At 38.4% G+C, this 52,565-nt stretch carries 47 protein-coding genes, 5 tRNA genes and 3 pseudogenes (1 of these 55 only partly in view); 13 read left to right on the top strand and 42 right to left on the bottom strand.

From position 1 onward, the window contains the following. Together ACGHCK_RS06640 and ACGHCK_RS06645 are read right to left on the bottom strand one after the other, a co-directional pair. Positions 1-295, bottom strand: partial view of a PTS system mannose/fructose/sorbose family transporter subunit IID gene (locus ACGHCK_RS06640; protein ID WP_202230048.1) — the 5' end (the start) only. Its footprint begins 542 nt before the window's first position; 295 of the gene's 837 nt are visible here — the first part of the coding sequence; it begins with the start codon at positions 293-295; its stop codon lies off the left edge, out of view. After that, complete coding sequence (locus tag ACGHCK_RS06645) at positions 288-1,133, bottom strand: PTS mannose/fructose/sorbose/N-acetylgalactosamine transporter subunit IIC (protein WP_251423487.1); 846 nt, start codon at positions 1,131-1,133, stop codon at positions 288-290. The genes ACGHCK_RS06640 and ACGHCK_RS06645 overlap by 8 nt, the downstream gene beginning before the upstream one ends. 148 nt (positions 1,134-1,281) lie before the next feature. Between ACGHCK_RS06645 and ACGHCK_RS06650 the strand changes: the two genes are divergently transcribed. Beyond that, a complete protein-coding gene (locus tag ACGHCK_RS06650; RefSeq protein WP_202230046.1) occupies positions 1,282-2,055 on the top strand; it encodes a sulfite exporter TauE/SafE family protein in 774 nt (257 codons plus the stop codon). 505 nt (positions 2,056-2,560) lie between these two features. Here the strand turns inward: ACGHCK_RS06650 and ACGHCK_RS06655 are convergent. The 20 genes from ACGHCK_RS06655 to ACGHCK_RS06750 form a co-directional block, all read right to left on the bottom strand. After that, the gene (locus ACGHCK_RS06655) at positions 2,561-3,610 is read right to left on the bottom strand and encodes a PTS sugar transporter subunit IIC (protein WP_202230045.1); all 1,050 of its coding nucleotides are present in this window, start codon (positions 3,608-3,610) and stop codon (positions 2,561-2,563) included. Positions 3,611-3,626: 16 nt separating this feature from the next. After that, a complete protein-coding gene (locus tag ACGHCK_RS06660; protein WP_251423490.1) occupies positions 3,627-4,568 on the bottom strand; it encodes a 2-dehydropantoate 2-reductase in 942 nt (313 codons plus the stop codon). A gap of 195 nt (positions 4,569-4,763) precedes the next feature. Continuing rightward, on the bottom strand, positions 4,764-4,925 hold the full coding sequence (locus ACGHCK_RS06665) for a hypothetical protein (RefSeq protein WP_251423494.1): 162 nt from the start codon (positions 4,923-4,925) through the stop codon (positions 4,764-4,766). 1,030 nt (positions 4,926-5,955) lie between these two features. Next, positions 5,956-6,567, bottom strand: coding sequence for a 30S ribosomal protein S4 (rpsD, locus tag ACGHCK_RS06670; protein WP_202230042.1), 612 nt, complete (start codon positions 6,565-6,567; stop codon positions 5,956-5,958). Positions 6,568-6,781: 214 nt separating this feature from the next. Next, the gene (locus ACGHCK_RS06675; RefSeq protein ID WP_251423506.1) at positions 6,782-8,137 is read right to left on the bottom strand and encodes an APC family permease; all 1,356 of its coding nucleotides are present in this window, start codon (positions 8,135-8,137) and stop codon (positions 6,782-6,784) included. A 396-nt stretch (positions 8,138-8,533) separates the two neighbouring features. After that, the gene (locus ACGHCK_RS06680) at positions 8,534-8,755 is read right to left on the bottom strand and encodes a hypothetical protein (protein WP_251423497.1); all 222 of its coding nucleotides are present in this window, start codon (positions 8,753-8,755) and stop codon (positions 8,534-8,536) included. Positions 8,756-8,939: 184 nt separating this feature from the next. Next, the gene (locus ACGHCK_RS06685; RefSeq protein WP_251423500.1) at positions 8,940-9,389 is read right to left on the bottom strand and encodes a hypothetical protein; all 450 of its coding nucleotides are present in this window, start codon (positions 9,387-9,389) and stop codon (positions 8,940-8,942) included. A gap of 114 nt (positions 9,390-9,503) precedes the next feature. Then, positions 9,504-10,103 (bottom strand): ATP-binding cassette domain-containing protein, encoded by a 600-nt coding sequence (locus tag ACGHCK_RS06690; protein ID WP_271328162.1) that lies wholly within the window; start codon positions 10,101-10,103, stop codon positions 9,504-9,506. Between the two features lie 63 nt (positions 10,104-10,166). Next, complete coding sequence (locus tag ACGHCK_RS06695; protein WP_271328151.1) at positions 10,167-11,894, bottom strand: DUF1430 domain-containing protein; 1,728 nt, start codon at positions 11,892-11,894, stop codon at positions 10,167-10,169. A 359-nt stretch (positions 11,895-12,253) separates the two neighbouring features. Further along, complete coding sequence (locus tag ACGHCK_RS06700) at positions 12,254-12,391, bottom strand: hypothetical protein (RefSeq protein ID WP_202230036.1); 138 nt, start codon at positions 12,389-12,391, stop codon at positions 12,254-12,256. Positions 12,392-12,688: 297 nt separating this feature from the next. Beyond that, a tRNA-Pro gene (locus tag ACGHCK_RS06705) sits at positions 12,689-12,762 on the bottom strand. Positions 12,763-12,815: 53 nt separating this feature from the next. Then, positions 12,816-12,889 (bottom strand) — tRNA-Arg (locus ACGHCK_RS06710). 117 nt (positions 12,890-13,006) lie between these two features. Further along, positions 13,007-13,807, bottom strand: a complete 801-nt coding sequence (locus tag ACGHCK_RS06715; protein WP_202230035.1) for an energy-coupling factor transporter transmembrane component T family protein — start codon at positions 13,805-13,807, stop codon at positions 13,007-13,009. Between the two features lies 1 nt (position 13,808). Continuing rightward, a complete protein-coding gene (locus tag ACGHCK_RS06720) occupies positions 13,809-14,654 on the bottom strand; it encodes an energy-coupling factor ABC transporter ATP-binding protein (protein ID WP_202230034.1) in 846 nt (281 codons plus the stop codon). After that, the gene (locus tag ACGHCK_RS06725; protein ID WP_251422365.1) at positions 14,651-15,484 is read right to left on the bottom strand and encodes an energy-coupling factor ABC transporter ATP-binding protein; all 834 of its coding nucleotides are present in this window, start codon (positions 15,482-15,484) and stop codon (positions 14,651-14,653) included. The genes ACGHCK_RS06720 and ACGHCK_RS06725 overlap by 4 nt, the downstream gene beginning before the upstream one ends. Positions 15,485-15,548: 64 nt before the next feature. Next, complete coding sequence (locus ACGHCK_RS06730) at positions 15,549-16,040, bottom strand: DUF2325 domain-containing protein (RefSeq protein WP_202230032.1); 492 nt, start codon at positions 16,038-16,040, stop codon at positions 15,549-15,551. Next, positions 16,037-16,636 carry an anaerobic ribonucleoside-triphosphate reductase activating protein gene (gene nrdG / locus ACGHCK_RS06735; protein WP_202230031.1) on the bottom strand — a complete coding sequence of 200 codons (600 nt, stop codon included), beginning with the start codon at positions 16,634-16,636 and terminating at the stop codon, positions 16,037-16,039. Before nrdG ends, ACGHCK_RS06730 begins: the two co-directional genes overlap by 4 nt. Before the next feature lie 307 nt (positions 16,637-16,943). Beyond that, entirely contained in the window at positions 16,944-18,389 is a 1,446-nt protein-coding gene (locus ACGHCK_RS06740; protein WP_271328152.1) for an APC family permease, read from the bottom strand. Between the two features lie 307 nt (positions 18,390-18,696). Continuing rightward, on the bottom strand, positions 18,697-20,934 hold the full coding sequence (gene nrdD, locus ACGHCK_RS06745; RefSeq protein WP_251422371.1) for an anaerobic ribonucleoside-triphosphate reductase: 2,238 nt from the start codon (positions 20,932-20,934) through the stop codon (positions 18,697-18,699). Positions 20,935-21,095: 161 nt separating this feature from the next. Beyond that, on the bottom strand, positions 21,096-21,608 hold the full coding sequence (locus ACGHCK_RS06750; RefSeq protein WP_202230028.1) for a cysteine hydrolase family protein: 513 nt from the start codon (positions 21,606-21,608) through the stop codon (positions 21,096-21,098). A gap of 557 nt (positions 21,609-22,165) precedes the next feature. Between ACGHCK_RS06750 and ACGHCK_RS06755 the strand changes: the two genes are divergently transcribed. Next, on the top strand, positions 22,166-22,360 hold the full coding sequence (locus tag ACGHCK_RS06755) for a hypothetical protein (protein WP_202230026.1): 195 nt from the start codon (positions 22,166-22,168) through the stop codon (positions 22,358-22,360). 169 nt (positions 22,361-22,529) lie between these two features. Here ACGHCK_RS06755 and ACGHCK_RS06760 read toward each other — a convergent pair whose 3' ends face one another. From ACGHCK_RS06760 to ACGHCK_RS06790, 7 genes and pseudogenes are all read right to left on the bottom strand, one after another. Beyond that, complete coding sequence (locus tag ACGHCK_RS06760) at positions 22,530-23,888, bottom strand: APC family permease (protein ID WP_251422374.1); 1,359 nt, start codon at positions 23,886-23,888, stop codon at positions 22,530-22,532. 150 nt (positions 23,889-24,038) lie between these two features. Next, a complete protein-coding gene (locus ACGHCK_RS06765) occupies positions 24,039-24,992 on the bottom strand; it encodes an L-threonine 3-dehydrogenase (RefSeq protein ID WP_202230024.1) in 954 nt (317 codons plus the stop codon). 66 nt (positions 24,993-25,058) lie between these two features. Beyond that, a complete protein-coding gene (locus ACGHCK_RS06770; protein ID WP_202230023.1) occupies positions 25,059-26,249 on the bottom strand; it encodes a glycine C-acetyltransferase in 1,191 nt (396 codons plus the stop codon). Between the two features lie 244 nt (positions 26,250-26,493). Then, a complete protein-coding gene (gene tdcB / locus ACGHCK_RS06775; RefSeq protein WP_202230022.1) occupies positions 26,494-27,501 on the bottom strand; it encodes a bifunctional threonine ammonia-lyase/L-serine ammonia-lyase TdcB in 1,008 nt (335 codons plus the stop codon). A 22-nt stretch (positions 27,502-27,523) separates the two neighbouring features. After that, entirely contained in the window at positions 27,524-28,618 is a 1,095-nt protein-coding gene (locus ACGHCK_RS06780) for an alanine dehydrogenase (RefSeq protein ID WP_202230021.1), read from the bottom strand. 190 nt (positions 28,619-28,808) lie between these two features. Then, a complete protein-coding gene (locus ACGHCK_RS06785) occupies positions 28,809-29,654 on the bottom strand; it encodes an aldo/keto reductase (RefSeq protein WP_271328153.1) in 846 nt (281 codons plus the stop codon). A gap of 184 nt (positions 29,655-29,838) precedes the next feature. Further along, positions 29,839-30,093: pseudogene (locus ACGHCK_RS06790) on the bottom strand (hypothetical protein); the annotation flags it as partial. A 482-nt stretch (positions 30,094-30,575) separates the two neighbouring features. On the opposite strand from ACGHCK_RS06790, the gene ACGHCK_RS06795 reads away from it, so the two are divergent. The 7 genes from ACGHCK_RS06795 (at position 30,576) to ACGHCK_RS06825 (ending at position 36,246) form a co-directional block, all read left to right on the top strand. Further along, positions 30,576-31,055, top strand: coding sequence for an S-ribosylhomocysteine lyase (locus tag ACGHCK_RS06795; protein WP_202230018.1), 480 nt, complete (start codon positions 30,576-30,578; stop codon positions 31,053-31,055). Positions 31,056-31,074: 19 nt separating this feature from the next. Continuing rightward, positions 31,075-31,224, top strand: coding sequence for a hypothetical protein (locus ACGHCK_RS06800; protein WP_202230017.1), 150 nt, complete (start codon positions 31,075-31,077; stop codon positions 31,222-31,224). Next, positions 31,221-32,234, top strand: coding sequence for a Gfo/Idh/MocA family oxidoreductase (locus tag ACGHCK_RS06805; RefSeq protein ID WP_271328154.1), 1,014 nt, complete (start codon positions 31,221-31,223; stop codon positions 32,232-32,234). Before ACGHCK_RS06800 ends, ACGHCK_RS06805 begins: the two co-directional genes overlap by 4 nt. 98 nt (positions 32,235-32,332) lie before the next feature. Beyond that, positions 32,333-33,184: an ABC transporter ATP-binding protein gene (locus ACGHCK_RS06810; protein ID WP_251422379.1), complete on the top strand. Its 852-nt coding sequence runs from the start codon at positions 32,333-32,335 to the stop codon at positions 33,182-33,184. After that, a complete protein-coding gene (locus ACGHCK_RS06815; RefSeq protein ID WP_202230014.1) occupies positions 33,168-34,670 on the top strand; it encodes an ABC transporter permease/substrate-binding protein in 1,503 nt (500 codons plus the stop codon). Before ACGHCK_RS06810 ends, ACGHCK_RS06815 begins: the two co-directional genes overlap by 17 nt. Before the next feature lie 139 nt (positions 34,671-34,809). Beyond that, positions 34,810-36,078, top strand: a complete 1,269-nt coding sequence (locus ACGHCK_RS06820) for a BaiN/RdsA family NAD(P)/FAD-dependent oxidoreductase (protein WP_271328155.1) — start codon at positions 34,810-34,812, stop codon at positions 36,076-36,078. Between the two features lie 82 nt (positions 36,079-36,160). Further along, positions 36,161-36,246, top strand: a tRNA-Leu gene (locus ACGHCK_RS06825). 19 nt (positions 36,247-36,265) lie between these two features. On the opposite strand, the gene ACGHCK_RS06830 is transcribed toward ACGHCK_RS06825, so the two are convergent. The 3 genes from ACGHCK_RS06830 to ACGHCK_RS06840 all read right to left on the bottom strand — a co-directional run bounded on the left by ACGHCK_RS06830 (position 36,266) and on the right by ACGHCK_RS06840 (position 37,582). Continuing rightward, positions 36,266-36,544 carry a tyrosine-type recombinase/integrase gene (locus tag ACGHCK_RS06830; RefSeq protein ID WP_394304516.1) on the bottom strand — a complete coding sequence of 93 codons (279 nt, stop codon included), beginning with the start codon at positions 36,542-36,544 and terminating at the stop codon, positions 36,266-36,268. Between the two features lie 71 nt (positions 36,545-36,615). Next, positions 36,616-36,741 carry a hypothetical protein gene (locus ACGHCK_RS06835; RefSeq protein ID WP_271328156.1) on the bottom strand — a complete coding sequence of 42 codons (126 nt, stop codon included), beginning with the start codon at positions 36,739-36,741 and terminating at the stop codon, positions 36,616-36,618. 190 nt (positions 36,742-36,931) lie between these two features. Beyond that, positions 36,932-37,582, bottom strand: coding sequence for an SGNH/GDSL hydrolase family protein (locus ACGHCK_RS06840; RefSeq protein ID WP_202230011.1), 651 nt, complete (start codon positions 37,580-37,582; stop codon positions 36,932-36,934). A 94-nt stretch (positions 37,583-37,676) separates the two neighbouring features. On the opposite strand from ACGHCK_RS06840, the gene ACGHCK_RS06845 reads away from it, so the two are divergent. Then, positions 37,677-38,531, top strand: coding sequence for a MurR/RpiR family transcriptional regulator (locus ACGHCK_RS06845; RefSeq protein ID WP_202230010.1), 855 nt, complete (start codon positions 37,677-37,679; stop codon positions 38,529-38,531). A 38-nt stretch (positions 38,532-38,569) separates the two neighbouring features. Here the strand turns inward: ACGHCK_RS06845 and ACGHCK_RS06850 are convergent, their stop codons facing one another. The 5 genes from ACGHCK_RS06850 to ACGHCK_RS06870 form a co-directional block, all read right to left on the bottom strand. Next, on the bottom strand, positions 38,570-39,442 hold the full coding sequence (locus ACGHCK_RS06850) for an ROK family protein (RefSeq protein WP_251422381.1): 873 nt from the start codon (positions 39,440-39,442) through the stop codon (positions 38,570-38,572). 52 nt (positions 39,443-39,494) lie between these two features. After that, a complete protein-coding gene (locus ACGHCK_RS06855; protein ID WP_251422383.1) occupies positions 39,495-40,127 on the bottom strand; it encodes a hypothetical protein in 633 nt (210 codons plus the stop codon). A gap of 25 nt (positions 40,128-40,152) precedes the next feature. Then, positions 40,153-42,285, bottom strand: coding sequence for a hydantoinase/oxoprolinase family protein (locus tag ACGHCK_RS06860; protein WP_251422386.1), 2,133 nt, complete (start codon positions 42,283-42,285; stop codon positions 40,153-40,155). Positions 42,286-42,387: 102 nt separating this feature from the next. Next, a complete protein-coding gene (locus ACGHCK_RS06865) occupies positions 42,388-43,668 on the bottom strand; it encodes an MFS transporter (protein WP_251422389.1) in 1,281 nt (426 codons plus the stop codon). Between the two features lie 13 nt (positions 43,669-43,681). Further along, positions 43,682-45,076 carry an FAD-dependent oxidoreductase gene (locus ACGHCK_RS06870; protein ID WP_251422392.1) on the bottom strand — a complete coding sequence of 465 codons (1,395 nt, stop codon included), beginning with the start codon at positions 45,074-45,076 and terminating at the stop codon, positions 43,682-43,684. A 127-nt stretch (positions 45,077-45,203) separates the two neighbouring features. On the opposite strand from ACGHCK_RS06870, the gene ACGHCK_RS06875 reads away from it, so the two are divergent. Together ACGHCK_RS06875 and ACGHCK_RS06880 are read left to right on the top strand one after the other, a co-directional pair. Beyond that, entirely contained in the window at positions 45,204-46,187 is a 984-nt protein-coding gene (locus tag ACGHCK_RS06875) for an aldose epimerase family protein (RefSeq protein ID WP_271328158.1), read from the top strand. Positions 46,188-46,905: 718 nt separating this feature from the next. Continuing rightward, positions 46,906-47,940: a YdcF family protein gene (locus ACGHCK_RS06880; RefSeq protein ID WP_251422398.1), complete on the top strand. Its 1,035-nt coding sequence runs from the start codon at positions 46,906-46,908 to the stop codon at positions 47,938-47,940. A 198-nt stretch (positions 47,941-48,138) separates the two neighbouring features. Here the strand turns inward: ACGHCK_RS06880 and ACGHCK_RS06885 are convergent, their stop codons facing one another. From ACGHCK_RS06885 to ACGHCK_RS06895, 3 genes and pseudogenes are all read right to left on the bottom strand, one after another. Beyond that, on the bottom strand, positions 48,139-49,308 hold the full coding sequence (locus ACGHCK_RS06885; RefSeq protein ID WP_271328159.1) for a class I SAM-dependent rRNA methyltransferase: 1,170 nt from the start codon (positions 49,306-49,308) through the stop codon (positions 48,139-48,141). Between the two features lie 265 nt (positions 49,309-49,573). Further along, positions 49,574-50,770 carry a phosphoglycerate kinase gene (locus tag ACGHCK_RS06890; protein ID WP_271328160.1) on the bottom strand — a complete coding sequence of 399 codons (1,197 nt, stop codon included), beginning with the start codon at positions 50,768-50,770 and terminating at the stop codon, positions 49,574-49,576. Between the two features lie 236 nt (positions 50,771-51,006). Beyond that, positions 51,007-51,493: pseudogene (locus ACGHCK_RS06895) on the bottom strand (competence protein). Positions 51,494-52,008: 515 nt separating this feature from the next. On the opposite strand from ACGHCK_RS06895, the pseudogene ACGHCK_RS06900 reads away from it, so the two are divergent. Further along, positions 52,009-52,188 (top strand): annotated as a pseudogene (locus ACGHCK_RS06900) (transposase); the annotation flags it as partial. 128 nt (positions 52,189-52,316) lie between these two features. Here ACGHCK_RS06900 and ACGHCK_RS06905 read toward each other — a convergent pair. Then, positions 52,317-52,402: transfer RNA gene (locus tag ACGHCK_RS06905), tRNA-Leu, on the bottom strand. A gap of 38 nt (positions 52,403-52,440) precedes the next feature. Further along, positions 52,441-52,512 (bottom strand) — tRNA-Gly (locus ACGHCK_RS06910). Positions 52,513-52,565: the final 53 nt, after the last annotated feature.

A 52,565-nucleotide genomic window follows, 5' to 3' on the forward strand; every position in this document is an offset into this window, starting at 1 on the left:
CTGCTTCTTCATCTGTTTCATTGAGTTCTTCTTCCATAGCTATGTTGGCACCAATAATCAGATGACTCATGGCTGGTGTTGTATTAAAGAAGCCAATATGTGTTTTCAAGGCTTTAGCCATTTTTTCTTTGTTGTTACCATAAAGGCGACGTAAAGCTGGCATAATAGTGTAGGCATAGCCTAGACCTTGCATACTTTCATAGTTCCATCCCCATTGGAAACCAAAGAGGTTACGGACGTAAACTTTTTTCAAATCTTTTTTTGTAATTTCTGGTTTATTTTGTTGTTCAGTCATTGAAGTTGACCTCCTCGTCTGCATAAAGATTTTCAGATAAATCTGAGCCAACAGCTGCGACAGCTACGGGCTGTGGCGCTGCAGTTGTATCTTTTCCTTTATTTTGTTGGTTGATTACTGCGATACCAGAAAGTGCGAGTCCGATAAGAGCCACACCAAGCACCGAGAACATTTCTGAGAAATAAGCCATTAAAGCAAAACCGATGATGAAATAGGCCCAATATTTTTTAATTGGAAGGTAACGAAGTAAAATGGCAATCCCCATCGCAGGAAGAATGGCTCCCGCTGCTTTAAGCCCATTCATTACCCAAACAGGTATCGCTTCGTTGATAAGATTAACAACATGTTCTCCAAAGTAAAGCCCAATGAAAACCGGGACCATTCGTGATAATGTCCACGAGAAAATTCCGAAAACATTACTCATTTCCACGCCTCGAGCGTTACCCGCTTCAGCGAATTTAGCTGCGCGCTTTTGCCAGAATAAGTTAAACATCCGTCCCAAAATATCCATTTGAGTGAGCAAAAGTCCAATCGGAATGGCTATACCAATACCATATTCTACACCTTTGCCCGAAAGAATGGCATAGGCCGTACCCATAATGGCACCACTTAAAAAGTCAGGGACTGTAGCTCCGCCATAGGTTGCGACTCCAAGTGTCATCAACTGTAGTGTTGCTCCGACTAAAAGCCCCGTTGTAAGATCTCCCATGACAAACCCTGTAAATGCGGCTGCAAAAAGTGGAGTGTAGGGACCGATTTGAATAGAAATCTGGTCTAGTACGCCAATAGCTGTATAAACCAGGAGAACAATGATGATTCCAATGGAAAGTGTATCCATAATTCCTCCTTTGCCTCTTTGTGAAAGCGTTTTTATTTTTTAACATCCCCTATTGTATCGCAAACGAAATTTTTTGTCAATTATTTTAAAATATATATACATACCGAAATTTATTTTCGTTTATAGAATTTTATGCTATACTGTCCTTATGGATATCTTACAATTTCTTCTTTACCCCTTTATCATTATCATAGCGAATGTGATTGGAGCAATCAGCGGCATGGGCGGCGGTTTAATCATCAAACCCTTATTGTCCCTGCTTGGTTTTCACTCCCTGCCTGAAATCGTATTTTATTCTAGCGTGGCTGTACTTGTCATGGCCCTTTCCTCAACAGCGCGCCAAATTAAAAACGGCATCAAAATCAATGGCCGGAATGTTATTTTTCTGTCTATCGGTTCTGTCTTAGGCGGAATGCTCGGACAGCAGGTTTTACAATTTTCTTTTAACATTATCGGAAATGAGAAAACGGGGCAATTGCAGGCTATCTTACTCATTATTTTATTATCTGGTGTTTTACTCTTAGGACGATTAAACCTCCACTTAAATAAACAATTGACCATTCTTTATTTCTTATGCGGTCTTTCACTCGGGACCGCCTCCGTATTTCTAGGAATTGGCGGGGGACCTTTCAATGTCGCTCTTCTTCTACTGATTTTTCCTTTAAAAATCAAGGAAGCAACGACCTACTCTATCGTTTCCATTTTGTTTTCCCAAGTTTCAAATTTAGTTACGACACTGATGCTTTCTAATATCTTTGAATTTGACTTAAATATATTATTGGTTATTATTCCAGCCGCATTTATTGGAGGAAACCTTGGGGCACTACTGAGCGGAAAACTTAGTGACAGAAGTATCGGGCGACTCTTTGATATCGTTGTCATTATGGTCATTTTTATTACTCTTATCCCAATAATCTTTTAAAGTGCTTTTAGTGGTGCAGATAGAGCTGTAAAGAAAAAAATCATCATTTCCCCAGACAGAATGTCACACATGATGATAGTTATAGTCTATCGAAAAATAAAAAGCTCCTGTTAAAATGGACAAGAAACAAAACATTTCTATCCATTTCACAAGGAGCTTTTTTCATGCACAAAAATCAAAGATACACAAAAGCGCTTAAGACCAAAGGGGCAACAAACTTAGCTTTTTAAACACTTCACAGCTATCAGACTGTCGCAGACTATTTTGAAAAGATAAAATCAACACAGCGACAAAACTGAGTAAAGCTCTCTCTTTGGAAGAACAGGTGTCTATCTTCAAATGGAGATGGAGTTCCTAAAAAGCTTCAACGTTTTCCGTACTCTTGCACTTCTTTGTGGTTCTCTTACAGCAAGTAAAGGATATCTTTCTTTGCTGTAAGATGCCCTAGTCATATTAAAAAGCATGAAGGTTTATTTTGTTGATAAACAATAATTTCCAAAAACAACTACTGAGTAAAACCAAAAACTTCTTTTCTATCGTAGAGTTTCATTAATTTTTCAAAGATAAATTGTGCAAGAAGCGCAGCTGCAATCGGAACGACGAACCACGTCAAGAAAGCAAGGGGCAGAGACAATCCTGCTTCTAAGGAAGCAAGGGGGCCAACCAAACCAACTAAGCCGAATCCAGCTGAGCTAGGCACACCCGATATACTCAGCAAAGCTACAGGAATAGCGGAGATAATAGCTGTAAATAGACAAGGAAGCATAATTATCGGATGTCTAAACAAGTTAGGCATCATCATCTTCATGGCACCTAAAGCTATAGCAACAGTAACACCCGACTTGTTCACACGCCAAGAATTAACCACCAACACCAAGGTTGTTGCAGCCACGCCCATTGCTGCTGCTCCAGCTGAAACACCACTAAGCTGTATAGCCATCCCAATGGCTACTGTCGATAAAGGAGAGATGATAAGAAGTGCAAATGAGCAAGCAATCAATATACTCATCAAGACAGGTTGTAATGTCGTAAAAGAATTAATCCCCGCCCCAATGGCTGTTGTGATGCGCACCACATAAGGCAGAAGCAACAAACCAAGGAAACCACCGCCTGCACCGATAATGATTGGATTAAGCACGATTCCTACTGAGCCAAAGCGATGACTTAATAATTTAACCATGATGACTGCAAGCGCTGCAGTTAACATGGTATTTACAATATCACCGGTTCCTGAACCAACATAAGACTCCAATTCTGGATTAAATCGTACAACACCTGATCCAACAAAAGCTGCGCCGGCCACGACAGCCATCTGCATCGGGTTAAAACCAAACTGTAAGGCAATCAAGGCACCGATAAGTAAAGGTGTTGCCATTTGAAAAATAAGGACAACTTGACCCAAAGTTACTAAAAGCGGTGCTTTACCTAAAACTTTTAATAAAGCTGACAACACTGCATTAGGAATTAACCCAACGATAATACCAATGGCGGTGCCATTTAAAACTTTATTTACAAAATCAAGTATCGGTTTCTCCGTTTGTTGTTTGCTACTCATTGTTTTTTCCTTTCATTCATTTGACATTTAAAATTTCCTCTTTACAGTGTACAAGCTGTGTTAGAAAAGCACAGTAAGGCGTTGCAATACCATATTTTTGACCTTTCTTCACAATAGCTCCATTGATATAATCAATCTCTGTTAAACGATGATTAATCATCAAATCTTGATACATAGAGGGGTAGTGTAAACCAATCCCGTCAGGATCAAATGTAGCTTGGATTTGTGCGATAACTACCTCTGCATCCAGCGTTACACCTTCCCGTGCCGCAATGCTGATAAATTCGTCAACAATTGTTCGGATAATCGTATCTGCATGTGCTGTACTACCAAATCCCGCAATGTTCACATCTAAAAGGGTACAAAGACCATTCAACGTTCCATTAACACAAGCTTTTTTATAAATCGAGTAAAGAACATTTTCAGAATAAATGGCATTTAGGCCTGCTTGATTCAAGACCGCGACAACTTCCTCTGCACCCTTTTGCCCATCGGGATGAATGTTTTGCAAGTCTACACTTCCTTGACCAAATAATTTTATTCTCCCCGGTCCTTCCATACCTGCAGTCCACATGGTATTGCCAAGCAAAATATTTTCTTTGGCAACATATTTTTCGACAATATCTTCATGACCAATGCCGTTTAATAGACAAAGAACTTTTGTATTTTCATGGATTACGGATTGAATGGCTTGTAGCATTGAGTCTAACTGCATCGCTTTTGTAAATAAAATAATCAGGTCAACTTCTAAATTTTTATCCACTAACTCAGCAGGCAAGTACATGGGTAATTCTACAACACGCTTTTCCCCATCCAAATTAATATGAAGTCCGTTTTCTTGAACAGCCTCTACATGCTCTTTCCATTGATCAATCAATATGACATCTTGACCAGACTGAGAGAGCATATAGCCAAAACGACTTCCCATAGCGCCAGCACCTGCAATTGCAATTTTCATTTTTCTTCCTACTTTCTTCCTAGAGACTTGTGTTTATGTATTCACAATTTATATTTTACATTATTTTTATATATTTTTCAGTGGCTCTTTTCACCATTGGTACTTCGCCTAAGAAAATAGCTCAGACACATTGTTAAACCTCAAGCATGCTTTTTCATGTGACGAACATTAAGCATCTTCTTCAAATAAGGTTCTTCATTTTTCTAGCTGGCTCCAGAAATCATTCGCTATTTTATGAATAGAAGGTTTTTGCTTCACCTGAATGACATGCTTTTTATCTTTTAAGCCTTTTAAAATATTTTTTAGTTTTTGGCGAGAAATTCCCATACCTCTTGCCAAGTCTGCATCGGTCAGCACATACAAATTGTCGTACATCTGTACCTAGGCACAAGGGGATTATATGACTGCACGTTCATCATCAGTTAACTCATATTTTTGAATATTTCCCGTAAATCACTAGGTTTACCGTTCCATTTTTTAAGGAATCCAAGACCTTCTCCTATGCCTTGAGTAGAATGACAAACGTATATCAGATAAAAATAGCAGATAGGAAAACTCTCCTGAACTTTTCTTCAAAAGACAGTATCAAAAAAATTTTGATACTGTATAAGAAATTAAATCTCGCCAGTATGTCTCTGTGATTGTATGAGGCACATAGCATTGAATAGCCTCACTATTCAATCCTTAGAATTTGAATCTCAGTTTTTGAGAACATCTCTTTTATTTTAGATGAAATAAGTCAGATACAGCACATTCTACAGCAGAAACAATAACGGATATTTGAAAATTAGAAAGTAAAATCACTTATATACTATCGTAGCCATATACATAAAACAGTTGTGTCGGCATTGTATTTCTATAACTTCTTTACTTTGTTGCTCTAACTCTCGTAAAAATTCATTCATCTTGTAATCAAATGATGAAGCACTGATGTAACTAACAATAGTTTTAGTCTGCATAGTTCCTCCTGCAAATTTATAAATTTGTTTATTTTTGTTGTAATTATACATACATTTTACTATATTTAATAAAAATAGTCAGTGATTTACTGTGAAATCTGAAAATATTTTTCTAATATAAACAAACCTAGTTACTATACAAAATAGAAAAACAGTAATAAATAGAGCTTCTAACGCACGTTTATCACAGTAAATTAAAGCATAGAAACATTATTCCCCCTCCTTGAATTTAGCTAAAAAGTAGTGATAAAGCTCTATTTTTCCTAAAACAAAAAGCCGTATATCTTCGATATACAGCTCCTTATTTAGTAAAAATTTATGCTATTTTTTCTGAACCTTTTAATCAAATACAGGCGTATATGTTTATAAAAGTAAAGCTTTCCTTAATATAGACACTCTGATACAAGCTAATGTACTCAGAAACAAGCTTACAACATTTTGTTGTAGAATTCGACGATAAGCGCTTCGTTAATTTCTGTATTGATTTCATCACGTTCTGGAAGACGCACGAGTGTGCCTTCAAGTTTTTCAGCGTCGAATGATACGAAGTTCGGACGGCCTTTAGTTGCTTCAACAGCTTCAAGGATTGCTGGAACTTTCATAGATTTTTCACGAACTGAAATAACTTGACCAGGTGCCACACGGTATGATGGGACATCAACGCGTTTTCCGTCAACGAGGATGTGACCGTGGTTTACGAATTGACGTGCTTGACGACGAGTAGTCGCAAGGCCAAGACGGAATACAACGTTATCCAAACGTTGTTCAAGTAAAATCATAAAGTTGAAACCAAGAGTTCCCTCTTTGATACGTGTAGCCGCTACGAACAAGTTACGGAATTGGCGCTCAGAAACACCGTAAGTGAAACGGAGTTTTTGTTTTTCAGCCAATTGCAAACCGTATTCAGAAAGTTTTGAGCGGTTGTTAGGACCGTGTTGACCAGGTACGTAGTTACGACGTGCAAGCTCTCTACCAGAACCTGTAAGTGAGATGCCAAGACGGCGAGATTGTTTCCATGATGGACCAGTATAACGTGACATGTATATGTCTCCTTCAAATATTTTTTGAAGAATATTGACAGCCTCGAATTCGTGCATTTTACTTTCGCCTTACAGCTTCGGTTACTTCGTAACAAGTAAAATGTTGACGAGTTTTCTAGCTGACTGCTATATTCAACCTCACCATTCTAGCAAAATTCCTGTCCTCTGTCAACTTATGATAGAATTTAACCCCTGTTACTCTGGCTCATTTCCACTATTTAGATTTTATTTTTACTGGGACAGGTGTTTCTCTTTCTACTTGTCTTATTTTTGTTTGATAATAAAATACCGGAATCCCTGCAAGTGTAATGGCAATACCAATCATAGCAAGAACAGGTTGTTGTGTAATCATCGTCCACATAATAAATAAAGCACCCAGCATTCCTACAACAGGCAATACTGGATATAGTACTACCTTGTATGGTCGATGCAAGTCCGGCTCCTTTTTTCTTAGAATAAAAACTGCCAGGATCAGAAGAAATGAAAAGAACCATATCACGAAGATGACTAAGTTAGTCAATATTTCAAAAGAACCTGCTGCCATAAAAACACATGCTAATCCAGCCACCAAGGCAGCCGAGACGAAAGGAATAGAGTTCTTATTGAGTTTGCTCAAATATTTTGAAAATGGAAGAGATTTCTCTAAAGATAAAGCATAGGGAACACGGATAGCCGTCATTGTATATCCATTGAGTGTGCCATAGACGGAAATCAAGATGCCAATAGTCACAAGTTTTCCGCCATTTACACCAAAAAGTTGCTGAGCGGCATCTGACGCTGTGTTCACATTACCCGCGATTTGATCCAAAGGTAAAACTTTCAAGAAGCTCAGGCTAATAGCAATATAAATAAAGGAAATAATGAGCAAACCAATGGTGATTACTTTTGACAAATGTTTCTTTGGATTTTTCATTTCACCAGCAATATTTCCTACATTCATCCAACCGTCAAATGCGAACAAACTCGCGACTAAAGCTCCACCTAAGCCTGTAAGAAGACCGACATTTTCTCCAGCTTGAACAGGAAATAATTGAACGTCTACTTGTGAGCGAGTGGTTAGACCAAACATAATAATTAAAAATATCGGAATCAGCTTCAAAATCGAAGTGATTTGTTGAAAACGAGAAGTAAAACGGGAGCCAAGTAAATTAACTGCCATAATTGATAAAACTGCGACAATAGCAATAGGTAGCAATAAGCTTTGAGGAAAGCCCAATAAATTTATAACCTGAGTAGCAAAGATAATACCCAAGGCAGCTATATTTCCAGGGTTATAAATCAAAACCTGAACCCAGCCAAATAGAAAACCAACCATCTTTCCATAACTTCGTTCCAAGTATTTTACGGCACCTCCTGTCTCAGGAATGGCTGCCGCGAGTTCAGCGACACTCAATCCTGCACAAATAGTTAGCCCTCCCCCTACAATCCAGGCCAGTAAAGTGAGCGAGGCTGACTGTGTGGCCGCAGCCATTGTGGCAATTCTGAAGAAAACTCCAGCACCGATAACCGTTCCTACAACAATAGACAAGGCACCAAAAAAACCGATATCACTTTTCAAGTCTTTTTCCATATCCATCTCTTCTTTCTTATGTATTCACTAAAATTTTTAGTGTTACGCACCATTATACTTTATGTTTTTGCATTCTCCAAATAATTCATGAATTTTCTGACATTTGTTATCTAAATTTAATATTTCTGATTTATGGAATCTAAATGACAATGACAAACTCAGCCACGAAAAGGGCTCAGCACACAACTAAAAAGTTGCCTTTAGGCAATTTTTTACACACTGCTGTCACTCTTTTTTAGCGATTACCACCGCAGAGTTGACAGAAGCACAATATGTTGTGTACTTATGGAAAACTCTGAGTGACACTTTGAGGTATTGAGGACTTCAATTTGGTAGGAACGCATAATCTCTTGGGCCGTTTGGTGCTTTTCTGAAGGGTTTCCCGCGCAACATGCATCAGCCACAATAATTTTTTTCAGGAGACAGTACTTTGATTATGAGAGCATTAGACACCACGTAGCTGTCCGTGTCCAAACCGTTCAGCCCGACTTGAACATAATCTTGAGTACGGATAAATTGGGATGACTCAGGAGAACCAAAAGAGGCTTTCTCAAAAACTTGGCGGAAATCATCCTCCACATCAGTAACGCCATCAGGACGAATACACCAAGCTGACACCTCGTAAATACAATGTTTGACAGGCAAAAACTGCCGATAGTCGTCATAATATGTGTCTTACATCGCCAAATGCCCGTGGGAATCATCGCTGATACGCTTAACTTTCACAGCAGCGTCTCCTCCATCCCAAAGCCCCATCTTTAAAACCAACCTTACAGAAGACCATGAACAATCTCCCTAAAAATTAATACCAGTTTGTCGGATTATACCAACAAGAAAAAGTATCAGAAGATCTTCCGTGAGCAGTTGCAAATGCCCATTTTTTAAATACAGCATTTGCTATTCTGGTGTCCGTACCTACTTTAGCTTTCGCACCATGTCTTTGATATTTAGAGCTGTAATGGTTAGAATGTCCTCTTTTCCTTCTTCCCAAATCATAAAGGTCAGAAAAATATACCCATCTCCCTGAAGCATGATTAATAGCTGGTCTTGCTTTCTTATTGGTGTTAGATCCTAAATTACTTTCTACAATATTATCCTTAGAGTCAAAATGGATATATCCCTCAGAATCTGATGTGTGTGTGATATCCCCATACGGCTCTAGTTTGTCCGCAAAAGCAACTGAACCCCCTAGTAAACTTCCTAACAGTCCAAAAGAAAGTACTAAAGTTGCTAAATATAACGTTTTTTTCATATTTACCTCCAAAATATTTTTATATACAATGTTGCTGTGTCTCCGAGAATTTTAAAGCCTTAGATTGTTCATGATCTTCTGTAAGACTGATTTTTAAAAAAGGGCAGTGCAAAATTAAAGTTCTATGGTTTTATTTCCTTTCTTTGCCAGTTCCTCATCATGAGTGACAATGATTACTGCTTTCCCATTTATTGATTGTTGAAATAAAATATCAGTGACGATATCTCTGTTGAGTGAGTCTAAAGAGCCTGTAGGTTCATCTGCTAAAATAAGTATGGATGGTTTTAAAATAATTCGCGCGAGTGCTACGCGCTGTTTTTCTCCTCCAGATAAACTGCTAATCGTTGTCGATAGTTTTTTATTTAAATTGACCGCATTCAGTGCCTCCTTTTTTTGTATTACTTTCTCTTTCCTGCTTAATTTGCTATATTTTAGGCCTATTTCTAAATTAAAATTAATTGTTTCTTCTTCAACTAGACCGAAATCTTGAAATAAAAATGATATTTTATTTCTTTTTATTTTCAGTTTTTCTTTTGCTTTCAACTTTGCTGTTTCAACACCTTCAAATAAATATTCTCCTGAACTTACCGTGTCGTTCATCCCTAGTATGTTTAACAGCGTCGTCTTGCCAGAGCCACTCACACCTTTGATGGTAACAAAATCACCCTTACTTACAGTAAACGTATTGATTGAAAAGATGGATTTATCCTGTATTTTTTTTTGATATTACGTAGAGAGACTATTTCGTTTTTATTCATCACTTTCCCCTTTAAAAATTTAATTAAACTTTCTTTTTTCAACTCTAAACAAAGTCATACTGACTATAATGACATTGAGTACCATGGCCAGAAAGATATTAATAACAAATTCTTTGCTAATCTCAGACAAGAATGCAGCTATAGTTAAACCCATCATTAGTTCGAATAGCAACAATAAAAAGACTGAGGCATAAGTTTCAAAAAATGAATAACCGTTTAGCCTTAGCAAATAAAATTTTTTACTATGATACTGGAAAAAATATGCCGTCGTAAGTAAGCAAACAATAGAAAAGACAAATACAGTCAATAAGGAGCTGATTAATAAATAGCTGAGCGAACCGGACAGTCTTTTTATTAGCGTAATCTCTGACTTTTCATAGGGGACAAAAGAAGGTAAATTATCCGTTAACTTGTTTTTCTCTAAAAGCCCGCTAAGCTTTTCACTTGACTGCCCAGCTGTTTTTATTTTGATTGGCGGATACCTATCACCATTAAAAATATTCCTGTCCCAACTGTCGCTATTTTTGAGTGTTAAAATATCTAAAATAGGATAGTCATCAATCCATGGCTTATTGGGAACAAAACTGTAGACAGGTTGTTTATCTTTGATATAGATAATCTCCGTTAATTTATCCTCAAATTGGAGTAAGTCTTTAAAATAGTATTCTTCTATCTTCTTTAAGTCATCACTTCCCTTGAATCTTTCGGGAATGAGTAATATTCTTTTTTCTTCACTTTCTTCTATAAGGATTCTCTGATTATTTTCATCTAAAATCTCGAATTTTTTTAAATAATTAGGGTTGAGTTGTATCGTTCTCCCAAACACTTCGTTCTCTTTTATATTATAATGCTCTATATTTACGAGCAAGCTTCCGTTTTGGTTTAAGTAGCGATAAATTTCTTCCTCTTCTTCTGCTCTAGAATCCTTGTCATGGTCAAATTCAAGTTGATTTTTTCCCACAACAACGGGGTAAAAAACATGATAGTTATCTTCACTTATTTTTTTAGGCACTTCACTATTAAAGGTGATATTGGATGCTTCATACATAATCCTTGCTAAATCTAGGTGAATTACGACTAACATCAGCAGAAAAATAAGTTTTATCGCTGTTGGCAATACGTTGATAAATAACTTTTCTCCTTTATTTTTACTCTCTTTTTTTCTCCGACCTAACTTCTCCACGACATAAACCAGCAGCATCAACCAAACATAACTCAAGGATAGGAGGAGACCAATATTGATCATAAAATTGACACAATAGATGCGTGAAATGGTTCCTAATAAATAGATAAATAAAGCAATGGATGCAAAAATACAAATTGCATACCCCTTGCCGATAAAGTTATTGATGCTCGCTACGATAGAATAGCCATTTTGTCGTAAAATATGAATTTTTTTATGAACCGAGAAAATCCAAAAACTCAACATCACTATAAAAAAGGTTATGCCAATCTTTAAATAGCTTGAAATATTGTAAATGTCCCTACCCGATGATAATTCATAACTTTCACTTTTTTCAAAATCTGCAAAATCTTGATAAGTATAGTTCTCATCAAAAGCTTTGTTATAAGCATTTTTAATCTGTTCTACCGTATCTTTATATTTGTTTTTATCCTCTGTTTTTATAAAAACTTGCCACTCAAATTCATTTTTATTTTTTAAATTCTCTATACTATCAATAGATAAGACTGACTTACTCAATGGAGGGGTGTACTTGGTTTTTTGACTCGTATGAGGTGCATACAAGGTTATCTCTGCTTTTTCTAGGAACTTAAAATTAATCCCTTCTTTGATAAAGTACCCTTGGTCTACAACTTTGTAGAGCGTAAATAATCCCTCCTGTTTTGAAATTTTTTCTATAATATCAATTGTTCTGTCATTATCTTCTTTATTCAGTATTTTTTTAGGTTTTTTTTACAGGTGAATAACTATCCGTATACCTAAAAAAATCAAGCACCTTATTTGTTGAATAATGCTCTACCTGAAAAATAAACATGCCAAATAAAATGCTAAGTAGAAGGATAAGAAGATTAAATTTTAAAATTCTTTTTTTCAAAAAAGCCCCATTTCATTTTAATTCTTTTACTCTAAAAGTTTGTTTTCCACTATTTTTCGATATATTCTGCTATTTTTACTTTCAGATCCTCCTCAAAAGTTTTAGCTTGACCAACTCCCAATCCTCCTAAGGCTAACAAAGTAATACTCATCAGTCTAATAGACAACCTTCGTTTCTTCTTCTTCATACATTTCCTCTTTTCCAATAGTTTTTATTTATACCCACACTATTATTCGTAAAAAAGTGCGAGATGTAACAAAGAATCAAAAAATTACTTTTTTGCACGCTATCTTCTATTTGATTTGACATATATAACATTTCCTAATATTGGAATGATAGGATTACTAATAAATTCAAAGCAAAATAAAAATAGACTCCGAAGAATCTATTGCTTAACTTAATGACATTGACCGCAATACAAGGTTAGTTTTCATTTCCAACAAAAAAACTCATCTACGAAAGATGAGTTAGGGTTAGTCGGTAATCGGGAAGACAGGATTCGAACCTGCGACACCTTGGTCCCAAACCAAGTACTCTACCAAGCTGAGCTACTTCCCGGTGGTATAAAGATTTTCACAATAATAAAACGGGCAAGCCCGACTTAATTATTATGCACCCGGCAGGATTCGAACCTGCAACCGCCTGATTCGTAGTCAGGTACTCTATCCAGTTGAGCCACGGGTGCGCTTTTTGACTACCTGACTATTATAGCAAATCACCCTTATTAATGCAAGGACAAACTCATAAATAAACAAAAAAACCTAAATTATTCAGGTTTTTAGGCAAAATTTATGCAGCAGTTTTAATTAAAAGCATTCCATATAAGGAGAAGGGCAGCCAATATGAAAATACTCAGTAATAAAACAAAATCATTTTTCGACCACTTGAGTTGACGATACTTACTTCGTCCATCGCCTCCTTGATAGCCTCGCGATTCCATAGCAACCGCCAAATCTTCCGCACGACGGAAGCTCGAAACGAAGAGCGGAATCAATATCGGGATAATAGAGCGTACTTTTTGCAAGAGATTTCCTTCGCCAAAATCCATTCCTCTTGCCTTTTGGGCATTCATAATCATGGTTGTGTCGTCCATCAATGTTGGAATGAAGCGCAGAGAAATCGAAAGCATTAGTCCTAATTCATGGACAGGGACTTTAATTTTCTTCAAGGGCGCTAAACCAGTTTCGATACCGTCCGCCAATGTTAGCGGTGGTGTTGTCAACGTTAAAACCGTGGACATAAAGATAATCAACACAAATCGGAAGAAAATATAAAGTGCATTAATCAAGCTCTCTGTTGATATTTTCAATATCCAAAACTGAAAAACAATATGTTCCCCAGGTGTAAAAAGCATCTGAAAAATGACTGTAAATAAAATCAAACCAATCATCGGCCTTAAGCCTTTAAGGAAATAAGAAATAGAAATTCCTGATAAAAGGACGCCGGCGAAGGTATAAAGAATTAGAAGTAAATAACCTAACCAGTCATGCGCAAAGAAAATCACAATAACAAAAATAAACATGACTAAAAGTTTACTGCGAGGATCCAAGCGATGAATCAGCGAATTTCCTGGGATATAGCGTCCCATAAGCATATTTTGCATTCTACTTTTTCGCCTCCTTCAGCACTTGAATCAACTCTTGCCGTTTAATCGGCAAACGGTCAAAAGCAATGCCTCGCTGCTCCAATTTTACAGCAAATTCCGTTGTTTTAGGTACGCCAAGCTCATGTTGCGTTAAGAAATCAACATTTTGAAAAACGTCCTGAGGTGTGCCCGATGATATAACACGACCTTTTTCTAAAAGGTACACCTTGTCCGCATATTCGGCCACATCATCCATATTATGTGTAACCAAAACGACGGTCTGACCTTTCTGGTGTAAGTGACTAAAGAGCGCCATCATCTCAATACGTGCTTTGGGATCCAATCCAGCTGTTGGTTCATCAAGAACGAGCACTTTGGGCTCCATTGCTAAAATCCCAGCAATGGCAACGCGACGCATTTGCCCACCTGATAATTCAAAAGGCGATTTTTCAAAGTTTTTTTCTGCTAAACCAACAAGCTCGAGTTTTTCACGCGCAATTTTAAGCGCCTCTTCTTGCGAGACACCAAAATTTTGTGGTCCAAAAGCAACATCCTTCAAAACTGTTTCTTCAAAAAGCTGACTTTCTGGAAACTGGAAAACAACCCCCACTTTTTTGCGTGCTGGCTTGATTTCTTTTTGTTTACTGCTGGCTTGAATAACAATATCGTCAATATTTACCTTACCTTCTGTGGGTTGCAGCAAGCCATTAAGATGTTGGAGCAGCGTTGATTTCCCTGAACCTGTATGACCAATAAGGGCAGTATAGCTCCCCTCCTCTACCTCCAAATTAATATCAAAGAGGGCACGGCTCGCAAAGGGAGTATTGGGTTGGTAAGTGAAATTTACCTTATCAAATTTAATCATTTTCTCAGTCTTTCTGCTAAGATGTCTGCCAGTTCTTCTTCATTTAAATATTTTTCTGGCAAGTTAAAGTCCGCCCGCAAATCTTCCGCTAAGCTTGACGTAAAAGGCATATCTAGACCAATATTAACCATGTCTTCACCCGAACCAAAAAGTTCTTCTGGTTTGGCCGACTTGATAATTTTACCGGCACGCATTACTAAAACACGATCAGATAAAGTTGCTTCATCCAGATCATGAGTAATGGAGAGTACTGTCAAATTATATTCTGCCTTAATTTCACGGATAACGCGCATGATTTCGGCGCGTCCTGTCGGATCAAGCATTGAAGTTGCCTCATCAAGGATAATGATTTCTGGGCGCAATGCGATAATCCCTGCAATAGCAACACGCTGCTTTTGTCCACCAGACAGACGCGCAGGTTCCTTGCCTTTGAACTCTAACATATTGACTTGTTTTAGAGCCTGATCCACACGTAAAATCATCTCCTCACGAGGAATCCCCTGGTTTTCCATTCCAAAGGCAACATCGTCCTCGACAGTTGCACCAACAAATTGGTTGTCAGGGTTTTGGAAAACCATGCCTATTTTTTGACGAAGTGTCCAAATGTTCTCCGAACTTAAAATTTGTCCGTCAATTTTTATATTTCCTGATACATTTTCAAGTAAGCCGTCAATAGCGCGAGCTGTGGTTGATTTTCCTGAGCCATTTTGGCCAATAATCGAAACCCACTCTCCTGCTTGAACAGCAAAAGACACCCCATCTAAAGTGGGCATTTCTTGATCTTCTTCATATTTGAAGGACAGATTTTCTACTTCGAGGATTTTATTCATAAAACTAATTATACCAAATGCCTTGCGTTTTCGCTATCTCTCATTTTTAGAAAAAAGTCCAGTACTAGGACTTAAACATTTTTTCAAAATCAATATCCTCTTCAGCAATTTTAACGCCTTTCAGGGCTGATTTTAAGGCAAGATTTTTTGCTTTCTTGGGAAGCTGATAATATTTTTCTGATTCAAGCGCAGAACGTCTGGAAAGTTTTTGGGCACTTTTCTTCTTTGGAGCTTTTGGCTTTATGGACTTTTCAGGTACCTTTATATCTGGAAAGGCAAGGATAAGCTTTTCAATGATTTTTTCTACACCGAAATTACTTCCTATCCAGAAAGGTGTACCGCTAGATTTCGCTGCTTCTTTTGCAAATCGTACCGAAGCATGGGCAACATTGAGATTCCGAATCATCACAAAGTCAGCTTGTGCTACTAATTGGTCAACCTCTGAACGCCTAGGCTTTTTCTTATCAAAACCTAGAAAACCAACTTCTACTGCTGCTAAACCTTCACGTATGTCATGCCAATAGCCTGATTCACAAATTACTAAGACAGTCTTCATATCAGTTTTTCCTTATGAATTTGTTCCACTGCTGCTTTTCCATCATTGAGTTTCTCCCAGATAACCACTCGATTATTAGCCAAAGATTTTTTCACATCAATAATCCGTTGATTTGAAGACCCTCTAAATTGGAGCAATAAGTTTTTCTTGCTGAGTTCAAAGCGACCGTCGACAAGTATATCTATATTTCGCAATAGTTCAAGTTTCGTATCATCTTCCTGCAAAAGTTCTTCCCAAGTATAGCCTGTCCAAGACCAGATATCCTTTTCAGGAAGCTCTGCACGTATACGCTTGACGAGCGGTAATGCCACACCCGTATTAAGGAATGGCTCTCCACCAAGCAAGGTCAAGCCTTGAACATAAGACTGACTCAGGTCTGACATGATTCTTTCTTCCAATTCTTTTGTATATGGACTCCCATAACGGAAGTTCCATGTCGCTTGGTTGTAGCATCCTTCACAGTGGAATTTACAGCCGGATAAGTAAAGCGAGCAACGCACACCTTCACCATCTACAAAATTGAAAGGCTTGTAATCTGAAACATAGCCTTGTTCCAAATCTGAAGCAAGCCACTCTTGTGGTTTTGGATTATTCATCGGTCTTTACTCCTATCTCTATTTTATCTGAAATTTATCAATTCATTCCCCAATCACAATGAGGAGGAGGACACTCAGACAATTCTCCTGGGAATTACCGCCCGTCATTAGTACCTTTAGGGGCAATAATAGCAGCATATGACGCTAGAAATCAAAAACGACATTTTTTTGATTCCCAGCTAATAAGGGGCTCAGACAAGGCCCTATCGGGATTGGCGTCTATCATTAGTGGCTTTAGCCACAATGATAGCAGCACATTAAAAAACGAGCAATTCTCACGAAACTACTCATTATATTATACTACTTTTTAGACTAAATCATTTGATTTTCTTTGCTCACGGCGTGCAATAAACGGAAGAAGCATACCCAGAAGAATTAAAACGACAGGAGTCAGGATATTTGAAGTCAATTGAAACCACCATGCAGATGGATTTGCAGCGAAATCAACTTTTGGTACCATCCCAAGGACACATGCTAGCAAAGTAAACAAGAAACACCAAACGCCTGCCAACATTGCCAAACGTTTTTGCTTAATAAATTTGTATTCAGAAGTAAAGTGTTTCATCGCACGGTTAAGCATGATGAAGGCGAAGAATACCCACATATAGCGCATCGGCATCACGACAGAGTTTAGGTTTGTCAGCCATTTGACCAGTTCGTTCATGTTTCCAATTCCAAGCAGTGGCATTAAAATAACGATACTCACCAAAATCCCTGTCAATACGAAACCATTAATCAACGTTCCTTTAGCAGTTGTTTTACGCAACCAAGCTGGAACAAATTGTGGGTCCGCATCCGCAAGCAAGATACGCAATGGCGCATCAATTGAAAAAGCAAGTGCAGCAATTTGACCGATACCTTGCGTAAGGGCATAAACATACATTAAACTATTGCCAATGCCGTAGTGTTCTCCCAGCATCTGGAAGGCGGCATAGGCTCCATTTGCCATCAAGTCCTCTGGAAGATTTCCACTTGTAAAGAGCATCCCCATCGCTATTGAACCAAGAATAGCACAGACTCCTACCATAGCAGCCAATATAATCATCGCTTTTGGAAACTCGCGCGCTGGACTCTTCATTTGGTTAACATAGGGTGATATCTTTTCTGCACCACCAACTGCAAAAACCAGCATTGAGATTGTCGTAAAGTAGCTAAAGTCAAACTTAGGAATATAAGTACTGATATTCCCCATATCTGGTGTCGCAATAGCAAAGTTTTTCGAGATAAATGGGACACTAACTGCCATAACAATAAAGAGTAAACTCATGACAAACATTGCTGTTCCGGCAAGACCCCCAATGACTTTAAGCGTGTTTAACCCTTTGGTTGCAAGCCAGAGGAAAAGTAAGAAAATAAGCAGGGAAAGGACAGCCACAAGCGGAACTGACATCAAACTTACCAGTTGACCATCTCCTCGACCAATCCAGCCAAAGGCAATTAAAATAGCTTGAGGTTTTTGTGCCAAGTAAGGAATATGCACTACCCAATACGTCCATGCTGCATAATAAGCCAAACGTTTTGTGGAAGTTCGCTCAACCCATGAACTCACTCCTCCTTTACTGTCTTTAAAAGTTGACCCTAGCTGACCAACAATAAGTGCGTAAGGGACAAAATAAAGCGCCAGAATCAAAATCCATGAGGTCACAACAGTAATCCCTTGCTGGGCAAAGTTATTAACCACATTTCCCATCCCCCAAACCATGTTGAAGGCAATAAATGCGACGGTAAACCATCTGATTTTTTTAGTGTCCATATGACTCCTTAAATTTTTTTCACTCTGCGGACAAGACAGAGTATTTTTCAGATATTTAATTAAAAAAGCGGTTACACTAAGATTATAGAACAAAACTTAAGTACTGTCAATTTCATATCTAAAAATTCCCTAACAACCTAACCCCCACTCCCTTCCTATACTCTGATATGAAAGAAACTGGAAAAAATGTAGAAAATTGACTGATTCTAACACAAAATGCCAAAATAAAAAAACGTTCAACTGCAGGACTCTTTGGAACCCAGTTGAACATTTTTTATGTTTTAAAATCTCGTCTATTTTCTAGCCTTTATTTCACAAATTTACTTTTAACATGATCCACTTCTTCACTATCAATACTCTCCCCATCTCGGAGAACACCTACTGAACCATTCATGTGCTTCACTCGCGATGATATTTCTTTATGACGCCCATGAACCATTGGTCTTGCTTGAGGATTTCCAAGATAGCCACAGGTACGTTTCACAACATCGCAAGTTTGAGGATTTGTATTTCCACATTGTGGACATTTAAAACCTCGCTCTGTCGCTGTGAAATCACCTTCGAAACCACATTCATAGCAGTGGTCGATAGGTGCATTTGTTCCCAGATAGCCGATACGGTCATAAGCAAAGTCCCAAACAGCTTCAAGCGCACGAGGATTTTGTTGAATCATTGGATATTCAGCATAATGGATAAATCCGCCATTTGCATAAACGGGGTAATCTTTTTCAAACTCCAATTTTTCAAATGGTGTTGGATTTTTACGTACATCATAGTGGAAACTGTTGGTATAGTAATCTTTGTCAGTAATGTCAGCCACTGAGCCAAATTTTTCTTTGTCCATACGGCAGAAACGGTCTGTCAGACTTTCACTTGGTGTAGAATACACTGAGAAATGATAACCCGTTTCTTTACTCCAGTCTTTACACTCTTGATTCATGCTTTTCACTATTTCAAGAGTAAAGTCTTTTGCTTCCTTATTGTTTTCCCAGGTTGGTCCATAAAAACTTGTCGCAACTTCATAAAGCCCGATATAGCCAAGAGAAACAGTTGCCCGATCATTTTTATAAAGTTCGTCTACTGAGTCTTCCGCATTCAAGCGGCCCAAAGCTCCATTCATAAAGAGGATAGGCGCATTTTTGGGTTGAGCTTCCTTTGCCCGGTTGACACGGAAGACCAAAGCATCTTTAGCAATCGCAATGCGTTCATCAAAGATTTCCCAGAACTTTTCTTTATCGCCTGCTGCTTCCAGAGCAATACGCGGGAGATTAACCGTAACAACACCGAGATTGCTACGTCCAGCTGTAACATCCCTGCCATTTTCATCTTTCCAGCCATGAAGGAAACTACGGCAACCCATGCTGGCTTTAAATGAGCCTGTCAGTTCAACAATCTTATCATAAGATAAGATATCTGGATACATCCGCTTTGTCGCGCATTCCAGCGCTAAGTTCTTAATATCATAGTTCGGGGTTCCCACCTCAAGGTTGAGCCCACGTTTGAGTGTAAAGATTAACTTAGGGAAGATTGCTGTACGGTGTTCCTTACCTAAACCACCGATACGTACTTTCAAAATTGCTTTTTGAATTTCACGTGCATACCAGTCTTCTCCCAAACCAAATCCAACTGTGACAAACGGCGTTTGCCCATTCGAAGTGAAAAGCGTGTTGATTTCATATTCCAAAGACTGCATAGCATCATAGATGTCTTTTTTGGTCTTTGCTTTAGCATATGCTTCACGTTTTTCAGGCTGCTCAATCCACTCTTCCGCATCTTTTAAATGCTTCGCATAGTTCAATTTTGCATAAGGTGCCAAAATTTCATCAGCACGGTCAAATGAACAACCACCATATTGCGAACTCGCTACGTTTGCGATAATTTGTGAAGCTTGAGCTGTCGCTGTTTGAATAGATTTAGGTGAATCCACCTGTGCATTCCCTAGTTTAAAGCCATTTTCAAACATATTTTTAAAGTTAATCAAACAGCAATTTGACATGGTTGTAAAAGGAGAGTAATCCAAATCATGGTAGTGAATTTCTCCTTTTTGATGGGCATTAGCCACATGAGGAGGAAGCATCTTCAAGCCAATTGCTTTAGAAACTGCTCCTGCTGTCAGGTCACGTTGTGTATTAAAAACATCACTGTCCTTGTTGGCATTCTCGTTAACAACTGTGTGATCTTTGTTGATAAGCTTTTCGATAGTAAAGTTAATATCTGTGGCTTTACTTCTTTCAAGATCGCGCTGTGTACGATATGTCGTATAAACCTCTGCCCATTTTGTTTCCCCGAGTTCCATCAAGATATGCTCAACGATACTCTGAATTTCATAAATCTTTACATTGTCCGTGAAACGTGTAAAAATTTCGTGAACCACACGATCACAGATTTCAGCGATACGTGTCTCCGAAACTGGTGGTATCACCTCATCACCAGCCTTTTTTAAAGCATCAAAAATTTTGCTGCTGTCGAACTTTACAGAACGTCCATCACGTTTTATAACGCTAATTTCTTGAACCTCTACCAGGCTTTCTTCAACCACCTTCATTGATTTGCTCTCCTATTTTTTTAATTCCTTGCCTTCTATTCTATCAAATAACTTTTGCTTTTTCCACTATATATAGTATCTATTTTCATGAAAATAAAAGAAAGCACACTATATATAGTGTTACAAGGAAAAATAAAAAGAGCTGATCCATGTGCTCTTCTTTATTCATTGATAATATGAATTTGGCAAGATTTCATTGTTTCCAGCGCTGCACCGTGACTTTCAGGCGTGACCCCAGCACAACAAGAGGCATCTACAATAATTTTCACTTCAGGTGCAAAAGATTTAATCAGCATTGCATTTGAAATCACACAGATATCCGTACAGATACCAATGAGTTCTACCTGTTCAACCCTCTCATCCCTAATGTATTCTGCAAGCTGTATTGAACCGAAAATATTTTTTTCAAAGACCCGTTTAAAGCCTACCTGAGCTTCTTTTCGAATTTCCCAACCCTTTGTTCCTTTTTGACAATGAAGCACGGGCAGATTCTTTCCTTCTTGCGTTGTTAAGTAGTCTTCAAAGTGTGTGTCTTGTGTCGCCAAGCGTTCACTCTCTTTATAAGTATTAAGCTTCTCAACCACTCTCGGAACAATAGTTTGTGCTTCAGCTGTTCCCAAAGAGCCATCTATAAAGTCATTTTGAAAGTCAATCAGTACCAGTAGTTTTTTCATATGCAAAGTGTAACATACCGCCTCAATAAGGTCAACTGCTTCATAGATAGAAAATGAATTAAGGAGCACTCAGTTCTCAGCTTTTGTACTAGATAAAGATTGTAATCCCCAATTGCTCCAAGGAAACTAACATGTTTCATCAAAGCTATTACAGCCGTATCTGTTCTACCGAAAATGACCGTTCTCCCCTGTTTTGACTTGTATAAGCTCTCTATCCAAAAATGAAGTTTTCGTATTCATTTATCTGTAAAAATATTATATAATTATTAATATAAAGGGGCTGCAAACGTACAACCACTGCTGGGATAAAAGAGCTTGTATAGGAATAGGAGGAGGGTGCCTTAGAAGTAAGGAATAAACCAGCAGCCCTTTTTCCGTAAATAAGCTTTGGATAAGAAACGTGTATGACTCACGATAAACGGTTATAGGCATATCCCTTCTCCTTAAAACTCTCAACTGTGGCATCTCGCTTTTAGAAAAACTCTATATGCCATGCTTATTAAAAGCGTGAAACATAGAGGTGTACTAGGGATAAAAAAACAAGTAGGAGGTTCGTTATGAAATGCAAAACAATAATGGAAAATATCGTTTCTGAAAACAGCTCATCTGTATTCGATAAAAAAGTAAATGCTTTTCTAAAAGAACTGGCGGATGACGGTTACTACGTTTTAGAACAGCAGTTTCAGCATACTCGCTCAAGTTTAGCCGTATCAATTATTTATAGTACGAAACCAAAAAAAGAGGAGCTTTAGTCTAGTATGATTGGCAGATAGGAGAGCTTGACTTGCTAGATGCCTTGTCATATCTCAAATTATGCTCAATCATTTTGCTTCCGCCTTAGCCAATGACTTTACTAATCCCACACAAAAAACGCTCAGTTATAGCACTCCTGTGCAAACTTTGAGCGTTTTTCCCATTTTATCAATGGTATTTCTTATCTAAATGGCTATAAATAGGAAGACCAATTAATGTAAAGATGACACCAACTAAGGCTGGAATTTGATTACTCATATAGTCTGAGCTGATCAAAGTCATGAACAAGATGAAGACACCACCGCCGATTGCAATAATTGGGATAATCGGATAGAGTGGCACCTTGTATGGTCGTGCCAGTTCTGGCTCTTTCTTACGCAAGATAAATACCGTAATAAAGACCATAGTATAGAAAATCCAAATTACAAATATCAACATATTTGTAAGGAAATCAAAGGCATCGCTTGAGAACATAGTCACAACCAACATGATTGCAGCAATAGCAACTTGAAGTATACCTGAATTTACTGGAACACCACTTGTTGAAAGTTTTTGGAAAGTTTTCCAAAATGGGAAAGACTTTTCTGTCGCCAAGGCATAAGAAGCACGCATACCTGTCATAGAATAGCCGTTGATTGTTCCATAAACAGATATCAAGATACCAATGGTAACAAGTTTACCTCCCATGCCCCCAAATATCTTATCGGCTACCATAGCAGGAAGATTAGGATTATTTTCCATCAATGTTGGGATACCTAAAGTACGGATGTAGGCCGCGTTAACAAAGATATAGACAAACATGATAGCAACAATCCCGAGGATAATCGCACGTGGCAAATGTTTCGCTGGATTTTTCATTTCTCCAGCGATATTTCCTGCATAAATCCAACCATCATAGGCAAACATTGTAGCCAGCAAACCTGAACCAATAGCTGAAGCCAACGACAAGTTTTGCCCTGCTTGGATTGGCAGAAGCTGAAACTCAACCCCACCGGGACGAAGTAAGCCAACGATAACAATCAAGGCGATTGGGATAAGCTTAATTACGGTTGTTACTGATTGTAAAGCACCACCAGCTTTTGAACTGATAAAGTTAATCAAGGTAACTGAAACAGCTGCAATAACACCAACAATAGCTGTATTGGCCGCACTCACGTTCATTCCAAACAAATTCAAAAATTGTGTTCCAAACACGACAGCAAGCGCTGCAATATTTGCGGGGAAGTATATGATTGATTGTGCCCAGCCTAAGAGAAAGGACCAGCGTTTACCAAAACCACGTTGGATATAACGTATCATCCCACCTGTTTCTGGAATAGCTGCTGCAAGCTCTGCAGCAGTTAACCCACCACAAATCGAAATAATACCACCAAGTACCCAAACCAATATGTGTAATCCAGCCTGGCCCGTCAGTTCCGCAACTCGACCTGCTTTAAAGAATACACCTGCACCAATAACCGTGCCCATTACCGTCGTAAGGGCAGGAAAGAAACCAAGCGTACGCTTCATTTCATTTTTTTGTTCCATAAGAGCTCCTCTTTAAAAGATAAATTTTGACAAGATTAATATTGTCTTAACGTTGATTACTAAAATTAGCATTAGAGAGTAATCTCGAAACCGATTACTCTCTAATTTTATCATATTTTTTAAACTTGTGATAGAGTGAACTTAGTTTTCTCAACCTTTTAATTTTTCAGTAAGTTTTTCAAGCATATCCTTAGTCATCGCATCCAAGTCGTATTTAGGATTGAAGCCCCATTCTTCTTTCGCGCATGTCGCATCGATAGAGTTTGGCCAGCTGTCTGCAATAGCTTGTCGTACAGGATCTACATCGTAATCCATTGTAAAGTCAGGCATGAACTTTTTAATCGAAGCAGCAATTTCTTCTGGTGCAAAACTCATAGCTGTAATATTGAAGGCATTACGGTTGACTAATTTGTCTGCTGGTGCGTTCATCAAGTCAACAATGGCATCAATAGCATCAGGCATGTACATCATGTCCATCTTAGTTCCTTCAGCGATAAAGCTTGAATAGTGACCATTTTTGATTGCTTCATAGTAGATATCAACAGCATAGTCTGTTGTACCACCACCAGGCAAGGTCTTGTATGAAATCAATCCTGGGAAACGTACACCACGTGTATCTACACCAAACTTCGTATAGTAATAGTCACAAAGCAGCTCCATAGAAACTTTCGTCACACCATACATAGTATTTGGACGTTGAATTGTCACTTGCGGTGTGTTGTCCATCGGAGTACTTGGGCCAAATGCAGCAATAGATGATGGTGAGAAGTATTGTAGACCAAGCTCACGCGCTGTTTCCAAAGCATTAACCAATCCACCCATATTGAGCTTCCAAGCAAATTGTGGCTTCGCTTCTGCTACTGCAGAGAGAAGTGAAGCCAAATGGATAATTGTGTCTACACCATTATCTTTGGCAATCTTCAGCATCTTTTCATGATCCATGACATCCAAGATTTCAAAATGTCCATCTGTCACAACTGGATTTCCTTCAACTTCGCGGATGTCAGTTGCGATAACATTATCAACTCCAAGATCATTGCGAAGACGTTCCGTCAATTCTGAACCAATTTGTCCAAGTGCGCCTGTGATGAGTACTTTTTTCATTTTATTTTCTCCAATATATTTGATATATGTTTAGTTACGATAGGAATAATTTTGCTAGGACAGAGCTTAGATTAAACCAATCTCTTTCCCTACTTTGGCAAAGACAGCAACTGCTTGGTCTAACATCTCTTTAGTATGTGCTGCTGTTGGCATTGCACGAACACGACCTGTTCCGAGTGGTACAGTTGGGAAAACGATAGGTTTCACATAAACACCATTTTCAATCAGTTTCTTAGAAAACTCTTGTGTTTTTGCTTCATCTCCCAAGATTACAGGTGTGATTGGTGTTTCTGATACACCTGTATCAAAACCAGCTTTTTGTAATTCTTCTTTGAAATATTTCGCATTGTCCCAAAGTGTCTCTACATATTCTGGATGATCATGCATCAATACAAAGGCTTCTTTTGCAGCTGCGGCTGCACCAGGTGTCAATGAAGTTGAGAAGAGGAAAGGACGCCCTTGTGACTTCAACCAGTCAACCAAAAGTTTTGATCCTGCAACATATCCCCCAACTACGCCGATTGCTTTTGAGAGAGTACCGATTTGGAAGTCAATTTTATCCTGCAATCCAAAATGTTTTACAGTACCGGCACCACCACCCATAACGCCTGAGCCATGTGCATCGTCAACATAAGTGATTAGATTATATTTTTCAGCAATTTCTACAATTTCTGGAAGTTTAGCAATATCACCATCCATTGAGAATACACCGTCTGTGATGTACATTACTTTATTATATTCGCCTGATTCTGTTGCCTCTTTTGCTTTCGCTTCAAGATCAGCCATGTCTTGGTGTTTAACACGAATAATCTTAGCCCCTGAGAGACGACAGCCATCAATAATTGAAGCATGGTTAAGCTCGTCTGAAAGGATGGCATCTCCTTTTTTCATAACTGCACTGATGGCTCCCATGTTACAATTGAAGCCAGACTGAAAAGCTATCGCAGCTTCAGTACCTTTGAACTCGGCAATGGTCTTCTCAAGCTCAATATGAATATCAAGCGTTCCATTAATTGTACGTACAGCCCCTGCACCAGCTCCATACTTGTCTGTTGCATCTTTTGTTGCCTGAATAAGTTCAGGCCGTGTAGCAAACCCCAAATAATTGTTTGAGGCAAGGTTAATCATCTTCTTGCCTGCAACTGTAATTTCTGGGCCATTGGCGCTATCTAGCACGTCAATTGTGTTGAGCAAACCTTTTTCTTTTAGGTTTCCAAGCCCATTTTCGAGGAACTCCGTTAAAACTTTTGAAGTCATTTTTACAACCTTCTTTCACTTTTCGGCTACATTTCCTGTAACCGTTTACAATTAGTTTAACACTTTTCAAAAACTCTTGCAAGATTTTTTGGACTGTTTGCTCATATTTTAATTTAAATTATACAATCTTGTTAACTTTGTGATTTCAAGTAATTTATCGCACAATTAAAAAAAGACTGAAATATGCGTAAAAAGCCCTGAATTACAGAGCTTTTTTACCTATGGATAATTAAGATGTTAAGATTTACTGTTCTTCATCATTCGCAATCAGAAAGTGATCAACGATATCTTCTATACGTGCCAAGTCAACGTTACCACCAGATACAATGGAAACAACCTTCTTGTCTTTCACATATTCATCCACTTTCCCCGCAAGAATCGCTGCAGTTGTAAGAGCGCCAGCACCTTCTACAACGATTTTCGTACGTTGAATAAGGTCTTTAATCGCCAACTCAATTTCTGCTTCTGAAACCAGAACCATATTGTCAACAATTTGGTTAACAACCTCAAATGTCAATTCGCCTGGATAAGCAACGTGACAGCCGTCTGCAATCGTTGGTGCTTCATCGTGATAAACTTTTTTACGTGCCCTAAACGATGCTGTCATTCCATGACAATTTTCAGCTTGTACACCAATAACTTTAATATTTGGATTGAAAGATTTTAAGGCAACAGCAACACCTGATATCAAGCCGCCGCCACCTACAGGAACCAAAACTGTATCCACGTTCCAAAGGTGATCCAAAATTTCCAGACCTATTGTTCCTTGACCAGCCATTACTTCTGTATCATCATAAGGTGGGATGTAAGTAATGTTGTTTTCCTTAGCATAGGCTTCACAGAAAGCCTTGGAGTCATCAAATTGCTCACCTTCAAGCATCACCTCTGCCCCATATCCACGTGTGGCATCTACTTTTGCCTGTGGCGCGCCCTTTGGCATGACAATGATGCTCTTAATTCCTAAAAGTTTTGATGTCAAAGCAACACCCTGTGCATGATTACCAGCTGAACAAGCAATAACACCACGCGCTTTTTCTTCCTCAGACAACTGCGCAATTTTATTAAAAGCGCCACGGAATTTGAATGAGCCTGTTAACTGCATGTTTTCGAGCTTCAAATAAACCTCTCCACCTGTTTTAGCAGTTAAGAACATCGACTGAATCAATGGTGTTTCACGCGCATACTGTTTTACAATATTTTGAGCCTTTTTTATATCTTTAATCGTAACAGGCAGACTTGCTAAATTTGTCATCTTCTCTTTCCTCAAACCCTTTCTAAAATTCTGTATAAGTAACATCTATTGAATCAGCAAGAGGCTTGGAAACTACTTTCCCCTTATAGACACTCAGGCCTGAAAGGAGTTCTTTTGATTTCAATGCTTCATCCAGACCTTTAACAGAGATTTCTTTGAGGAAAGAAAGGTTACCTTGAGCTAAGGCAATGGTCGCTGTACGTGGTGTTGCACCAGGCATATTTGGTACTGCATAGTGAATAATACCATGCTTAATGAAAACAGGATCTGCATGATTCGTTGCATGATCTATTGTTTCCACTGTACCTCCTTGGTCTATAGCAATATCAACAATGACCGAACCAGGTTTCATTGACTTGACCATGTACTCTTTCACCAATTTTGGTGGTTTGGCTCCTGGAATTAGAATTGTTGAGATAAAGATATCTGCAAGTTTGATATTCTCTTCTAAAGCTTCTGTTGTTGACTTGACAATCTCAACGTTTTTTCCTTCATAACGCTCTTTAAGCTGCGCGATACGAGCATCTCCAAGTTCGATGATGATAACTTTACAGCCTAAAGCTACTGCTATATCAGCAGCATTTTCTGCAGCATTTCCACCGCCAAAAATAACAACGGTACCAGCTTCAATACCCGCGATACCTGGCAAGAGAATCCCTTCACCGCCGTGCTGTTTTTCAAGGTAATATTGTCCAATGTTTACTGCACGTCGTCCTGCAATAGCTGACATTGGCTTGAGCAACTCCAGAACACCATTGATGGAGATGTTTTCACCAGAAATAGCTGTTACACCCACCTCCATCATTTTTTCAACACAGGCTTTATTAGCTGCTAGATGAAGGAAGCCCCAGATAATTTGACCTGGTTTAAAGTATTTATATTCAGATTCCATCGGTTCCTTAACTTTAACGATGAGCTCCGCTTCCCAAGCAGTTTCTGTATCTACGATTTGAGCTCCAGCTGCCTCGTAAAGATCATCTGTAAAACCACAACCCGCACCAGCATTTCTATCAACAAGCACTTCGTTCCCTGCTTCAACGAGAATTTTCGCGTTTTCTGGGGTCATCCCTACACGTGCTTCACCTTGTTTTGGGTCTTTAATTACACCAATTTTCATACTTAATTGTTTCTCCTTTTGTGAAAATTTTATCAAGTATATTATAGCGCTTTCATTCTCTTTTGGCAATATTTTTTTTAAAATAAAACATTCTTTTAATATTCCCTTATTCTTATTGTACATATTCTGCAAATTATAAAAAAAGACACTCAAATCTTTCAATTTGGTGTACTTTTTCAGGATATACCTATTAATGATTGACTTCATCTGGGTTTCGAGCAAGGCCCGCTTTGCCATGAAGACTGTCGATAAAGGCTATGTCTTCATCTGACAAGTCAAAATCAAAAATGTCAGCATTTTCTTTGATACGACTTGCTGTTACAGATTTTGGTAATGGGAGGTAACCTTTGTGTAGGCTCCAACGTAAAACGACTTGTGCCACTGTTTTCTCATATTTATCTGCAATATCAGCAAGTTCAGTGATGGCAAAAATTTTGCCTGTACCGAGTGGGCTGTAAGCTTCTGTCAAGATATCGTGTGCTTTATTAAAAGCAACGACCTCTTCTTGCTGATCTGAGGGGTTGACCATGATTTGGTTAACAACAGGCTTTATCTCAGCAACTTCAAGTAATGGTTCCAAATGACGGGGATGGAAGTTTGACACACCAATCGCACGCACTTTATTATTTTTCACGCCATCTTCCATCGCTTTCCAGACAGCTGCGTTTCGTTCAGCAAAATTAGGGCGGAAGGCTTTAGGATTCGGCCAGTGAATCAAATAAAGGTCAACATAGTCTAAGCCGAGTTTTTCTAAACTTTCATCAAGTGCCGCTCTTGCATCTTCAGTTGTTCCAAGATCCCAAAGCTTTGTGGTGATAAACAATTTATCACGTGCAATCCCGCTGTCTTTAATTGCACGTCCCACGGATTCTTCATTGCCATAAACGGCAGCTGTATCAATATGACGATAACCAACTTCTAGAGCCGTTTTGACCGATTGATAGGCCTCCTCGCCATCTTTTGATTGCCATGTCCCAAAACCAACTTTGGGAATTTCCATACCATTTGAAAGAGTGTAAGTTTCTGTAAGTGCCATAAATTCTCCTTTTCTTTACTTCTCGCTTTATTCTATCACTTTATGAAAGGAGACGAAAAAATTTGGTTCGGAAGTGTAGAAGGAGAACGCGGATGTTGGAAGAACAAAGAACAGGTGTTTCCCGCATCTCACCCGTTTCACCACTGAAATGCAGGAATTTTAGAGGAAGGGCTAAATGATTTCTTTAAGCTTCTGGCTGGTAGATAATAAGTGCTGGACGGACGCCCATAAATGCTAAAGAAAGGTCTACATGACCAGTGCGAGTAAGCTGACCAGCCCGCCCATTAGCCGCAACATCCACACGCCAGCCATCACCTGAAATCCCAGGAGTACGTAGCCACCAGCCATGATTATCACCTTGCCCACCTGTCACACGCTCCGCATGATTAGAAAATGCGCTGCTCGGTTGGGAAAGTTTTACCACATCTGCTAAAGATAGTGCAAAGGCTTGCTTTGTTCCTTTTTAATCAACAGCAGTCAAATCGTTTACAACTTCTGCTGCAGCAGAAAAAAGGAGAAATTTACCCTGCTGTATTACTTGATTACAGAACACAGTATTTCCCTCGTCAAGTATTTTAGACTATTTTTAAGTATATTCTCCCGTCTTTTTTAAATATCTCTCTCTTTTAAGTTAAAACTATTTAGTAATTATACAACAGTTTTTTCGGAAAACTTGGACAAAGAAATCCCCTTTAAAATGCACTGCCATTGTTTTACGTGAAACAATACATGCTGGTCTTATCCAATAATCAAAACTGCAAAAAGTCCAGATGAAAAACACTTAAGCTGGAATGTGTTATAATAAGGGTGTTTGTTTAGGCAGAGCCTAAAAGATGAGAACACTACAATAGGAACAAATTATCAAATAAAAAGTTAAAATTTTTTACTGTTCATAAATAATAAGGAAAAAGGAGAAAAACAATGGCTGAAGTCGAATCATTCCAACTTGATCATACAAAAGTTTTAGCACCCTATATACGTTTAATCGGGACAGAAACTGGACCTAAAGGGGATAGCATCACAAACTTTGATGTTCGCTTTATCCAGCCCAATCATGGAGAAATACCAACAAGTGGCTTACATACCATTGAACACGCAATGGCAAGTTTAATCCGCGATCGTATTGATGGTATGATTGACTTCTCACCGTTTGGCTGTCGCACGGGTTTCCACATGATTATGTGGGGCCAACCCAGTTCTGAACAAATTGCCAAAGTTATCACTTCTTCTTTGGAAGAGCTTGCGGGAGATAGCTTTACTTGGGACGATGTTCCTGGTGTTTCAGAAAAAGAGTGTGGAAACTATCGAGATCATTCACTGTTTTCAGCGAAAGAGTGGGCGAAAAAAATCCTAAGCAAAGGCATCTCGTCTGATGCTTTTGAGCGCCGACCAGTAAACTAAAAGTTAAGGAAAGGAAGTCATGGGAAAATACCAGCTAGATTATAAGGGACAAGCTGCTGTCCAAAAATTCCACGAAAAAAATTCAAAAACTAAGACTGACAAATTAGCCAAAATTGAGGCATTAAAAAAACAATATTTGTCTCAAAAGAAAAAAGAGAAAAAAGCATGAAAAAATTAAACATCGCCTATATCGGCTTTGGCAAATCAACCAATCGTTATCACATCCCCTACGTTAAAATTCGTGACCACTTCAACATTTCGCGCATCGTTAATCGTACCTTAGGCAAACGTCCTGAGCAAGCTGTGCTTGAGGCAAATGGTACAGTCTTCTCAACAGATATTAACGACATTATTCAGGACGAGAGCATTGACTTAGTTATTGTTGTCACCCCCGGTTCTGCCCACTATGAAACCAGTAAAAAACTGCTGCTTGGAGGAAAAAATGTTATCTGCGATAAACCTCTGGTAGAAACTTTAGAGCAGGCCAAAGAACTGGTTGCACTTGCCAAAGAAAGAAATCTCTTCTTTATGCCTTTCCAAAACCGCCGCTTTGACAGCGATTTTCTGACGGTTAAAAAGGTTTTGGAAACAGGCTATTTAGGGAATTTGATTGACCTAACTGTAACAATGGATCACTATCGTCCAGCAGATGCAAGTCTGGGAGAGAATTTCGACGGTGCTTGGTACGGCCATGGTGTCCATCTGGTGGATCAGATGGTTTCACTCTTTGGTAAACCTGAAACCGTTCAATACGACGTACGTTCTACACGTGACGCGGTTGCTACAGATGACTACTTCTCTGTCAACTTGATTTATAAAAATTTCCGAGCAACTGTGCAAGCCACAGAACTAGCTGCTGTCAGTCGTCCAAAATGGGTGATTTATGGTTCTAGGGGAACATTAATTAAAGAGCATGTTGATCAGCAGGAAAATGATCTCAAGGCAGGAATAGTTCCAGGAGACGAAGGTTTTGGTGCCGATACACCTCAAGACTTCGCACAATTAACTTATTATAACCAAAACGGCGATCGTATCGCAAAGACAATCCCGACAGTTTCTGGGGATTACGGTCGTGTTTATGATTCAGCCTATAACTCTTTAGTCCACGGTGAAGAAAAGTTAGTTTCAGATGAGCAAATTCTGGCGGTCATTGAAACACTAGAAAATGCTTTTAAATAAATCCTCAAGTAGGATTTTTCTTTTTACTCTTTTAGTTTTCAATGAAAGAGTGAGTCATTTGAGCAAAAAAGTGAAAGAGAAAATGTTAAAATTGTGCTATGACTATTACATTCAAAAATGTCACCAAAAGCTACGGAGAAAAGGCTGTACTTTCAGATATTAACTTCTCTATTGAAAGTCATGAATTTTTTGTACTTGCTGGTTCTTCTGGCGGCGGGAAAACAACATTACTTAAGATGATTAATCGGTTGATTGACCCAAATCAAGGACAGATTTTTATTGACAAACAAGATATCCAAACCATCAATTTACGAGAGCTCCGTCTACAAATAGGCTACGTTCTTCAACAGATAGCGCTCTTTCCTAACATGACTGTTTTAGAAAATATCGGGATTATTCCTGCAATGAAAGGCTGGAGCAAAAGCGAAATCCGTCGGCGTGTTCTTGAACTTCTGCCACTGGTTGGGCTTGACGCAGATAAGTATCTCAACCGTTATCCCCATGAGCTTTCTGGAGGTGAAGCACAGCGAATTGGCATTCTAAGAGCTATCGCCTGCAAGCCTAAAATTATTTTAATGGACGAGCCTTTTTCGGCCCTAGACCCTATATCACGTAAGCAGTTACAAGAACTTGTTAAAGACTTGCAAAAAACTTTGCAAATCACGACGGTTTTCGTCACACATGATATGTCTGAAGGAATGGCAATGGCTGACCGTATCGCTATACTCAAAGAAGGCAGGCTCCAGCAAATTGGTAAACCACAGGAGATTTTAAATGCACCTGCTAATCCATTTGTCGCTGAATTTTTTACTGACTATCAGCAAGATCTCTCTCGATATAAGTTAAAAAACCTTGAAAAAACTCTTGCAGACAATAATTTTTCAGGTGATACTCCCTTGACAGATGTCTTGAAAAGTATGGAGGTGAATACATATGAACAGTCTGATTAACACCTTTCAACAGCAGGAGTCTCAGTTTTGGCTTGCCTTATTGCAACACATCCAGATTTCTTTAGTTTCGCTTTTTATCGCCATACTGATTGCACTTCCTCTGGCATTACTCTTAAGACGTTATTCGAGATTAGCTGAGCCTCTATTGCAAATCACAGGGATTTTTCAAACCATCCCTAGCTTGGCCTTATTAGGACTTTTGATTCCCTTCGTTGGGATTGGCTCGTTACCTGCTATTGTTGCTCTGGTGGTCTATGCTCTCTTTCCAATCATCCAAAATACCTATACAGGGCTTCAACAGATTGATAGCTCCCTGATTGAAGCTGCAAGAGCCTTTGGTATGAATCGGCGTGAACGTTTAATGAAGTTTGAACTGGCGCTTGCCCTGCCATTTATCATGGCCGGCATAAGAACCAGTGGCATTATGGTTATCGGAACAGCAACATTGGCCGCCCTTATCGGAGCAGGAGGGCTTGGAAACTTTATCCTTTTAGGTATCAACTCTAACGATGTCAATCTTATCTTAATTGGGGCTATCTCCTCTGCACTGCTGGCTGTTATATTTTCAACCTTGCTTCGCTTCTTGGAAAAAGCCAAGCTCCAAACCATACTGATAAGCTTCTTTGCGGGACTTTTACTCTTATTAGCCTCTTATTACAATCCTCAGGCAAACAATCACCCCAAAATTACCATTGCTGGTAAGCTTGGTGCTGAACCTACCTTGCTGATTAATATGTACAAGGAAGTGATTGAAAAAAACAGTGATATTGAGGTGACTCTTAAGCCGAACTTTGGGGATACTACCTTCCTCTACAATGCCCTAAAATCTAATAAAATCGATATCTACCCAGAATTTTCAGGAACTATCTTGACAACTTTCTTAAAACATCCAACCACATCAACTGACCCCCAAACAGTTTATGAAGAAGCACGCGCAGGTATTGACAAGCTAGATAATCTTGCCTACCTTTTACCGATGAAATTTCAAGATACTTATGCCTTAGCTGTTAAAACTCACTATGCAGAAAAATATAATCTTAAAACTATTTCAGACCTTCATAAACTTCCTGCTGTTAAAGCTGGCTTTGACTTAGAGTTTGCAAATCGTCAAGACGGCTACAAGGGACTTCAAAGTCTTTATGGCTTAAACTTTGATGTCAAAACAATGCAGACAAGCCTTATCTATAATGCATTAAACAGTAACAATATCGATCTGGCCCAAGTTTACTCTACTGACAGTCAAATCAAGCAATACCAGCTTACCGTGCTCAAAGATGACAAAAAACTTTTTCCACCTTATCAGGCTGCTCCATTGATGAGCAAAAATCTACTCAAAAAATATCCTCAACTGGAACAGATTTTAAATAAACTTGCAGGGGCAATCACCGATGAAGAAATGATTAACATGAACTATGCGGTCAATGTTGAACAAAAAGATCCCGCTGCTGTTGCACATGAGTTCCTAGCTAGACATGATTTACTATAACTCGTAGACCCGTAACAGTCTGAAAACTGCATACCCAAACTCTTTTTAGGCCAAGAAATTACTCTTAAGTTTTGTATCTCCCTGACGTCCCTCTTCTTACTGAATAAATGCAACACAACTGGAATGGTATAATTAAACTATGAAAAAATATGATGTAATCGTTGCTGGTGCTGGTCCCTCAGGCATGATGGCAGCTATAGCTGCTTCTGAAAATGGAGCACATACAGCTTTAATAGACAAAAATCCAAAAGTGGGAAAAAAGTTACTGATGACTGGCGGCGGGCGCTGCAATGTTACAAACAGTCATTCAGTTGAAGAAATCATCGCCCACGTCCCTGGCAATGGGCGCTTTTTGCACAGTGCTTTTACCCAGTTTTCCAATCTTGATATTATTGATTTCTTTGAAAAAAATGGCATAGTTCTTAAAGAAGAAGACCATGGAAGAATGTTTCCCATAACTAATAAATCCAAAACAATCATTGATGCTCTTTTTGATAAGTTACAAGAACTTGGTGTTGACTATTTTCCGAGTTCTACTGTCACTCAGCTCAATATTAAAGATGGGACAATCAAAGGGCTGGAAACAGAAAGTGACAGTTTCAAAGCCCCATGCGTTATTCTGTCTACAGGAGGACGGGCCTACCCCTCAACAGGTTCAACTGGTGATGGGTATAAGTTGGCGAGAAAGGCAGGGCATACTATCACGCCTCTTTACCCCACAGAAGCTCCTCTTGTTTCCTCAGAGAAATTTATCAGTGAGCGAACTTTACAAGGCATTTCCCTTCGTGATATTCGGTTGAGTGTGTTAAACAGCAAGGGAAAAACTCTCGTTGAACACCGGATGGATATGATTTTTACCCACTTTGGCATCAGTGGCCCAGCTGCTCTACGTTGTTCAAGTTTTATTAATCAAGAACTTGCCAAGGGAGCTGAAACTGTAACTGTCCTTCTCGACAGTTTTCCTGACCTATCCACTGCAGAGCTCCTAAATGAATTAAAGCAAGTGACACACGGCAATAATAAAGCTGTAAAAAATGCCTTTGCATCGCTAACCCAAGAACGCTTTTTACTTTTCTTACTGCAGCAAGCCCAAATTGATGCAGATATACCTGCCAAACAATTAACGGAAAAACAGCTCAAAAAGTTCTGCTCCCTTCTCAAAGCTCTATCCATTCAAATCAACAAAACATTTCCCATCGAAAAATCCTTTGTCACTGGCGGTGGTGTTCATCTCAAAGAGATTAACCCTAAAACGATGGAGAGTAAGCTAATCCCTGGCTTATATATAACAGGAGAACTTCTGGATATAAACGGCTATACTGGGGGATATAATATCACCTGTGCCTTTGTTACAGGACATGTTGCAGGCAACCATGCCGCCGAAATGTCTTCTTATATGAAATACTAAGTACTTACACTAAAAAATTCTATAAATAAGTTAATTCTTGCATTCCTCTTATCGAAATGGTATCATGTTAAGGTACCATTTCGCGGAAGTGGCGGAATTGGCAGACGCGCAGGATTAAGGATCCTGTGGCCTATCTTGGCTGTGCGGGTTCAAGTCCCGCCTTCCGCATTATAACAAGGTTTAAGCACTAGTTTTCGACGACGGGTGCTTTTCTTTTTTTCCAGAGTGTACCATGAGTGTACCATCCCCTGCGCGCGGTTTCAACCATTTCAAAAACAGACTTTTGAGCCTGCGCATTCACATGTCCATAGGTATGCTCTGTCACATTGGATACAGGAGAGTGTCCCACAATCCCCTTTAAGGAGAATTGATTGACACCTGCATTAAGAGAATCAGAGATAAAGGTGTGTCTGAAACCATGAGGGGTCATATGAGGTAAGTTGTAAACCTGCTCCACCTTCCTCAATTTTCGATTGAGCCAGTCTCTCTAAAGATTGGTGGACACCACGGCATCAGACTGGTAAAGCTACAGAGAAACTAATTTTCTGCTTGCTCAATATTCATTTTTGCCAGAAGAACCTTCTGCTCCTTCTTCCACTGACGTAACTCCTCTAAGAGGCTTTCGTTCAGTTGGAGATAACGGAAACGGTATTTATTTTTCATACCTCTGACACGCATTATTTCCCAGATTGAGAATCTTTCTCAAGGCGATGGCTCCAATCCACAATCCCTGTCTTGAAATAAATATCCTTCCAAACCAGATTATCCACACCTATATATATTCATAATTAAAGCACAACATCCTCAACTTATGCCTCTTGCATTATTGAGATAACCATTTATTTCCCAAAATTCAGCAATTTAGCCTTTCCAAAAAAACAATCAAACTTGCACAAACTCGCTCATATCCCTTATTATTCAAATGTAAGCCATCATAAGTGAATTGACCCACATTTGCCTCATTAACACCTGATTTTTCATATCCATTCCACACAGGTAAGTCATAATAATTACCAATTTCTAGAATTGCTCTAACATAGTCTCTCAAGTAATTGCCAATCAGGTTAGGGTTTTGACAGTTATAGCCATCTTTGTCACGCTGAAGCGGTGCCATTAGGACAATTACTTGGTTAGGATTAGTTTTTTTAATATGTTCTATTGCTGTTTGAAAGGCACCAATAAAAGTGTCCTCATCAAAGCCTTCCTTTCTTATTTTACCGATTTTTCGATCTAAACGATAATCGTTAGTTCCACCTGCAATCACGACTAAGTCACTCGGGATATACTCCTCTAAAACAGTCGAAACTGTCCCTGAACCATTTGCAGAACCATTCGCTACAGGTCGCCCAGATATCGCCAAATTCTCCAAATGACTGAATCCCAGTGCACGTTTTACTAGAGTTTGATAACCAATAGCAATTTCACCTGTATCAGAATAAGGTTTACCATCCTGTTCACTAATTGAATCCCCAAACCACTGCCCTCTTTTTCCAGACCAATCCATTTTATTTCCAACCCTTTCATGTATTTCCCTTCCCATTTCATAAATAGTTTAAATTTGATATAATGAATTACACAATAGGGAGAAGGACCTTACTATGCAATCTGCAGTCTTATTAAAAATTAAATCACTAGAATCTACATTTACAACTAGTGAGTACGAAATCAGCCAATTTGTAACTGAACATCCCGATTTTGTTATTGCCAATACAATTACTACACTAGCAAAAAAAATCAATACTTCCGAGGCTAGCATCAATCGTTTTTGCAAAAAAATCGGGTTCAAAGGTTTCAATAAGTTCAAAATTGCGCTTGCACAATCTACAACTCAGTTTGAAAAACTTAACCAAGAGGACATTGATGACTCCAATTTACTTGAGTATATCACTGCTGATTACCAAAAAATGGCTGTCAACACCTGTGCCCTGCTTGACGAAAAAACCATTGAAGAGGCTGCTGCTACAATTGTTCTGTCTAGAAAAATCTTCTTGATATCAATTTATCCCACTTCCTTTATCTGTGATGAGTTTGCCTTCAAACTAAGGCAAATTGGTTTAGAAGTCACTCACTTGAAAGAACCATTAGAGGCCCAACTTTCCATTAGCAATATGACTAGCGATTCTTTGCTCATAGCAGTAGTTCCATCTATTGTGACCAAAGATATCATTCCCTTCTTGGCAAACGTTAAAAAGAATAATATCAAAACAATGCTACTGTCTTCAAATGATAATCCAAAAATTGATAATTTGATTGATATTAAGATGATTACGCCTGATCATGTCATGGCCAATAACAGCCTGACTCTTTCAAACACACCTATGATCTCACTCATTTTTGATATCATATATGCGACAATACTTCGTGATAATCGTGCACTGCGCCAAAGAAAACTAAGTAGTGATACAATCATCAATTCTTTCCAAGCCGCGGATTCATCGCGATACGAATGGTAAGACATGTAATAGAGCTGGGATTTACAACTCCAGTTTTTTTATTTTTTCAGTGCCTCTAAGGCCAAAGCAAAGTTTCCAAAGGTTGCTGAACCGTTATCTGCTACACCACTAATTTGAATCAAGTCATCCAAATCAGATGTTTGAACATATCCATTATTAAATTCATTAAAATATTTACGAACCTTAGTCATATCTATCGATTGTAAAACTGAGCCACCAAAAATAATCCGCTCAGGCGCCAAATTAACATAAGTATTGTAAGCAATTTGCCCAGCATAATAAGCGATTAAGTCAAAGACTTCATGGTCTACCGGCAAGTCTTCTCCACTCCTGCCAGTTCGTGCTTTAATCGATGGACCACTCGCCAAGCCCTCAAGGCAGCGATTACCGTGAAACGGACAAACTCCTAAAAAATCACGATCTTTTTCATGCCGTTCGACAATTGCGTGTCCCATCTCAGCATGAGAAATGCCCCCAATAAACTGATTACCTTGAACAGAGCCTCCGCCTATACCTGTACCGATGGTAAAGTAGACTATAGAATGTGTGCCCTGACCATTGCCAAACATCTTTTCGCCATAAGCAGAGCTATTCACATCTGTTGTCCAAACAACCGGTACTTTCAATGCTGATTTGAGAGGTCCAACTATATCCGTATTTTTCCACCCTAATTTCGGGGTACTGGTAATAAATCCGTAGCGTTCAGAATCTTCTTGAATATCAATTGGTCCAAAAGAACCTACTGCTAAGGCTGTCAGTTCATATTTCTCAAAAAATTTTATCACTGCTGTCAAAGTTTCTTCTGGGCTCGTCGTTGGTAATTGTATGCTTTTAATAATTTCAAAGTCAAAATTTGCTACAGAGCAAACAAACTTTGTCCCACCAGCTTCAATGCTTCCTAATAATTTCATATATGTCTCCTTACTCTAGTTTTAAAAAATCGTGTATCTGACACACGATTTTTTAATTATTCATTTTGAGAACCCTTTCAAAATTCTGATACTCTTCTTCAAGTTCATTTTCTTTCATCTGATTTGTCTTTAAAATGTATTGGTAATCATAGTAATTTGGCAAATAGTTTAGCTTCAAAAATGTTTTGGAAAAAGCATTAGCTGCTATTTCACTAGCACGCGATATTTTTGCCTTTCTAGACAAGCCTAAAAACTTAAAGGACTCAATGCTTTCAAGGTTTTCAGAAACACTTTCATCAAGTGTTTCTTCCAAAAAATGAAAAAGTTCATGGGCTAGCACAATTTTTTTCATTCCCTCGAAAGTCACATCGTTTTTATCCGCCAGATCTTGTATAGAACGATTGTAAATCACAATCTCCTTGTTTCCCTTTGCATCAACCTCAAACTGAGCGCGAAACTTCACTTTATAAAATGAACCCTCGCTTTTTGCTGGAGTTACCAAGATATCTAGCTTTTTAAATAAATCCTCCAGAGTGTTCCCCTGATACTTCTGAGCTAGTGCCTTGCCTTTCTCCAAGGATGAAGAAATATAATATGAAATCTTTTTGTCAGGTATTTTATGAAAAAGCATATCTTGTTTCAATTCCAAGTAGGCTAAAAATTCATCTGAAAATCTGTAATTCATCTTATACGCTTCTCCTAAAAATTAGTTATTTGTAAGCAACCGCGATTAATTCTTCTGTATCGTTCAAATTTTCTGTTTCAACATCCAAGATTGATGTCAACTGCTCAATGGTCTGCATTCCTGTCAAGTCTAACATTTTTTCCTTATAAAATATATAAACTTTCGGAATGGTCGCATTGGCATCAGAATAAATCGTATGTTCATCAACAAACTGTAAGAAATCTGAATCCGCTTGATTTTTCTTGAAAACAAAAGAGTGGGCATTACTCTGCTTAAAGCGTACTACACCTTCGCGATCAATGACACAGATATTGTTTTGCTTGCTCTTAAAGAAAAGTTTTTTCTTTATAACTAAGGAATTCATCAAGTTCCAGCGACCAATCTGAGCTTTTCTTTCAACAGTAGATGCATCAACAGAAAGCGCTTCAGCAGTTAACTTCTTTAATTCTTCTTCTGTTACTTCTTCGGCTCCAAGATTTTTTTGGCGCAATTCGGTTGCTCCTGTAGCAACGGCACGAACAATATTTCTTTGTGTATCAATTTCGATATTGACATCTACAGTTTCTTCATTCGCTCCTGACTGAACAATTTTTTCAATAACTTCAGCGCGTATTTTCTTGATATCTTTTTCTGTAGGATTAACAATTGAGCGTTCAATCTGCTCGCGTACCATAGCTAAGGCAACCCCGATAGTTGAGATATATGGTGCATTTTGCGCTAATTTCCACTTCATAGCATAGCGCTCAGCAAGGGCAGGAACAACAATCGCTCCAGAGCCTCCTCCTCCAACAAGGGTGATAAAATTCTTATCCAACTCATACTCAGCAATCAAGTCATCAATAACTGGCTCTAACTTATCAATGGCCAAACGAATAACTTCGCGTGCGGCATCTTCTGCAGTCATTTTCAGATAATTACCTAGAGCTTCCCATGCGTATTTGTTCGCTTCTGTATTACCTTGAGCGTAGTCACCATCCGGAACATATCCAAGTAAGTTAGCTGCACCTGCAAGAGTGTATGAATATTGTTTTCCGCTCTCACCTTTAATAATCACATACTCGCTAGGATCACCTTCACGTGGTGAAACAAACGCGATTTCAGGATTAAGTAGATTTTCTTTCTCTGTAAAGTTTTCATAATCAAGCCCCGCGATGTGAGCAGAGCGTGGTCCGACATCAATAATTTTGCCATCATTAGCACGAATCATTGAGCCACCTGCAACTGCTAATGTCCGAACATCTAGTGAACGAAGGTAAGTCTTGTGTCCCCCGACTTGCGCATATTTAATCATTACTTTTCCGTTTTTGATTACAGAAATGTCAACAGAGGTTCCGCCTACTTCAAAGAAAATACCATCTGATACCTTTTCATACATCAGTGCCCCCGCAACCCCTGCAGCAAGACCAGACAACATTGTCAAAATAGGCCGTTGGCGCACTTCATTAATTGACATAACGCCACCATCACAGCGCATAATCATCAAGTTAGATTGGATATTGGTTTTCAATACTGCATCTTCAGTCATATTCGCCGTTTGCATCATCTTAGGAATGAGCGAAGCGTTGACAACCGCCGTACGTGTACGCATTTTTAAACCATAAAGCTGTGAAATTTCATGTCCACCTGTCGCATACAAACCTTTTTCCTGCGCTTGTTTGATAACCAGCTCTTCATTTTCAGGATCATCTACGGAGTAAGCTTCAGAAGCAACGATAACTTGCGCATCTTTACTCATAAACTCTTTAATTGATGTCTCAATAGCCAAATCATCTAATTTCGAAGAATCAATAAATGTATGCTCTGAGCTTAGAAACTTGTTCGGTGCCAGCTCAATATCACCAACTGCGGTTTCTTTCCTGGCAGATCGCGCATCCATACCCGTTCCCATGCCTATAATACCGACCTTCGCAACATCGCCTTCCAAAAGTGCATTTGTTGCTTGAGTTGTCCCATGAGCGATGAAAGTTACATCGGACGGCGCAATATTATTTTCTGTCAAGATTTTATCGATAATGTTCACAATTCCTTTTGCCACACCTTCTGAGTGAGTGGTTGGAATTTTAACTTTGGCAATGACCTCATAACTGTCATTATCAATCGCTACTGCATCAGTAAAGGTTCCTCCAACGTCAATACCAATTCTTACCTTTTTTCCCATTTTCTTTATTTTTCTCTTTTCTAAAATCTAGTAACATTCTGACAAATTTGCCAGCAAATAAAATACTTGAGATGAGCGTTTACTCCCACCTCGCATTAAGTATTAAAACAAGTAGAAAGTTGAAGCAATCAAACCAATAACTGTTGAAATCCAAATCCAAGGAATCGTTTTCTTCAACACATCATTAACATCTGTTTTTGTGAAATCTGACACCCAGACATTATGTGAGTTTGTAGGATCACATACTGCTTGTACGTTAGAATTCAAGCGCAAAGCAACCATTGCCATAACTGGGTTCATACCACCAGCAACAAGTAAGGAAACAATTCCTGAACCAAGACCCCAAACATTTAATGGACCACGATAAATTGCAAGCGGAGCAAGCAAACCGAAGACTACAACAAACATGATTGGACCGTTAGGAATGATAGCCTCAATTGCGCCATCCAAGATGGTTGAAACCTCTACTGACATGACGGCATTCAGCAACATACCAATACCTATCATCAAGCCTGCTGCTCCAGCAATATCCTGAATCCCTTCGACAAATGCTGAGGATACAACATGAATTAGATTCTTCGGAGTACTTAATAATAAAGCAGCAAGAATACCTGTAATAATAGCTGCTACAAGTGGCACATTGAAAGCAAAAACTAAAACAACTGGTACGATTGGAGCAATTAGAGCAATTGAGCGCACGTTATTGTTGCGCCCTTTATTCGCGGGCATCGCCCAAGCTTTTCTACGTTTTCCGTTAAATTTTACAAAGTAAACCACCATGATAATAGACATGATAATCAAGGGAAGTCCCACCATCCAAGAATAAGATGTCACCGTTTCAAGGGGGAGACCAAGCACATCAATATATACCGCAAGAGTAGAGACTGAGAAAGTTACCCCAATACCATTGGCCAAAAGAAGAATGATGCTAGAAATCATGGGAGAAAGACCCGCAGATATCATGATTGGGATAATGATTGTTCCAACCAAAATGACCATTCCAAGCCCGTTAGAGGCTGTAAAAATAACTGACGCTACGGCTAAGAAAGAGAGAGCAAGCGGTAATGCTTTATCACCAGCCATCTCTGCAGCTTTTTTGATAATCAGCTCGGTAACACCAATTTTTGTCAATATTTTTCCGAAAAGTGATCCAAAAATCAAGCCTGAAATAGCTGTGGCCATACGCATTGAACCATCTTCAAGAACACCCTTAACCAAGGTAAATTTCTCTGGGTCCTCTGACATAAAAGGTACACCTGCAATAACAGAGATTAAGATTGCCATGATTGGAAGTGCCAAGATTGTTGGCAACTTGCGTGTCATCATCAGGGCTACTGCGCCGAGGAAAACAACTATAATTCCGATTAACTGTAAAGTTTCCATTTTTTATTCCTTTTTATTTTTCAATATAAGCTTTTTGTGCAATAAGTATATCTTGTAATGCCGAGACATCGACTTCTTTAACAGACTGATTTTCTTTCAAAGCCAGGACAGAAGCAAGACCAGCTGCTTGTCCGAGCGCAGTCATTGTTGGTGTCGTACGAATCGCTGCCTGCGCTTCAAAGGAAGCAGAAACACAGCGTCCTGTTACTATGAGATTTTCTAACTCGTTAGTAATCATGATTTCATATGGGATTTTGTAATAGCTATCAAAAGTACTTGCATCAAACTTCTCATGCTCTATTTCTTCACTCTGTGCACTATGAACTGAAACTGTTCCTTCACCTTTAGGGTTATGAATATCAATGGGGTAACCCGAATGAGCAATATGTGTTTTAAAATCCGTTCTTTCCAGGACGTCTTTATTAGTCAGCGTATAAACACCTTTAATTTGACGTGTACCACGGATACCAATACTTGGTCCTGTGTATACTATCTTCGCATTTCTGAATCCAGGAATATCTTCAACTAAAAACTTAAATAACTCTGCACATTGCCTTCTGCCGAGCATCTCTGCGCGGGTCAAACTTTCTGCGGAGACACCACTTTCGTTGATAATACGTGTTGTATTAATAATGAATTCACCAGGGACATTTGTTTCAAAAAATAAAATATCTTCACGGGGGATACTGAGACGTCCTTCTTTTTTGGCTTTTTTAAACTCCTCATCAAAACCAATAAATGAAAGGATTTCCGTATTTTTCATTACATTAAGATTTCGGTTGAGCCGTGGGAATTTCTCTGGATCTTTCAGAACCGTGTTCTTAAGCTCTTGTGTGTCCACACCATAAACTTTAAGATTCATCGTCATCGGCTGCATCGCTTGGTCAGATTCACGCCCCAGTTGGAATGGAACTCCCGCCTCAGTTGCTAAATCCGCATCCCCAGTTGCATCAATGAAGTATTTTGCTGTCAAGTTTGTCAGTCCATCTTTGTTTAATACAGTAATAGACGAAATTTTACTGTTCGTTTTTTCAACAGACACAAGATTAGTGTGAAACAGAATATCACATCCTGCTTCCTGCGCCATTTCATCCAAAACAATTTTCAAACCTTCTGCTGAAAATGGTGTTAAATACGAAATATAATTGGTAGAATCAAGCACATGACCTGGCGAGTAACCCTTTTCGACCATGCGCTGGACCATCTCTTCACCCAAACCTTTTATAACCTGCTTTTCTCCTGCAAAAAAAGTCATCATAGGGCCGACACCATTTGCTGTTAAAGAACCTCCGAAATAGCCATACTGCTCAATAATCAGCGTTTTAGCTCCATTTCGTGCACTTGCAATCGCAGCGAAGGCACCAGACATGCCACCACCTGTAACGATCACATCATAATTTGTTTTCATTATCATTTACTCCTTGCTTTTTCGTTAGCGCTTACATTTTATATAATAGCATTTCTTTCAAAATGTGTCAATCTTTATGAAAATAAAATTCAATAATATGTTATGATTATAAAAAAGGAGTAAAAATATGATTAATTATTCTGTAGAGAAAACAAAAGAAAGCATTGATTTTATCACGTTTAATATCCGTGATAAATTTGAAATAACTTTTGCAAGTCTCGGTGCCTCTATCTTTGAAATAAAATTTTCAGATTGTATGGGTAATTTGGAAAATATAACACTAGCCCCTCATTCACGACAGTACTGGATAAAAAACAGAACTTTTTCAGGGAGTATCATTGGTCCTTTAGCTGGTCGCTATGAAATTAATGATACCTCTCTCGAAGTAAACAGACCACCTTATCATTTCCATGGTGGAAATACTGGATACGATAAGAAAATTTGGGACTTTGAAATTGATGAATTACCAGATGAAACCCAGCTTATCTTTACTTTAAACGATCTTGAAAACCATTTGAAAGTAAAGGTCATTTATTCTATCAATCAGCATTTGCAGCTAAAAATGACTATATCGGCTACTGCGACCAAAAAGACTCATTTCAACCCAACCAATCATATCTATTTTAATTTGAGCGGAAACAATCAAGAGACTGTTGAAAGTCACACTCTTTATCTCTCAAGCAATCAATATTTTGTAGAAAATACAGAAAAAGTAATTATCGGCAGTTCCAAAATCACAAAGGATGATATACTTGATTTTTCAGATTTAGATGGAAAATCATTAAAAAATTTAAGCACTTTTGATGGTTTAGACACTACTTTTTCATTAGACAAGAAAAAAATAGGGATAATCAGTCATCCTCAAAGTGGACGAGCTGTTAAAATAAATACCACATTACCTGCAGCTGTCGTATTTACCTTGAATCAGCCACAAATACATTTCGAGAATAAACCAAAATATTCTGGAATTACTTTTGAAACACAATACCCAGCTAATAACTTAGAAAAAGTTATGCTTAAAGCTGGTGAAGAATATTTTTCCAAAACTACCTATAGTTTCTTGAATTTAAAGGATAAAAAGATGGATGGGAACAGTTGTAACTTGATTTAAATAAGACATGCCCAATTGTTTATTTAGAAAAAATATAAAATATTTTAAAAGAAAAAAATCCCAGACTTATATGAGTCTGCTGAAAAACTTTACATATTTTTTAAAACACAATATATTGTGCAATAAAAATAGAATTATATCTATATGTCGTATAAAAAGAGGCTGGGGCAAAAGTCCAAAATAATGAAAAAAACGCTAAATTTCGGCAGATAATGCCCTGATTGAGCATTTTTGTTTTTTCTATTTTTGCTAAAACTGATCAAAAACCGACTTTTGCCCCAACTCCTTTCCAGTAGCCCCGACTTATATACTGAGATTTTTAAAACATTTTTGTTAGATGCCTTATCAAGCATAAAGGCAGCTGCATAAATAACTTATCAATGTTTCTTATACCTTAAAAAGCACAGTAGACGGGTGCTTTTCTTTTTTGTCCTCGTCTGAATATTATATGTCCATTTTTGAAAGCTGATGTCTGGTACTCTCATCTTTTACTTGCAATCATCCACAAGTAGATCTATTTTGTTTCCTTCCCTTCATTTTATTCTCATTAAGTCAAAGAAAATACCTTTTCCAAGCACTTTTAAGACAGTTACGTCATAAAATTTTGTAACTATTTGCAGGTCCGTGGTAAATTTTTTCAAGATGTTTAAAACAATACAAAATTCTAGTTTCAAAGCTTGTAAACATGTTATACTGGACTTAGTTATTGGAGGATATAATGTTTTATTTAATGTTCTTTCTAGTCATTGCTGCCATAGGTTATCTGCTTATAAGATTTAAAGATCGAAGCATCATAGGTGGACTACTTTTAGCTGCAGGTCTAATGCTCTCTTTCTTTACCCTTCTGCTCTTGGGACTAGCATTTCTTGATGAGAAAACGACTCACGGCTCCACGATTTCTCTGGGAATATTTTATTTTCTCATTCCTTTGGTTTTTTTAGCTCTTTGTATTTATCTCATCCTAAACTCACAAACGATGCGGACCAGAGAAGGAAAAAGTCTGACTGCCAAACTTTCTGCTGCTTTAGGACTGAATCTCATTGTCAGCTTCCCTCTCTTCTTAGTATTGGTATCAGGGCTTATAAATGTTCCTTTATTTCTCAGCATTATTTTAATATTCTTCTTGCTGCTTGATTTAACCCTTACTTTCATCTTCATGGCCTACTTGCTTTATTCTTGGATGTATCAGATGTTCCCAGTAAAAAAACAAATTGACTGCATTATCGTCCTTGGATCAGGAATTTCTAGCGAAGAGGTTCCGCCGCTTTTAAAAAGTCGTTTAGACAAGGGAATTGAGTATTTTTATAAAAATACTGCTTCTAAATTTATTGTCAGTGGTGGGCAAGGTGATGATGAGCCCGTTTCCGAAGCATTTGCTATGAAAAAATATCTCCTGTCTCAAAATATTCCTGAAGAAAATATTATCATGGAAGACCAGTCAACAACAACTTATGAAAACATGCTTTTCTCAAAGCGTCTTATTGAGGAGGATTGGCAACACCATTCTGAATATAATAAACGGCATCCTGTTATTATTTTTTCAACGAATAACTATCATGTACTTCGAGCACGTTTATATGCTCGGAGGGTCCATCTTAAGGCGGAAGGTGTTGGTGCTCCAACTGCCTTCTATTTCTTACCAACAGCACTCATTCGTGAATATGCCGCACTACTCTCCCACAATAAATTTTGGGTTATTGGGCTTGTTCTTCTGATTTTCTTGATTATAGTAAGCAGTTTCTTGCCTATATAATATAACCCTAAACTTTAAGAAAAGAGAGATTAGTATCAGTACGGCATTGGCCACTGATATATTTCCTTTTTGAGACAAAAGTAGACTTTAACCGATTTTACTCAAAACGTATCAAAAAAATGCTTAATCTCTGCATTCTTATGCATATGGTTAAGCATTTTTCATTTTCAAGGCCGTCGGCCCAGCCACTTTCAAATTTTATTTTTTTATCTGGATAAATAAGATCTTAAGATAGTCACCTTCTGGAAACGTTTGAGACACCTTAAAATCTGAAGGCAAGTGTTCCTCTTGAAAAATAACGTAACTTACACCTTTATCTTCCAAAGACTCTTGAACCATTTTTTTAAACTTTTTCCGACTGACATTCGCAGCATTTGTAGAAGCAATCAAAAGGCCATTATTATTCAAGATGTCCACAGATTGCTGAACCAGTTCTCCATAATTTTTAGCAACAGAAAAGGTCTTTTTCTTATTTCGTGCAAAACTTGGTGGATCCAAGACAACAATGTCATAGCACAACTCCTTTTTCTTGGCATAGCTAAAGTAGTTAAAGACATCCATGACATATATTTTTTGAGTTTCTGGGGCAATACCATTCATTTCAAACTGTTCACGTGTTTTGTCCAAAGAACGCTTTGCTAGATCCACTGAGGTTGTTTGGCTAGCCCCACCAAAGGCAGCTGCTACAGAAAAAGCACCCGTGTAACTGAACATATTAAGAAGTGTCTTACCCACAGCTAAACCATTTGCCAAAGCTCCTCGAACATTTTTCTGATCCAAGAAAATACCGGTCATTAAGCCCTCATTCAGATAAGTTGCATAAGTAACACCATTTTCCTTTACCGCTAAAGGCCCTGGAGCTGCTTGACCATAGAGAAAACGACTCTCAAAGTGCAGCCCCTCAAAGCGAATTTTCTCATAAGCTCCTTTAATTTCTGGGTAAACGGACTGAAAAGCAGCGATAATATCTGAACTTTGTGCATAAATAAAAGCATTGTACCAACTAAAGACAGCATAACCTGCATAATAATCGACAGTTACCCCGCCTAAACCATCACCTTCACCATTAAATAAGCGAAATGCTGTTGTCAACTCATCTTGAAAAAAAGAAAGTCGGTCATTTTTGGCATTCTCAAACTTTCTTTTATAAAAACTTTGATTGATGTCCTCTTGTGCTTGGGTTAAGACCCAGCCTGTCCCCTTATTTTGCTTGGATAAGTATCCTCTCCCCAAAAAGTTTTCCTTCTCATCAACAAAGTCAACAAAAGAATCTTCTTTTGGAAGAAACTTCAAATCATCCGCAACAATTAACGGAAAAGTACGACGAAGTTTTATTGCTGCCTGTTTTTTTACTGTGATTTTCTTCATGATATTATTGTATCAAAAAAAGTCGTTCATCCCTCAATTTAAAGGCCGCCCATTTACATAATACAATATTCACTACATTCAGATCAAAATCCGATTTTATTTAATTTATTAATGTATTTATTTTAAACTAAGGCACAGGAAATTTATAATCTCACTTTATTCACCGGTATCCCTCTCTTCATTCATCATTCGACTATAGAAAAAAGCCGAAGTCAAAGGACTTCAGCCATGGTCTGACAAGATCAGGGGCTATTTTTTCATGGGATTATTTATCTGTGAGAGCAGCAAGTCCTGGAAGAACCTTCCCTTCAAGAAGTTCCATAGAAGCTCCACCACCTGTAGAAATCCATGAGAATTTATCTGCACGACCGAGGTTGATTGCTGCTGCTGCTGAGTCACCACCACCGATAATTGATTTCACGCCTGGTTGCGCGATGATTGCATCCATTACACCGATAGTACCAGCTTGGAAGTCAGGGTTTTCAAAGACACCCATAGGACCATTCCAAACAACAGTTTTAGCTCCTTTAAGTTCTTCAGCAAAACGTTTTACTGACTTAGGACCGGCATCAAGACCGAGGAAACCTGGATCAACTGCTTCACCTTCAGTATCTTTTACTTCAGTATAACCAGCAAAAGCGTTAGCTTCTTTTGAGTCTACTGGCAAGATAAGTTTACCGTCTGCTTTTTCGAGCAATTCTTTGGCCAAGTCAAGCTTATCTTCTTCAACCAAAGAATCACCAATTTCGATGCCTTGTGCTTTGAAGAATGTATAAGCCATACCACCACCGATGATAACTTTATCTGCTTTACCAAGCAAGTTTTCAATAACACCGATTTTATCTGAAACTTTTGAACCACCGAGGATTGCTACAAATGGACGAACTGGATTTTCAACAGCATCTTGAATATAGGCAATCTCATTTTCAAGCAAGAAACCGGCTACTGCTTTATCAACGTTTGCAGAAATACCTACGTTTGAAGCATGTGCACGGTGAGCAGTACCAAATGCATCATTTACAAAGATACCATCTCCAAGCGAAGCCCAGTACTTACCAAGTTCAGGATCATTTTTAGATTCTTTCTTACCGTCAACGTCTTCAAAACGAGTATTTTCAATAAGCAAGATATCGCCATCTTTCAATTCAGCGATAGCAGCTTCCAACTCAGCACCGCGTGTAGTACCTGGGAAGACAACTTCTTTGCCCAATTTTTCACTCAAAGCTGCTGCCACTGGAGCAAGAGATTTTCCGGCCTTGTCTGCTTCTTCTTTAACACGACCGAGGTGTGAAAAGAGGATTGCACGTCCGCCTTGTTCAAGTACATACTTGATTGTTGGAAGAGCTGCAGTAATACGGTTATCATTAGTAATTACACCGTCTTTAAGTGGGACATTAAAGTCCACACGAATAAGAACTTTTTTACCTTTAAGATCTACATCTTTAACAGTCAATTTTGCCATTTTCTGGAAATCTCCTATATTTTTTTATTCACTAATAAAGTAATTATATCACAATTTAGGCAAAACTTTCTTTACAAGCTTTATCTGGCACGATAAATGCACAAAAAATTATGAGAATGAAACGGTGACTCTAGTGTTATTTTATTCTAAAACCGTAAAAGCTTGCTTACCTTCATTAAAATAATTTATTTTCATCAAAAATTACGTTCCTAAGTTTATCAGGCTTGTCGCAAAGGTTATTCTTTTTCATATAATATTTGCTTTATTTTCTCTTTTAAACGATACTTTTCCATCCTATGTAATTCGCCGCCTGACAGATGGTTTTTCAGTAACTTACGATATCTCAAACTCAAACGTTGAAGAACCTCTTCGAGCAGAGTTGCTGAAATCAACATGTGTTCAGGAGTGTCAGCTTTACCTTCCAAGGCATCTGAACACTCGTATATATCCAGACCACTCCCACAAGTCAAAACCCCGCTTAAACGCTCGCTCTCTTCTTTTTATATCTATTAGTCTTTGTTTATACCGTACTTTAAAATGACAATATAGTTTTTCATGAGTCACACCATCCTCAAGCAATTTATAGAGAACCAAACGTCCTTCCTGTCGATAATCATCCATTGTCCAAAGATTTATCTTAATTAAATGACTGTTCTTCCATACAATATGTTGAACCGAATGAAATATTTCTTCCAACTGTTCCTTATCCAAGTTATTATTCAGCATCTGCCTCCATCTCCTCTCTAATTCTCAAATACCTTTTAATCACTAACTATATGATAAATTTCCTCCCTCTTTTTTATCTCTACTCCTAACAGTAGAATACCATAGCTTCGCGTAAAAATGATTATCAAATTATTTTTATTTCTTAAATTTCTAAAACATAATAGAAAATCTCGACATTTTTTAAGTTCCAGATTGTAAACTGACATCTTGACAAAAAAACTAGCATATACGGCTCTCTATTTTCATAGTAAAGTAATCTATAGAAATTATCTGACATTTATCAGCAGTGCTACATAAACAGCTCCACTACCAATCAAGTATCTTTTAGCTGTTAAAAAATATCAGTATAAATCTAAATTAAACAAAAATATGAGGAATATTTCTCCCAGTATAACTAGTAGCTAAGAAGGGATCACTAAGTTTCTCCCTTCCAAAATTTTTAAGGCTCTATCAAATACTAAATCACTCTACTAATAGCGTTTAGTAGTCCTTCGATACCCCCAAAAAAACCTCATCTGCTTAAACACAAGCAGAGCATTTCACGAGGTCTTATTTCGCCCTATTCCAACGACGCTCTCGAAGGTAAGAACAATCTCTGTAAACTCATCAAGCGTATTGCCTTTGGTTTTGGGCGATTTGACCACCTCAGAAAACGGATTTTATTCCAACAAATTCTCACAAAGCGTAACTAAAAAAGTCATCAGCTTTTGATGACTTTCTCGTGTTTTTAAACTCATTTTATCGGTTTACCACCGCAGAGTAAACAGAACCATTAAAACAAACAAAAAGACCAAGAGTACTAAACCCTTGGTATGAGTGATGCCGAGGACCGGTTTCGAACCGGTACGAAGGTTACCCTTCGCAGGATTTTAAGTCCTGTGCGTCTGCCAGTTCCGCCACCCCGGCAAAATATGGAAAATCTCCCACAAAGGGAGAACTAACAAAGCGAACGACGAGATTCGAACTCGCGACCCCAACCATGGCAAGGTTGTGTTCTACCCCTGAACTACGTTCGCGGATTGCTTTGCACCTTGTCAGTGCTAATGTAAATAACCTTGTCAGGCTTTGC

Origin of the sequence: Lactococcus muris (assembly GCF_042849115.1) — a bacterium.
GTDB lineage: Bacteria > Bacillota > Bacilli > Lactobacillales > Streptococcaceae > Lactococcus > Lactococcus muris.

Excerpts from the sequence above, each read along its gene's own strand:
- ACGHCK_RS06760 (WP_251422374.1), bottom strand. The coding sequence starts at position 23,888 with ATGGAACAAAAAAATGAAATGAAGCGTACGCTTGGTTTCTTTCCTGCC.
- ACGHCK_RS06840 (WP_202230011.1), bottom strand. The coding sequence starts at position 37,582 with ATGGATTGGTCTGGAAAAAGAGGGCAGTGGTTTGGGGATTCAATTAGT.
- ACGHCK_RS06880 (WP_251422398.1), top strand. The coding sequence starts at position 46,906 with ATGTTTTATTTAATGTTCTTTCTAGTCATTGCTGCCATAGGTTATCTG.
- ACGHCK_RS06850 (WP_251422381.1), bottom strand. The coding sequence starts at position 39,442 with ATGAAATTATTAGGAAGCATTGAAGCTGGTGGGACAAAGTTTGTTTGC.
- ACGHCK_RS06815 (WP_202230014.1), top strand. The coding sequence starts at position 33,168 with ATGAACAGTCTGATTAACACCTTTCAACAGCAGGAGTCTCAGTTTTGG.
- nrdD (WP_251422371.1), bottom strand. The coding sequence starts at position 20,934 with ATGAAGGTGGTTGAAGAAAGCCTGGTAGAGGTTCAAGAAATTAGCGTT.
- ACGHCK_RS06795 (WP_202230018.1), top strand. The coding sequence starts at position 30,576 with ATGGCTGAAGTCGAATCATTCCAACTTGATCATACAAAAGTTTTAGCA.
- ACGHCK_RS06890 (WP_271328160.1), bottom strand. The coding sequence starts at position 50,770 with ATGGCAAAATTGACTGTTAAAGATGTAGATCTTAAAGGTAAAAAAGTT.
- ACGHCK_RS06820 (WP_271328155.1), top strand. The coding sequence starts at position 34,810 with ATGAAAAAATATGATGTAATCGTTGCTGGTGCTGGTCCCTCAGGCATG.
- ACGHCK_RS06805 (WP_271328154.1), top strand. The coding sequence starts at position 31,221 with ATGAAAAAATTAAACATCGCCTATATCGGCTTTGGCAAATCAACCAAT.
- ACGHCK_RS06870 (WP_251422392.1), bottom strand. The coding sequence starts at position 45,076 with ATGAAAACAAATTATGATGTGATCGTTACAGGTGGTGGCATGTCTGGT.
- ACGHCK_RS06765 (WP_202230024.1), bottom strand. The coding sequence starts at position 24,992 with ATGAAAAAAGTACTCATCACAGGCGCACTTGGACAAATTGGTTCAGAA.
- ACGHCK_RS06715 (WP_202230035.1), bottom strand. The coding sequence starts at position 13,807 with ATGCAAAATATGCTTATGGGACGCTATATCCCAGGAAATTCGCTGATT.
- ACGHCK_RS06725 (WP_251422365.1), bottom strand. The coding sequence starts at position 15,484 with ATGAATAAAATCCTCGAAGTAGAAAATCTGTCCTTCAAATATGAAGAA.
- ACGHCK_RS06730 (WP_202230032.1), bottom strand. The coding sequence starts at position 16,040 with ATGAAGACTGTCTTAGTAATTTGTGAATCAGGCTATTGGCATGACATA.
- ACGHCK_RS06700 (WP_202230036.1), bottom strand. The coding sequence starts at position 12,391 with ATGAAGAAGAAGAAACGAAGGTTGTCTATTAGACTGATGAGTATTACT.
- ACGHCK_RS06650 (WP_202230046.1), top strand. The coding sequence starts at position 1,282 with ATGGATATCTTACAATTTCTTCTTTACCCCTTTATCATTATCATAGCG.
- ACGHCK_RS06875 (WP_271328158.1), top strand. The coding sequence starts at position 45,204 with ATGATTAATTATTCTGTAGAGAAAACAAAAGAAAGCATTGATTTTATC.
- ACGHCK_RS06770 (WP_202230023.1), bottom strand. The coding sequence starts at position 26,249 with ATGACTTCAAAAGTTTTAACGGAGTTCCTCGAAAATGGGCTTGGAAAC.
- ACGHCK_RS06660 (WP_251423490.1), bottom strand. The coding sequence starts at position 4,568 with ATGAAAATTGCAATTGCAGGTGCTGGCGCTATGGGAAGTCGTTTTGGC.
- tdcB (WP_202230022.1), bottom strand. The coding sequence starts at position 27,501 with ATGACAAATTTAGCAAGTCTGCCTGTTACGATTAAAGATATAAAAAAG.
- ACGHCK_RS06685 (WP_251423500.1), bottom strand. The coding sequence starts at position 9,389 with ATGAAAAAAACGTTATATTTAGCAACTTTAGTACTTTCTTTTGGACTG.
- ACGHCK_RS06750 (WP_202230028.1), bottom strand. The coding sequence starts at position 21,608 with ATGAAAAAACTACTGGTACTGATTGACTTTCAAAATGACTTTATAGAT.
- ACGHCK_RS06865 (WP_251422389.1), bottom strand. The coding sequence starts at position 43,668 with ATGGAAACTTTACAGTTAATCGGAATTATAGTTGTTTTCCTCGGCGCA.
- ACGHCK_RS06835 (WP_271328156.1), bottom strand. The coding sequence starts at position 36,741 with ATGAAAAATAAATACCGTTTCCGTTATCTCCAACTGAACGAAAGCCTC.
- ACGHCK_RS06645 (WP_251423487.1), bottom strand. The coding sequence starts at position 1,133 with ATGGATACACTTTCCATTGGAATCATCATTGTTCTCCTGGTTTATACA.
- ACGHCK_RS06800 (WP_202230017.1), top strand. The coding sequence starts at position 31,075 with ATGGGAAAATACCAGCTAGATTATAAGGGACAAGCTGCTGTCCAAAAA.
- ACGHCK_RS06780 (WP_202230021.1), bottom strand. The coding sequence starts at position 28,618 with ATGAAAATTGGTGTAATTAAAGACCCAAAACAAGGTGAAGCACGTGTA.
- ACGHCK_RS06740 (WP_271328152.1), bottom strand. The coding sequence starts at position 18,389 with ATGGACACTAAAAAAATCAGATGGTTTACCGTCGCATTTATTGCCTTC.
- ACGHCK_RS06675 (WP_251423506.1), bottom strand. The coding sequence starts at position 8,137 with ATGGAAAAAGACTTGAAAAGTGATATCGGTTTTTTTGGTGCCTTGTCT.
- rpsD (WP_202230042.1), bottom strand. The coding sequence starts at position 6,567 with ATGTCACGTTATACTGGTCCATCATGGAAACAATCTCGCCGTCTTGGC.
- ACGHCK_RS06755 (WP_202230026.1), top strand. The coding sequence starts at position 22,166 with ATGAAATGCAAAACAATAATGGAAAATATCGTTTCTGAAAACAGCTCA.
- ACGHCK_RS06885 (WP_271328159.1), bottom strand. The coding sequence starts at position 49,308 with ATGAAGAAAATCACAGTAAAAAAACAGGCAGCAATAAAACTTCGTCGT.
- ACGHCK_RS06860 (WP_251422386.1), bottom strand. The coding sequence starts at position 42,285 with ATGGGAAAAAAGGTAAGAATTGGTATTGACGTTGGAGGAACCTTTACT.
- ACGHCK_RS06845 (WP_202230010.1), top strand. The coding sequence starts at position 37,677 with ATGCAATCTGCAGTCTTATTAAAAATTAAATCACTAGAATCTACATTT.
- ACGHCK_RS06785 (WP_271328153.1), bottom strand. The coding sequence starts at position 29,654 with ATGGCACTTACAGAAACTTACACTCTTTCAAATGGTATGGAAATTCCC.
- nrdG (WP_202230031.1), bottom strand. The coding sequence starts at position 16,636 with ATGAATAATCCAAAACCACAAGAGTGGCTTGCTTCAGATTTGGAACAA.
- ACGHCK_RS06655 (WP_202230045.1), bottom strand. The coding sequence starts at position 3,610 with ATGAGTAGCAAACAACAAACGGAGAAACCGATACTTGATTTTGTAAAT.
- ACGHCK_RS06720 (WP_202230034.1), bottom strand. The coding sequence starts at position 14,654 with ATGATTAAATTTGATAAGGTAAATTTCACTTACCAACCCAATACTCCC.
- ACGHCK_RS06810 (WP_251422379.1), top strand. The coding sequence starts at position 32,333 with ATGACTATTACATTCAAAAATGTCACCAAAAGCTACGGAGAAAAGGCT.
- ACGHCK_RS06855 (WP_251422383.1), bottom strand. The coding sequence starts at position 40,127 with ATGAATTACAGATTTTCAGATGAATTTTTAGCCTACTTGGAATTGAAA.